58 protein-coding genes and 1 pseudogene (1 of these 59 only partly in view) are annotated in these 54,492 nt (G+C 73.8%); 30 read left to right on the top strand and 29 right to left on the bottom strand.

What is annotated here, in order from left to right; translation table 11 throughout:
- Positions 1-89, top strand: the final stretch of a protein-coding gene (locus AB0C76_RS22900) for a GNAT family N-acetyltransferase (RefSeq protein WP_359968387.1). Its footprint begins 517 nt before the window's first position; the window shows 89 of its 606 coding nt (coding positions 518-606); its start codon lies off the left edge, out of view; it ends in the stop codon at positions 87-89.
- Positions 90-101: 12 nt separating this feature from the next.
- Here AB0C76_RS22900 and AB0C76_RS22895 read toward each other — a convergent pair whose 3' ends face one another.
- Complete coding sequence (locus tag AB0C76_RS22895) at positions 102-1,055, bottom strand: aldo/keto reductase (RefSeq protein WP_359968384.1); 954 nt, start codon at positions 1,053-1,055, stop codon at positions 102-104.
- Positions 1,056-1,361: 306 nt separating this feature from the next.
- On the opposite strand from AB0C76_RS22895, the gene AB0C76_RS22890 reads away from it, so the two are divergent.
- The 3 genes from AB0C76_RS22890 (at position 1,362) to AB0C76_RS22880 (ending at position 5,220) form a co-directional block, all read left to right on the top strand.
- Positions 1,362-2,903 (top strand): carbohydrate binding domain-containing protein, encoded by a 1,542-nt coding sequence (locus AB0C76_RS22890; RefSeq protein ID WP_359968381.1) that lies wholly within the window; start codon positions 1,362-1,364, stop codon positions 2,901-2,903.
- Between the two features lie 156 nt (positions 2,904-3,059).
- Positions 3,060-4,538 carry an SDR family oxidoreductase gene (locus tag AB0C76_RS22885; RefSeq protein ID WP_359968378.1) on the top strand — a complete coding sequence of 493 codons (1,479 nt, stop codon included), beginning with the start codon at positions 3,060-3,062 and terminating at the stop codon, positions 4,536-4,538.
- A gap of 49 nt (positions 4,539-4,587) precedes the next feature.
- On the top strand, positions 4,588-5,220 hold the full coding sequence (locus AB0C76_RS22880) for a GNAT family N-acetyltransferase (RefSeq protein WP_359968375.1): 633 nt from the start codon (positions 4,588-4,590) through the stop codon (positions 5,218-5,220).
- A gap of 100 nt (positions 5,221-5,320) precedes the next feature.
- Here the strand turns inward: AB0C76_RS22880 and AB0C76_RS22875 are convergent, their stop codons facing one another.
- The gene (locus AB0C76_RS22875; RefSeq protein ID WP_359968368.1) at positions 5,321-6,064 is read right to left on the bottom strand and encodes an SDR family oxidoreductase; all 744 of its coding nucleotides are present in this window, start codon (positions 6,062-6,064) and stop codon (positions 5,321-5,323) included.
- A gap of 217 nt (positions 6,065-6,281) precedes the next feature.
- Here AB0C76_RS22875 and AB0C76_RS22870 point away from each other — a divergent pair, with 217 nt between their 5' ends.
- Positions 6,282-6,884 carry a TetR/AcrR family transcriptional regulator gene (locus AB0C76_RS22870; protein ID WP_359968365.1) on the top strand — a complete coding sequence of 201 codons (603 nt, stop codon included), beginning with the start codon at positions 6,282-6,284 and terminating at the stop codon, positions 6,882-6,884.
- 84 nt (positions 6,885-6,968) lie between these two features.
- On the opposite strand, the gene AB0C76_RS22865 is transcribed toward AB0C76_RS22870, so the two are convergent.
- From AB0C76_RS22865 to def, 3 genes are all read right to left on the bottom strand, one after another.
- The gene (locus AB0C76_RS22865; protein WP_359968362.1) at positions 6,969-7,496 is read right to left on the bottom strand and encodes a hypothetical protein; all 528 of its coding nucleotides are present in this window, start codon (positions 7,494-7,496) and stop codon (positions 6,969-6,971) included.
- Positions 7,497-7,565: 69 nt separating this feature from the next.
- Complete coding sequence (locus AB0C76_RS22860) at positions 7,566-8,210, bottom strand: class I SAM-dependent methyltransferase (protein WP_359968360.1); 645 nt, start codon at positions 8,208-8,210, stop codon at positions 7,566-7,568.
- Positions 8,207-8,851 (bottom strand): peptide deformylase, encoded by a 645-nt coding sequence (gene def / locus AB0C76_RS22855; protein ID WP_359968357.1) that lies wholly within the window; start codon positions 8,849-8,851, stop codon positions 8,207-8,209. The genes AB0C76_RS22860 and def overlap by 4 nt, the downstream gene beginning before the upstream one ends.
- Before the next feature lie 103 nt (positions 8,852-8,954).
- Here def and AB0C76_RS22850 point away from each other — a divergent pair, with 103 nt between their 5' ends.
- Positions 8,955-9,527, top strand: coding sequence for a winged helix-turn-helix domain-containing protein (locus AB0C76_RS22850; protein WP_359968355.1), 573 nt, complete (start codon positions 8,955-8,957; stop codon positions 9,525-9,527).
- 7 nt (positions 9,528-9,534) lie between these two features.
- Here AB0C76_RS22850 and AB0C76_RS22845 read toward each other — a convergent pair whose 3' ends face one another.
- The 4 genes from AB0C76_RS22845 to AB0C76_RS22830 all read right to left on the bottom strand — a co-directional run bounded on the left by AB0C76_RS22845 (position 9,535) and on the right by AB0C76_RS22830 (position 15,717).
- Positions 9,535-11,373: a protein kinase gene (locus AB0C76_RS22845; RefSeq protein ID WP_359968352.1), complete on the bottom strand. Its 1,839-nt coding sequence runs from the start codon at positions 11,371-11,373 to the stop codon at positions 9,535-9,537.
- A gap of 151 nt (positions 11,374-11,524) precedes the next feature.
- Positions 11,525-12,460 carry a hydroxymethylbilane synthase gene (hemC, locus tag AB0C76_RS22840; protein WP_359968349.1) on the bottom strand — a complete coding sequence of 312 codons (936 nt, stop codon included), beginning with the start codon at positions 12,458-12,460 and terminating at the stop codon, positions 11,525-11,527.
- Positions 12,461-12,551: 91 nt separating this feature from the next.
- Positions 12,552-14,861: an FtsX-like permease family protein gene (locus tag AB0C76_RS22835; RefSeq protein WP_359968346.1), complete on the bottom strand. Its 2,310-nt coding sequence runs from the start codon at positions 14,859-14,861 to the stop codon at positions 12,552-12,554.
- A gap of 130 nt (positions 14,862-14,991) precedes the next feature.
- Complete coding sequence (locus AB0C76_RS22830) at positions 14,992-15,717, bottom strand: ABC transporter ATP-binding protein (protein ID WP_359968343.1); 726 nt, start codon at positions 15,715-15,717, stop codon at positions 14,992-14,994.
- Between the two features lie 138 nt (positions 15,718-15,855).
- Between AB0C76_RS22830 and AB0C76_RS22825 the strand changes: the two genes are divergently transcribed.
- The 6 genes from AB0C76_RS22825 to AB0C76_RS22800 all read left to right on the top strand — a co-directional run bounded on the left by AB0C76_RS22825 (position 15,856) and on the right by AB0C76_RS22800 (position 21,222).
- Complete coding sequence (locus AB0C76_RS22825; protein ID WP_359968340.1) at positions 15,856-16,683, top strand: histidine kinase; 828 nt, start codon at positions 15,856-15,858, stop codon at positions 16,681-16,683.
- A complete protein-coding gene (locus tag AB0C76_RS22820; protein ID WP_359968337.1) occupies positions 16,680-17,405 on the top strand; it encodes a response regulator transcription factor in 726 nt (241 codons plus the stop codon). The genes AB0C76_RS22825 and AB0C76_RS22820 overlap by 4 nt, the downstream gene beginning before the upstream one ends.
- A gap of 186 nt (positions 17,406-17,591) precedes the next feature.
- Entirely contained in the window at positions 17,592-18,797 is a 1,206-nt protein-coding gene (locus tag AB0C76_RS22815) for a cytochrome P450 (RefSeq protein ID WP_359968334.1), read from the top strand.
- Between the two features lie 126 nt (positions 18,798-18,923).
- Positions 18,924-20,084, top strand: coding sequence for a type III polyketide synthase (locus AB0C76_RS22810; protein ID WP_359968331.1), 1,161 nt, complete (start codon positions 18,924-18,926; stop codon positions 20,082-20,084).
- Complete coding sequence (locus AB0C76_RS22805; protein WP_359968329.1) at positions 20,081-20,671, top strand: NUDIX domain-containing protein; 591 nt, start codon at positions 20,081-20,083, stop codon at positions 20,669-20,671. Before AB0C76_RS22810 ends, AB0C76_RS22805 begins: the two co-directional genes overlap by 4 nt.
- A gap of 98 nt (positions 20,672-20,769) precedes the next feature.
- Positions 20,770-21,222 (top strand): SHOCT domain-containing protein, encoded by a 453-nt coding sequence (locus AB0C76_RS22800; protein ID WP_359968326.1) that lies wholly within the window; start codon positions 20,770-20,772, stop codon positions 21,220-21,222.
- A gap of 111 nt (positions 21,223-21,333) precedes the next feature.
- Here the strand turns inward: AB0C76_RS22800 and AB0C76_RS22795 are convergent, their stop codons facing one another.
- Positions 21,334-23,775, bottom strand: coding sequence for a Tex family protein (locus AB0C76_RS22795; RefSeq protein ID WP_359968323.1), 2,442 nt, complete (start codon positions 23,773-23,775; stop codon positions 21,334-21,336).
- Positions 23,776-23,943: 168 nt separating this feature from the next.
- On the opposite strand from AB0C76_RS22795, the gene AB0C76_RS22790 reads away from it, so the two are divergent.
- Positions 23,944-24,351: a PPOX class F420-dependent oxidoreductase gene (locus AB0C76_RS22790; protein ID WP_359968320.1), complete on the top strand. Its 408-nt coding sequence runs from the start codon at positions 23,944-23,946 to the stop codon at positions 24,349-24,351.
- An 11-nt stretch (positions 24,352-24,362) separates the two neighbouring features.
- On the opposite strand, the gene AB0C76_RS22785 is transcribed toward AB0C76_RS22790, so the two are convergent.
- Positions 24,363-25,010 (bottom strand): hypothetical protein, encoded by a 648-nt coding sequence (locus AB0C76_RS22785; protein WP_359968317.1) that lies wholly within the window; start codon positions 25,008-25,010, stop codon positions 24,363-24,365.
- A 93-nt stretch (positions 25,011-25,103) separates the two neighbouring features.
- On the opposite strand from AB0C76_RS22785, the gene AB0C76_RS22780 reads away from it, so the two are divergent.
- Both AB0C76_RS22780 and AB0C76_RS22775 read left to right on the top strand, forming a co-directional pair.
- Positions 25,104-26,003: an aminoglycoside phosphotransferase family protein gene (locus tag AB0C76_RS22780; protein WP_359968314.1), complete on the top strand. Its 900-nt coding sequence runs from the start codon at positions 25,104-25,106 to the stop codon at positions 26,001-26,003.
- A 181-nt stretch (positions 26,004-26,184) separates the two neighbouring features.
- Positions 26,185-26,841, top strand: a complete 657-nt coding sequence (locus AB0C76_RS22775) for a TetR family transcriptional regulator (RefSeq protein WP_359968311.1) — start codon at positions 26,185-26,187, stop codon at positions 26,839-26,841.
- Here the strand turns inward: AB0C76_RS22775 and AB0C76_RS22770 are convergent.
- Entirely contained in the window at positions 26,838-28,916 is a 2,079-nt protein-coding gene (locus tag AB0C76_RS22770; RefSeq protein WP_359968308.1) for an AAA family ATPase, read from the bottom strand. The two genes, AB0C76_RS22775 and AB0C76_RS22770, sit on opposite strands and share 4 nt — an antisense overlap.
- A 141-nt stretch (positions 28,917-29,057) precedes the next feature.
- Between AB0C76_RS22770 and AB0C76_RS22765 the strand changes: the two genes are divergently transcribed.
- The gene (locus AB0C76_RS22765; protein WP_359968305.1) at positions 29,058-29,333 is read left to right on the top strand and encodes a hypothetical protein; all 276 of its coding nucleotides are present in this window, start codon (positions 29,058-29,060) and stop codon (positions 29,331-29,333) included.
- Positions 29,334-29,399: 66 nt separating this feature from the next.
- On the opposite strand, the gene AB0C76_RS22760 is transcribed toward AB0C76_RS22765, so the two are convergent.
- The gene (locus AB0C76_RS22760) at positions 29,400-30,344 is read right to left on the bottom strand and encodes a pentapeptide repeat-containing protein (RefSeq protein ID WP_359968302.1); all 945 of its coding nucleotides are present in this window, start codon (positions 30,342-30,344) and stop codon (positions 29,400-29,402) included.
- A gap of 144 nt (positions 30,345-30,488) precedes the next feature.
- On the opposite strand from AB0C76_RS22760, the gene AB0C76_RS22755 reads away from it, so the two are divergent.
- Positions 30,489-31,166: a GNAT family N-acetyltransferase gene (locus AB0C76_RS22755; RefSeq protein WP_359968300.1), complete on the top strand. Its 678-nt coding sequence runs from the start codon at positions 30,489-30,491 to the stop codon at positions 31,164-31,166.
- Here AB0C76_RS22755 and AB0C76_RS22750 read toward each other — a convergent pair.
- Together AB0C76_RS22750 and AB0C76_RS22745 are read right to left on the bottom strand one after the other, a co-directional pair.
- On the bottom strand, positions 31,157-31,945 hold the full coding sequence (locus AB0C76_RS22750; RefSeq protein ID WP_359968297.1) for an SGNH/GDSL hydrolase family protein: 789 nt from the start codon (positions 31,943-31,945) through the stop codon (positions 31,157-31,159). The genes AB0C76_RS22755 and AB0C76_RS22750 overlap by 10 nt on opposite strands.
- Positions 31,946-32,206: 261 nt before the next feature.
- Positions 32,207-32,557: pseudogene (locus AB0C76_RS22745) on the bottom strand (helix-turn-helix domain-containing protein); the annotation flags it as partial.
- Between the two features lie 104 nt (positions 32,558-32,661).
- Between AB0C76_RS22745 and AB0C76_RS22740 the strand changes: the two are divergent.
- Complete coding sequence (locus AB0C76_RS22740; RefSeq protein WP_359968294.1) at positions 32,662-33,876, top strand: pyridoxal phosphate-dependent aminotransferase; 1,215 nt, start codon at positions 32,662-32,664, stop codon at positions 33,874-33,876.
- 17 nt (positions 33,877-33,893) lie between these two features.
- Positions 33,894-34,226 (top strand): YnfA family protein, encoded by a 333-nt coding sequence (locus AB0C76_RS22735; RefSeq protein WP_359968291.1) that lies wholly within the window; start codon positions 33,894-33,896, stop codon positions 34,224-34,226.
- Between the two features lie 60 nt (positions 34,227-34,286).
- Here AB0C76_RS22735 and AB0C76_RS22730 read toward each other — a convergent pair whose 3' ends face one another.
- From AB0C76_RS22730 to AB0C76_RS22720, 3 genes are all read right to left on the bottom strand, one after another.
- Entirely contained in the window at positions 34,287-35,954 is a 1,668-nt protein-coding gene (locus AB0C76_RS22730) for a metallophosphoesterase family protein (RefSeq protein WP_359968288.1), read from the bottom strand.
- Positions 35,955-36,122: 168 nt separating this feature from the next.
- Complete coding sequence (locus tag AB0C76_RS22725) at positions 36,123-36,377, bottom strand: hypothetical protein (RefSeq protein WP_359968286.1); 255 nt, start codon at positions 36,375-36,377, stop codon at positions 36,123-36,125.
- Positions 36,378-36,492: 115 nt separating this feature from the next.
- Positions 36,493-36,897 carry a (2Fe-2S) ferredoxin domain-containing protein gene (locus tag AB0C76_RS22720; protein ID WP_359968283.1) on the bottom strand — a complete coding sequence of 135 codons (405 nt, stop codon included), beginning with the start codon at positions 36,895-36,897 and terminating at the stop codon, positions 36,493-36,495.
- Between the two features lie 113 nt (positions 36,898-37,010).
- Between AB0C76_RS22720 and AB0C76_RS22715 the strand changes: the two genes are divergently transcribed.
- Both AB0C76_RS22715 and AB0C76_RS22710 read left to right on the top strand, forming a co-directional pair.
- Entirely contained in the window at positions 37,011-37,358 is a 348-nt protein-coding gene (locus AB0C76_RS22715; protein ID WP_359968280.1) for a metalloregulator ArsR/SmtB family transcription factor, read from the top strand.
- Positions 37,355-37,900: a S26 family signal peptidase gene (locus tag AB0C76_RS22710; protein ID WP_359968277.1), complete on the top strand. Its 546-nt coding sequence runs from the start codon at positions 37,355-37,357 to the stop codon at positions 37,898-37,900. Before AB0C76_RS22715 ends, AB0C76_RS22710 begins: the two co-directional genes overlap by 4 nt.
- A 67-nt stretch (positions 37,901-37,967) precedes the next feature.
- Here AB0C76_RS22710 and AB0C76_RS22705 read toward each other — a convergent pair whose 3' ends face one another.
- A complete protein-coding gene (locus tag AB0C76_RS22705) occupies positions 37,968-39,623 on the bottom strand; it encodes an FAD-binding dehydrogenase (protein ID WP_359968275.1) in 1,656 nt (551 codons plus the stop codon).
- 336 nt (positions 39,624-39,959) lie between these two features.
- On the opposite strand from AB0C76_RS22705, the gene AB0C76_RS22700 reads away from it, so the two are divergent.
- Positions 39,960-40,910 carry an SGNH/GDSL hydrolase family protein gene (locus AB0C76_RS22700; RefSeq protein ID WP_359968272.1) on the top strand — a complete coding sequence of 317 codons (951 nt, stop codon included), beginning with the start codon at positions 39,960-39,962 and terminating at the stop codon, positions 40,908-40,910.
- A gap of 66 nt (positions 40,911-40,976) precedes the next feature.
- Here AB0C76_RS22700 and AB0C76_RS22695 read toward each other — a convergent pair whose 3' ends face one another.
- Complete coding sequence (locus AB0C76_RS22695; protein ID WP_359968269.1) at positions 40,977-42,095, bottom strand: HoxN/HupN/NixA family nickel/cobalt transporter; 1,119 nt, start codon at positions 42,093-42,095, stop codon at positions 40,977-40,979.
- 268 nt (positions 42,096-42,363) lie between these two features.
- Here AB0C76_RS22695 and AB0C76_RS22690 point away from each other — a divergent pair, with 268 nt between their 5' ends.
- The 4 genes from AB0C76_RS22690 (at position 42,364) to AB0C76_RS22675 (ending at position 46,001) form a co-directional block, all read left to right on the top strand.
- Entirely contained in the window at positions 42,364-44,226 is a 1,863-nt protein-coding gene (locus AB0C76_RS22690) for a CocE/NonD family hydrolase (protein WP_359968266.1), read from the top strand.
- A gap of 47 nt (positions 44,227-44,273) precedes the next feature.
- Positions 44,274-44,966, top strand: coding sequence for an aspartate/glutamate racemase family protein (locus AB0C76_RS22685; RefSeq protein WP_359968263.1), 693 nt, complete (start codon positions 44,274-44,276; stop codon positions 44,964-44,966).
- 58 nt (positions 44,967-45,024) lie between these two features.
- On the top strand, positions 45,025-45,261 hold the full coding sequence (locus AB0C76_RS22680) for a restriction endonuclease (protein ID WP_359968260.1): 237 nt from the start codon (positions 45,025-45,027) through the stop codon (positions 45,259-45,261).
- A gap of 98 nt (positions 45,262-45,359) precedes the next feature.
- Positions 45,360-46,001, top strand: a complete 642-nt coding sequence (locus AB0C76_RS22675) for a class I SAM-dependent methyltransferase (RefSeq protein ID WP_359968257.1) — start codon at positions 45,360-45,362, stop codon at positions 45,999-46,001.
- Here the strand turns inward: AB0C76_RS22675 and AB0C76_RS22670 are convergent.
- Genes AB0C76_RS22670 through AB0C76_RS22655 form a run of 4 tightly spaced genes read right to left on the bottom strand, consistent with a single transcriptional unit; the run spans position 45,937 to position 47,094 of the window.
- On the bottom strand, positions 45,937-46,257 hold the full coding sequence (locus tag AB0C76_RS22670) for a hypothetical protein (protein ID WP_359968254.1): 321 nt from the start codon (positions 46,255-46,257) through the stop codon (positions 45,937-45,939). The two genes, AB0C76_RS22675 and AB0C76_RS22670, sit on opposite strands and share 65 nt — an antisense overlap.
- Positions 46,258-46,310: 53 nt before the next feature.
- On the bottom strand, positions 46,311-46,475 hold the full coding sequence (locus tag AB0C76_RS22665; RefSeq protein ID WP_359968251.1) for a hypothetical protein: 165 nt from the start codon (positions 46,473-46,475) through the stop codon (positions 46,311-46,313).
- Entirely contained in the window at positions 46,463-46,729 is a 267-nt protein-coding gene (locus tag AB0C76_RS22660; RefSeq protein WP_359968248.1) for a hypothetical protein, read from the bottom strand. Before AB0C76_RS22660 ends, AB0C76_RS22665 begins: the two co-directional genes overlap by 13 nt.
- Positions 46,726-47,094 (bottom strand): ATP-binding protein, encoded by a 369-nt coding sequence (locus AB0C76_RS22655; RefSeq protein ID WP_359968245.1) that lies wholly within the window; start codon positions 47,092-47,094, stop codon positions 46,726-46,728. The genes AB0C76_RS22660 and AB0C76_RS22655 overlap by 4 nt, the downstream gene beginning before the upstream one ends.
- 276 nt (positions 47,095-47,370) lie before the next feature.
- Here AB0C76_RS22655 and AB0C76_RS22650 point away from each other — a divergent pair, with 276 nt between their 5' ends.
- The gene (locus AB0C76_RS22650) at positions 47,371-48,219 is read left to right on the top strand and encodes a helix-turn-helix transcriptional regulator (RefSeq protein ID WP_359968243.1); all 849 of its coding nucleotides are present in this window, start codon (positions 47,371-47,373) and stop codon (positions 48,217-48,219) included.
- A 17-nt stretch (positions 48,220-48,236) separates the two neighbouring features.
- Complete coding sequence (locus tag AB0C76_RS22645; RefSeq protein WP_359968240.1) at positions 48,237-48,428, top strand: DUF397 domain-containing protein; 192 nt, start codon at positions 48,237-48,239, stop codon at positions 48,426-48,428.
- A 76-nt stretch (positions 48,429-48,504) separates the two neighbouring features.
- Here the strand turns inward: AB0C76_RS22645 and AB0C76_RS22640 are convergent, their stop codons facing one another.
- Positions 48,505-49,143: a tetratricopeptide repeat protein gene (locus tag AB0C76_RS22640; RefSeq protein WP_359968237.1), complete on the bottom strand. Its 639-nt coding sequence runs from the start codon at positions 49,141-49,143 to the stop codon at positions 48,505-48,507.
- Between the two features lie 14 nt (positions 49,144-49,157).
- Positions 49,158-49,478: a cupin domain-containing protein gene (locus AB0C76_RS22635; protein WP_359968234.1), complete on the bottom strand. Its 321-nt coding sequence runs from the start codon at positions 49,476-49,478 to the stop codon at positions 49,158-49,160.
- Between the two features lie 137 nt (positions 49,479-49,615).
- Between AB0C76_RS22635 and AB0C76_RS22630 the strand changes: the two genes are divergently transcribed.
- Positions 49,616-50,458 carry a hypothetical protein gene (locus tag AB0C76_RS22630; RefSeq protein ID WP_359968231.1) on the top strand — a complete coding sequence of 281 codons (843 nt, stop codon included), beginning with the start codon at positions 49,616-49,618 and terminating at the stop codon, positions 50,456-50,458.
- A 97-nt stretch (positions 50,459-50,555) separates the two neighbouring features.
- On the opposite strand, the gene AB0C76_RS22625 is transcribed toward AB0C76_RS22630, so the two are convergent.
- Complete coding sequence (locus AB0C76_RS22625) at positions 50,556-51,407, bottom strand: helix-turn-helix transcriptional regulator (RefSeq protein WP_359968228.1); 852 nt, start codon at positions 51,405-51,407, stop codon at positions 50,556-50,558.
- A gap of 103 nt (positions 51,408-51,510) precedes the next feature.
- On the opposite strand from AB0C76_RS22625, the gene AB0C76_RS22620 reads away from it, so the two are divergent.
- Positions 51,511-52,245 carry an SDR family NAD(P)-dependent oxidoreductase gene (locus AB0C76_RS22620; protein ID WP_359968226.1) on the top strand — a complete coding sequence of 245 codons (735 nt, stop codon included), beginning with the start codon at positions 51,511-51,513 and terminating at the stop codon, positions 52,243-52,245.
- A 4-nt stretch (positions 52,246-52,249) separates the two neighbouring features.
- Here the strand turns inward: AB0C76_RS22620 and AB0C76_RS22615 are convergent, their stop codons facing one another.
- Both AB0C76_RS22615 and AB0C76_RS22610 read right to left on the bottom strand, forming a co-directional pair.
- Positions 52,250-52,897: an HAD family hydrolase gene (locus tag AB0C76_RS22615; RefSeq protein WP_359968223.1), complete on the bottom strand. Its 648-nt coding sequence runs from the start codon at positions 52,895-52,897 to the stop codon at positions 52,250-52,252.
- Positions 52,894-54,315, bottom strand: a complete 1,422-nt coding sequence (locus tag AB0C76_RS22610) for a S1 RNA-binding domain-containing protein (RefSeq protein WP_359968220.1) — start codon at positions 54,313-54,315, stop codon at positions 52,894-52,896. Before AB0C76_RS22610 ends, AB0C76_RS22615 begins: the two co-directional genes overlap by 4 nt.
- Positions 54,316-54,492: the final 177 nt, after the last annotated feature.

Here is a 54,492-nt window from a genome sequence, read left to right as displayed (position 1 = left end):
TCGGATACCGGCTGGAGCGGACAGCCGACGCCGCCGTCCGGGCCCCGGCGGAGACCGGACGGCAGCAGGTGTGGGTCAAGGAGCGGTAGGACCGGCGGTGCTCAGTAGCGCCCGCCGGTCGCCGACGGGATCGCGTCCAGCTCGGCGAGGTCCGCCGCGGAGAGCACGACGCCGGCCGCGCCGGCGTTGTCCACCAGGTAGCGCGGGGTCCGGGTGCCCGGGATCGGGAAGACGTACCGGCCCTGCGCCAGCGTCCAGGCCAGCGCGACCTGCGCGGGCGTCGCGCCGATCCGCTCGGCGACCTCCCTGACCTTGGCGACCAGCGCCAGGTTGGCCTTGAGCGCGTCCTGCTGGAAGCGCGGCAGCCGGCGGCGGAAGTCGTCGGCGGGCAGTTGGTCGAAGGAGGAGATGCTGCCGGTCAGGAAGCCGCGGCCGAGCGGCGAGAACGGCAGGAACGCGATGCCCTGCTCCTCGGTGTACGGCAGGACGTCGGCCAGCGCGTCCCGGGTCCACAGCGAGAGCTCGGACTGCACGGAGGCCACCGGGTGCACCGACTGCGCCCGCTCGATCTCCTCGACGGTCGCCTCGGACAGGCCGATCCGCCGCGCCTTGCCGGCCTGGACGACCTCGGCGAAGGCGCCCCAGGTCTCCTCGATCGGGACGGCCGGGTCGACCCGGTGCAGCTGGTAGAGGTCGACGTGGTCGGTGCCGAGGCGGCGCAGGCTCTCGTCGATCGAGCGCCGCACGTGCTCGGGGCGCCCGTTGCGCTCCCCCTGGCCGCTGCCGCCCGGGACGATGCCGACCTTGGTGGCGAGGAACGCGCGCTCGCGGTACGGACCGGCGAGAGCTGCGCCGACCACCTCCTCGTTGGTGTAGGGCCCGTACATGTCGGCGGTGTCGATCAGCGTGACACCGAGGTCCAGCGCTTGGCGGATCACCTGGACGGACTTCTCGTCGTCCCGGTTCCGCACGTCGTAGGCGTGGGTCATCCCCATGCAGCCGAGGCCGAGGACGCCGATCTCCGGGCCGTTGAGTCCGAACGGGGCGGTGCGCATGACGACGGTTCTCCGATCTGATGGCTCAGTGGGTCAACGGGGAACAGCCTCCACCCTGGAGTGCACTCGAGGTCAAGCACCGCACGGTTCCCGGCCCGTCCGGAGCCGTCTCCTTAACCCCGTCCTAAGACCGGCTCCCGGCGGCCTCCGGGACCGTGGAAGTGCTTGACGTGCACAGCTGGTCTAGTCCAGTTTGATCCTCGGCACCCCCACGCAGCTCCCCGCACCGGACCACGCCCCCAGTCGGCCGCCCGCGCCTCCCACGTCCGCGGCGCGGACGACCCACCGTCCCCGAGAGGCACCCCCATGCCCACCGCGCCCCACGACGCCCCCGCGCACCGCCGATCCCCGGGCCGCACCAAGCTGTTGAGCCTCGCGGCGGCCACCGCGCTCGCGGCCGGCGGCCTCGCCGCCCTCGCCGGGAACGCCGGCGCCGCCGACACCGACCTGCTCGCCAACGCCGGCTTCGAGAGCGGCTCGCTGAACCCGTGGAGCTGTTCCGCCGGCACCGGCAGCGTCGTCAACTCCGGCGCCCACGGAGGCACCTACGCGCTCAAGGGCGCGGCGAGCGCGAGCGACACCGCGCAGTGCGGACAGACCGTCGGCGTGCAGCCCAACACGACGTACTCGCTGAGCGCCTGGGTGCAGGGCCGGTACGTGTACCTCGGCGCCACCGGCAACGGCGTCGCCGACCCGGCCACCTGGACCCCCGGCGGCACCGACTGGCAGCAGCTGTCGACCAGGTTCACCACCGGCCCGAGCACCACCAGCGTCACCGTGTACCTGCACGGCTGGTACGGGCAGGGCGCCTACCTCGCCGACGACGTCACCCTCACCGGGCCCGGCGGCGCGGGCCCCAGCCCGACCGCCACGCCGACCGCGACGCCCACCGGCACCCCGACGGGCACCCCGACCGGCACCCCGACCGGCGGGCCGACCGGCGGGCCGAGCACCCCGCCGCCGAACGTCGCCCTCCCGGTCGCCCCCTACATCGACATGGGCGCCTGGCCCACGCCGTCCATGCCCGACATGGCCAAGGCCGGCAACCTCAAGGGCTACACGATGGGCTTCGTGACCGGCGTCGGCTGCAAGGCCAGCTGGTTCAACGCCTACGACCCGCGCACCGGCTGGGCCAAGGACCAGGTGGACGCGCTGCGCGCGGCCGGCGGCGACGTCAAGCTCTCCTTCGGCGGCGCCGGCGGCACCGAACTCGCCGCCGCCTGCACCACCGTGGACTCGCTGTTCGCCGAGTACGACGCCGTGGTGAAGGCCTACAACCTGCGCTACGTCGACTTCGACATCGAGGGCGCGGCGATCGCCGACACCGCCTCCAACGACCGCCGCTCGGCCGCGCTCGCCAAGCTCCAGCAGGCCAACCCGGGCCTCAAGGTGTCCTTCACCCTGCCCGTCCTGCCGGAGGGCCTGACCTCCGACGGCGTCGCCATCGTCAAGTCGGCCCGGGACGCGGGCGTGAGCGTCGACCTGGTGAACATCATGGCGATGGACTACTACCGCTCCGGCACCGACTACGGCAACGCCGCCGTCCAGGCCGCGCAGGCCCTGTTCGGCCAGCTCAAGGCGCTGTACCCGGCGAAGACCGACGCGCAGCTGTGGGCCGCGGTCGGCGTGACCCCGATGATCGGCGAGAACGACGACCACCAGGTCTACGACCAGGCGGCGGCACGGCAGCTGGTGACCTTCGCCCAGCAGAACCACCTCGGCCTGCTGGCCTTCTGGGACGCCACCCGGGACGCCAACGCGTGCACCGGCGGCTCGCTCTCCAAGTGCACCAACATCCCGCAGCAGCCGTACGAGTTCGCCGAGATCTTCGCGAAGTACGCGGGCTGACCCGGGGATTCCCTGCGGCGGGGTGCCGGCGGGCCGAACGGCCACCGGCACCCCGCCGTTCGCACCCGGCCGGCTCGCACCCCGGTTTATTGAGGTCACATCACATGCGCCCCTCCGTTACAGTCCGACCCACGGCACGACCTCAAGGGGGCGGACATGACGGTCCGGACGATTCCAACGGAAGACCACCAGCACGACCTGGCCGCCGGCCGCGGCACCGCGGGCGCCGGTGCCGGCAGCGCCGCGGAGACCGTCACCGCCGAGGAACTCGCCGCGCTCGGCCGCACCCTGCGCCGCCTGCGCGACCTGCCGCCCCACGACCGCACCCGCCTGCACGCCGAGCGGCAGCTCAGCTCCTTCGTGATGGAGAGCCGCAAGCGCCGCCGCCAGGAGGCCAAGCAGGCCCTCCGGGACGCCGACGCCGCCCTGCTCGCCGCCACCGCGACCGGCGCCCTCGACCGGCGCGAGGACGCCCCGCTCGCCCCGCTCGCCCCGACCGGCGGGGAGCCGACCGGCCGGCCCGTCGGGCAGCTGCGAACACCGCGCCGGTGCTACGTCTGCAAGCAGCAGTACCGCGAGGTCGACGGCTTCTACCACATGCTCTGCCCGGACTGCGCCGCCGACAACACCGCCCGGCGCGGCCTCGGCACCGACCTGCGCGGGCGGCGCGCGCTGCTCACCGGCGGCCGGGTCAAGATCGGCTTCCAGCTCGCGCTCATGCTGCTGCGCGACGGCGCCGAGCTGACGGTCACCACCCGCTTCCCGCACGACACCGTCCGCCGCTTCCGTGCCGCCGAAGGCAGCGCCCAGTGGTGGGAGCGGCTCACCGTCGTCGGGATAGACCTGCGCGACCCGCGCCAGGTCCTCGGGCTCACCGAGCAACTGCGCTCCGACGGCAGGCCGTTGGACATCCTGATCAACAACGCCGCGCAGACCCTGCGCCGCCCGCCCGAGTCGTACGCGCTGCTCGCCGCCGGGGAGCACGACGCCCTGCCCGCCGCCGACCGCCGCGCCGTCGCGCACGCCCCGGGCTTCCGGCCGATGCCCGCGCTCACCGCCGCCTGGCCCGCCGCGGAGCTCGACCCCGCCCCGGCCGCCGCGCACGGGCTGCTGGCCCTGCCCGACGAGGCCGGCCTGCTGCCCGACCTCGCCCCCGGCAACTCGTGGTCCGCCCGGCTCGGCGAGCTCGACCCGGCGGAGGTGCTGGAGACGCAGCTGGTCAACGCGCTGGCCCCGGCCCTGCTCTGCGACCGCCTGCTCCCCCTCCTGCTCGCCTCCCCGCACCCGCGCCGCTACGTCGTCAACGTGACCGCCGTCGAGGGACGCTTCGCCGTCGCCAACAAGACCGGCGGCCACCCGCACACCAACATGGCCAAGGCCGCCCTCAACATGCTGACCCGCACGAGCGCCGCCGAACTCGCCCGCCAGGGCGTGCACATGTGCGCGGTCGACACCGGCTGGATCACCGACGAGAACCCGGCCCCGAAGAAGGCCCGGATCGCCGCCCGGGGCTTCCGCACACCCCTCGACATCGTCGACGGCGCCGCCCGCGTCTACGACCCGATCGTCCGGGGCGAGTCCGGCTCCCCGGTGTCGGGGGTGTTCCTCAAGGACTACCGGGAGGCCGCGTGGTGACCCCGGGATAGGCTGCGGCGGTCGGGATCGCCACATCGGGGGGGAACGCATGGCGCTGGACACCGAACTGACGCACGCCTGGGTGCACGGGCTGGCCGCGGCCCGCCGGTGCCCGACGCCGGTCGAGGTGCCCTGGGGGCTGCGGGTGGACGTCGGACGTGGCAGGGAGTCCGTGCGGCACGTCCTGCTGCGGACCGACGGACGGAACGTCCGCGCCGCCGCGGCCGCCGCCGACCGGCCGTACGCGCGGATCAAGGGGTTCGTCGAACCGGAGGCGGCCCTCGGCCTGCTCGGCCCGGCCTGGGAGCGCAACGCCGACGAGCTGATGATGACGACCGTGCTGCGCCGGGAGGAGGTCCGCCTGCCCGCCGGCTACAGCGCGGAGGTCGAGCGCGGCGACGGCGTGGCACACGCCCGGCTCCTCACCCCGGACGGCGAGTTCGCGGCCGGCGGCCACACCGGGGTGCACGGCGCGCTCGCCGTGTTCGACCGCATCGAGACCGACGGGGCCCACCGGCGCCGCGGGCTCGGCAGCGCGGTGATGCGGCTGCTGACCGACGCCGCCCTCGACGCGGGCGCGGAGACGGCGGCCCTCGGCGCGACGGAGGAGGGGCGGGCGCTGTACGCCTCGCTCGGCTGGGAACTGCGGGGCCTCATGGCCGGGTTCGTCCGCCGCACCTGACCGGCACACCCGACCGGCGCACCCGGTCGCCCCACCCGACCGGCACACCCTCGCGCCACACCTGAGCGACGCACCCGAGCGACACGGCGAGCCGACCGCCTCAGCGGCCGGTGGCCAGGTTGGCGCCGCCGGTGCAGTCGAGGACCACGCCCGTCACGAAGGTGTTGGCCGCGAACATGTGGATCGCGCGGGCCACGTCCTCCGGGCGGCCGACCCGGCCGACCGGGGTGGTGGCGGCGAGGCCGTCGAACAGGGCCTTGCGCTGCTCCTCGGGCACGCGCTCCCACCACGGGGTGTCGACCACGCCGGGCGACACCGCATTGACCCGCAACGGCGCGAGCTCGACCGCCAGCGGCGGCACCATCGCCTCCAGCGCGCCGTTGATGGCGGCCAGTCCGGCGGTCCCCGGGATAGCGGCGCGGGCGGAGGCGGCGGTGATCAGCGTGACGGAGCCGTCCGCCCGCAGGTGCGGCAGGGCCGCCTGGAGGACCCGGACCTGCGGCCAGAACTTGGCGTCGAACCCGTGCGCGAGGTCGGCCAGGTCCAGCCGGGCGAACGGTCCGGAGCCGGCCGCGCCGCTGACGGCGAGGACCAGGTGGTCGACGGTGCCGCCCCCGGCGAAGAAGGCCGCGACGGCTTCGGTGTCCGTCGCGTCGACCGGCGCGCCGGTGGTCCTGCCGCCGATCCGCGCGACGGCCGCGTCGAGGCGCCCGCGGTCCCGTCCGGTGATCACGACCTCCGCGCCGTCGGCGGCGAACGCGGTGGCCGCGGCCTCGCCGATGCCCGAGCTGCCGCCCATCACGACGACGCGCTGTCCGGCGAAGAGGTCCGACGTGGTGCTCATGGTGGTGCTTCCTTCCGACTTGTCGAGACTGCTCGTTCCGGCAACGATGATTGCCGAGACTGTTAGTCTTGTCAACGGAGAACCCCGGACGGACAATCCCGGACGGACAATCCCGGACGGACAACCCCGGGACGGACAACCCCAGCCGGCCGGCGCCGGACGACCGCAGGGCGACAGGACGACAGGACGACAGGACGAGAGGACGAGAGGACGACCGATGAACGCGACGGACCCCCAGCCGGGCGCCGCCCGCCCGCACACCGGACGCCGCCGCAACGAGGCCGCCCACCGGGCCATCCTCGACGCGGCCCTGCGCCTCCTCGCCGAGTCCGACGGCACGCCCGTGACCATCGACGCCATCGCCCGCACCGCGGGCGTCGGCAAGCAGACCGTCTACCGCTGGTGGCCCTCCAAGGGCGCCGTCCTCCTCGACGCGCTCTCCGCCCGCGCCGACCAGGACGTCGCGGGCCCCGACTCCGGGGACCTCCGCGCCGACCTGCGCGCCTTCGTCGCCACCACCTTCGACGCCGCCCAGCAGGACACCAGCGCCTCCGCCCTGCGCGCCCTCGTCCGCGAGGCCGCCCGCGACCCCCACCTGGCCGACCTGATGCAGACCTTCACCGCGACCCGCCGGACGGCCCTGCGCGAGCTCCTCGTCCGCGGGCGCGAGCGCGGCCAGCTCCCCGGGGACGCCGACCTCGACCTGATCGTCGACCAGGTCTACGGCGTCTTCTGGTACCGCTTCCTCCTCGGCCACGCCCCCCTGGACGCCGATGCAGCCGACCGGCTCGCCGCGTCCCTGGTCGCCGGGGCGCAGTAGCGGCCCCGACGAACGACGCGTGCGCGGGAAGCCGGCCGATCCGACGTCCCGCGCACATCACCCCGGCGGCCGGCGCCACGACGGCTACCGGCCGGCGGCGGACCGGCGGCGGTAGTACGCGAAGGCCAGGGCTAGCACGATCGGACCCCACAGCACCGCCGGGCCGGTGCACACCCGGGCCAGCGCCAGCCACCAGCCGTTCCGGTAGCCGACCTCGTCGACCACGCCGACCCACGCGAGCGGCTGGAGACCGAACAGCCCCACCAGGACCAGCCCGCCCACCGCCGCGGGCCCGGCGGCCGCGAGCGGCGGCACCCGGCGGCCCGCGAGGAACGGCACCCAGCGCGGGAAGACCTCACCCCACCCCGCGACCAGACCGAGGGTCAGCAGGCAGAGCGCCTCGGTGAGCACGCTCAGCCCGACCACGTAGCCCGGCGCCCACCAGGGCATCGGCGGCCGGTTCGGGTCGATCGTGCCCATCTCGAAGCCGGCCGCGAACGGGAGCCGCCACAGGCAGTGCGGCAGCACGACGAACGGCAGGGCCTTCGCCAGCCGCAAGGCCCAACGCTGCACGGGACGTTCGGTGTCGCCCAGGGGAATCGTGATCGCCATGGCTCCACTCTCGGCGCGCGCCTGGGCCAGGACGTCGTCCACCCGGGCGAACCCCCTCCCCCGCGAGAGCTATCCGGCGTCCGCCAGGACACAGACGTACGAACGATCCGCGCGCGACGGATGCGGCTGCTCCACGCGCGTGGTGACGGTGAACCCGGCGAGCGCGAGCAGCTCGACGAGGCGCGAGGCGGGCACCAGATGGGACTCGTACGACACCGGGTGCCCGTACCCCTCGGCCGGCCGCAGGTGGACGTCCCCCACGTGGCCGCCGAGCAGCAGTCGCCCCCCGGGCCGGAGGACGCGCCGGAACTCGCCGAACAGCGCGGGCAGTTGCCCCGGCGGCGTGTGGTGGACGGAGTACCAGGCCAGGACGCCGCCGAGACTGCCGTCCGCGGCTTCCAGTGCTCCCATCGAGCCCCGCACGAACCGGAGTTCGGGGTACGCGAGCCGGGCGAGCCGGACCATCTCGTCCGACACGTCCACCCCGTACACGTCGAGTCCCAGTCCGGCCAGGTACGCCGCCAGCCGTCCGGGCCCGCACCCGAGATCCGCAACGGGCCCACCACCCGAGGACCGGACGAGTTCGGCGAAGGCGGCCAGCACCGCGCGCGAGACCGGGTCCAACTCCTCGGGCGGGATGACGAGTCGGACGTAGTCGGTGGCGACGGCGTTGTAGGACGCGCGGACGGCGGCGAGGTGGGAGGGTTCGGTCACGCGACCGATTCTGCGGCGCGGCAGCGGCAGGAGGAAGCACAAGCCACGGCCGGACCGGTCCAGTCCGAGCGGGCGGCAGCGGCCTCCCGCTCCGCGAGGACGCCCGCCCGGAGGTCCTCCGTCCGACGCAGGACGTCCTTGCGGTCGCGCCTGCCGAGCCGGTCGACGTAGAGACCGCCGCCCAGGTGGTCGCTCTCGTGCTGGAGGCAGCGGGCGAAGTACCCGGTGCCGACGACCGTGCGCGGGGCGCCCTGCCAGTCGTAGCCGCGGACCACCACGCGGGCGGGCCGGGCCAGCGTCGCACGGGCGCCGGGCACCGACAGGCAGCCCTCGGTGTCCTCCAGCAGGGGGCGACCGGGCGACTGCGCTTCGACGACGGGGTTGAGGAGGTGGCCGACGTGCCGGACGCCGTCGTCGTCGGCGCAGTCGTAGACGAACAGGCGGAGGTCGACGTCCACCTGGTTGGCCGCGAGCCCGGCGCCGTCCGCGACGTACATCGTGGCGAACATCGCGTCGATCAGGCGGGCGAGTGCGGGGCTGCCGAAGTCCTCCGGGCCGGCCGGGCGGCACGGGCGGTGCAGGACCGGCTCGCCGATCTCGGTGATCCGCAGGATCGCGGGGCGTTCACGCGGGTCGGGCATCGGCGCTCCTCGTGGGCGGGCGTGGCGGCTCGCGTCCGGGCTCGAACGCCGGGCAGGCGTGCCGGGTTTGCGATGGGCTTTGCAAAGTAGCAGACTTTGCAAAGTGACCGAGGAAGACCTGACCGTCCCCGCCGCCGCCGCGCTCCCCGAACACGCCGTGCGCACGGCGCTGCTGGAGCTCCTGGCCGAGCGCGGCACCGTCACCTCCACCCAGGCGGCCGGGCTGCTCGGGTACAGCTCCGGGCTGTGCTCGTTCCACCTGCGGCAGCTGGCCCGCCACGGGCTCGTCGAGGAGGCCCCGGCCGCCGACGGGCGGGCACGGCCCTGGCGCCTGCCCCGGGAGACGCCCCGACACGCCGGCCCGGAGGAGGAGTTCGGCGAGCTCGCACGCGGGCTGGAGGACGAGAGCTACCGGCGCTGGCTCGCCCGTCGCACCGAGGCACCGGCCGAGTGGCAGCACGACGACGCGTTCAGCGCCGTCGTCCACCTCACGCCCGCCGAGCTGACGGCCGTCGGGGAGGCCGTCCGGCAGGTGCTGGCCCGGTTCCGCGGCCGCGAGCACGGCCCGGCCGCCCGGCCCGCCGGTGCGCGACCGGTCGCCGCCGTGGTCCGGCTGTTCCCTCTGCTGCCCGAGACCGGGGTCGACAGCGGGCCGGACGGCCGGACGGCCGGCTGACGGGTGCTCACTGCACGATCAGGTACCGCTGCTCGCTCGATCCGCTGACGCACACCACCGCGCCGCAGTTGGAGCCGTTCGAGGTGAAGGCGATCCACAGGTAGGTGCCCGGGGTCGTCGGGGTCCAGGTGTACGACGTCGCGGCCTGCCACGGGAGCTTCTGCCACGTCCCGTTCGGGAGGAGCAGGTCCACCTGGGAGCTGGTACCGGACGCCGCCCAGGTCAGCTGGACGGGCTGTCCGACGCGGACCACCGCCCGGGAGGCGGGGAGCACCAGGATCGGGGCCGGGGGGACGTGTGCCAGCTGGTTCACGGAGCCGCCGCCCGCGGGCTTGACGTAGAGGTAGCGGACGCCGCTCATGCCGCTGGCGACCTTCTGGGAGGAGCTGGTCGCGCTGTCCAAGGCCCACTGATAGAGGCCCGACGTGGTCGGCGTGAAGGTGCAGTTGGCGGAGGTCAGCGAGCCGGAGGCGCGCCACTCGCCGTCGCCGACCTTGGTGAAGACCCTGGTCACCGCGCCGGTCTTGGTCCAGCTGAGGGTGACCGGGGTGCCCTGTTCGACGGTGGCGTTGTCGGCCGGGCCGACGAGGGTCGGGATGCTCGGCAGGTCGGCCGGCGGGCTCGGGGGGCCCGTCGTCTCGGCCGGGCCCGGGCCTCCCGCGTTGCCGTTGACCCCGCCGTTGACGCAGTCGGGCGGGCCGGCGTCGTCGGTCGCGACGACGAAGCCGTTGCCGAGGTCGTGCGTGTCGGGGGCGTCGCGCTGGAGGTACAGCGGCACGGCGACGGCCGCGGCCACGAGCGCGAGCACCGCGGGGAGCAGCAGCCACGGCCCGGCCCGGCGCCGGCCCCCGCCGGGCGGCGGCACGTTGGAGAACACGGTGGGCGTCCGGGCGCCCGCGGGCGGCGGCACCGGCGGGGCGGTGACGGGGGGAGCGGCGAGCGGTGGGGCGGCGGGCACCGGCGGGGCGGCCGCCGCCTCCACCCACGGCGTGTCCGGGACGGCGGGCCGCGCCCGCAGCGGTTCCGGCAGCCACGAGCCGCTCGCACCGCCGTACTCGGGCGGCCCGAGCCGGGCGACGAGCTGGGCGGGGGTCGGCCGGCCGACCGGGTGGCGGGCCAGGCAGGACGCGACGACGGGCCGCAGCTGCTGGGGCACGCCGGAGAGGTCGGGCTCGCTGTGCATGATCCGGTAGAGCAGGACCTGCGGGTCCCCGCTGCCCCAGGGCGAGCAGCCGGCCGCGTGGCAGAGCACCCGGCCGAGCGCGAACACGTCGGCGGCGGGGCCGACCACACCGCCCGCGATCTGCTCGGGGGCCATGTAGCCGGGCGTGCCGAGCACGACCCGGGTGCGGGTGATGGAGGCGCCGTCCAGGGCCCGGGCGATGCCGAAGTCGATGACCCGCGGACCGTCCTCGCTCAGCAGGACGTTGGAGGGCTTGAGGTCCCGGTGCACCAGTCCGGCCCGGTGGATCGCCTCCAGCGCCTCGGCCAGGCCGGCGCCGAGCACCCGCAGGGCCGGTTCCGGCAGCGGTCCGTGCGCGGCGACGGCCGCCTCCAGGGAGGGCCCGGAGATGTGCGCGGTGACCAGCCACGGCGGGTCGCCGTCCGGGTCGGCGTCGACGACCTGCGCGGTGTGGAAGCCGCCGACCCGCCGGACGGCCTCCAGTTCGCGGGTGAAGCGGCGGCGGAACTCCGGGTCCGTCGCCAGGTCCCGGTGGACGCACTTCACCGCGACCAGCCGCCCGCCCGGGGACCGCCCCAGGTAGACGACCCCCATCCCGCCACTGCCGAGCCGGGCCAGCAGCCGGTACCGGCCGCCGACCGTCGTCGGATCGGTGGGCCTCAAGGCCTCCACGTCAACCCCCCGGCGCGTCCGCACGCTCGTCCGATCGATCGTCAACTCCCCCACCGTGCACCCGCATCATGGCAGGTGTCACTCGCATGGAAAAGCTGTCACCGTTCCGTGAAGAAGATCGGCCGGGCGGCGGCGCGGGGCCTCAGTGCGGGATCGCCGCGATCAGCTCGTGGGCGCCCTGCCGCTTGAGGGCCAGGGCGGTCGAGGTGCCGAGGTCCTCGGGGGTGAGCGCGCCGGCCCACTCGTGGGCGTCCAGCACCTGCTTGCCGTCCGGGCTGAAGACCCGTCCGCGCATCGACAGGCGGCCGTCCGGCTCGGCGCGCGCGTAGCCGGCGATCGGGCTGTTGCAGTGGCCCTGGAGGACGTGCAGGAACATCCGCTCGGCGGTGGCCTCGCGCCGGGTGTCGTGGTGACCGAGCGCGGCGACCGCGGCGATCGTGGCCTCGTCGTCCTCGCGGCACTGGAGGACGAGGATGCCCGCGCCGATCGGCGGGCACATCGCGTCGACGCCGAGGACCTCGGTGACGCGCGCCGACTCGCCGATCCGCTCCAGCCCGGAGACGGCCAGCAGCAGCGCGTCCGCCTCGCCCGCGGCGAGCTTGGCGAGCCGGCTGTTGGCGTTGCCGCGGATCGGCACGCACACCAGGTGCGGGTGGGAGGCGGCGAGCTGGGCGACCCGGCGGACGGAGGAGGTGCCGATCCGGGTGCCGGGCGGGAGCTCGTCGAGGGTCAGGCCGCCGGGGTGGACGAGGGCGTCGCGGATGTCGTCGCGGCGCAGGTAGGCGGCGAAGACGGTGCCGGCGGGCAGCGGGCGGTCGGCGGGCACGTCCTTGAGGCAGTGCACGGCGACGTCGGCCTCGCCGGCGAGCAGCGCGGCGTCCACCTCCTTGGTGAACGCGCCCTTGCCGCCGAGCCGGGCGAGGTCGCCCGTCCACCGGTCGCCGGAGGTGGTGACCGGCACCACCTCGGTGCGCAACCCCGCCTGCAGGGCGGCGAGTTCGGCGCGGACGCGCTCGACCTGGGCGAGTGCCATGGGCGAGGAGCGGGAGACGATGCGGATCAGCTCAGCGGTGGCCATGGCGCGATGATAGGCGCCCGCGCGCGACCTCCGTGACGGCGTCTCAAGTGCCGCAATCCGGAGGAAGCCCGCGGGCGCCCGGTCCCCGTCCCTACTCGCTGTGGAGCACCTCGGCGATCGGCAGCCGGGCCGCCGAACGGGCCGGGACGAGCGCGCCGAGGACGGCGATCGCGACGCCCGCCAGGGCGAGGCCGGCCAGCAGCGGGGCGCCCCAGACGTCGATCGTCCGCTCGGGGAAGTCGATGATCCGGACGTTCTCGACGATCAGCCGGTGCACCAGGATCCCGAACGGGATGCCGATGATCCCGCTGACCACGCCCTGCCAGGCCACCGAGGTGACCGTCATCGCGACGACCTGGCGGGGCGTCATGCCGATCGACTTCAGCATCCCGAGGTCGCGGCGGCGCTCGCGGACGGTGAGCAGCAGGGTGTTGAAGACGCCGAGCGCGGCGACCACCGACAGCAGGACGCTGAAGGTCGTGCTGAAGGTCCGGATCGCGACGACGCCCCCGTCCGAGGCGGCCGTGAAGACCGAGGGCGAGAGGCTCGGGTCGGCGGCCGTGACGGCCTTCCGGTACGCCTCGGCGTCGGTGCCGTCGGCGAGCCTCACGTCGTACTCGACCACGTGCGGGTCGGGGGTGAGCAGGGCCCTGGTGGCGTCGTTGGAGGAGATCGAGTTGGCGTTGCCCTCGTCCTCCTCGCCGACGATCGTGACGGTGGTCCGCCGGCCGTCCAGGACCAGGGTGATCCGGTCGCCGAGCTTGACCCCGTGCTGGTCGAGGAAGCCCGGACCGGCCTCGATCTCGTTCGGCCCGGTCGCCGGACGGCCCTCGACCGCCTGGAGCCGCCGGTGGTCGACCGCGTCGTCGCCGCCGTAGAAGTTGGCGAAGACGAGCTGGGGCTGGCCGACGATGCCGACCCGGACCAGCCCGCGGACGGAGACCCGCTCGGCGCCGGGAGCGGCGCGGAGCATCGCCTCGGTCTGCTCCGGGGTCAGGCGGGACTCGGTCCCGCTGCCGGAGAAGCCGGCGGTCGCCACGACGATGTGGGTCCTGCGGTCGGGCGTGGGCAGGGTCCTGGCCAGGGTGCTGCTCACTCCGGTGGTCACGGTCACGGTGACCACGCCGAGCACGATCGCCGCCATGGTCAGCGCGGTGCGGGCCGGGCGGGCGAAGGGCTGGCCGAGGCCGAGGCTGACGGCACGCGGCAACCGGGTGCCGCTCAGCCACCGCTGGATCCCGAGCCCGCGGCCGTTGCGCGGCGCGCTGCCGGCCGAGATCGCCTGGGCGGCGGAGAGCCGGTGGGCGCGCGAGGCGGGGACGAGGGCGGCGAGGGCGACCAGCAGCGGGACGCCGATCAGCGTGGCGGCGGGCAGCCAGCCGGCCGGCTCGATCACGGCGGTGCCGGTCGAGATCCCGGAGAAGGCGGCTTGGAGGATCGGGTACGACGCCGCCCAGCCGGCCGCCGTGCCGAGGACGGTGCCGACGACCGCGGGCACCGAGACCATGGTCAGGTAGACCACCACCACCTGGCGCGGGGTGAAGCCGATCGACTTCAGCACGCCGATGTGCCGGTAACCGGAGACCACCGCGCCGCTCACCACGTTGCCGACGATCAGCGCGGCGACGACGAGTCCGAGCACACCGAAGACAGTCATCAGCGGCAGGTAGGCATCGGCGCCCGCCGAGAAGGCCTGCTTGAGCACCAGGTAGGACTGCGCGCTGGCGACCGCGTTCGTCGGCAGGCCCTCGGTGGCGTCGGCGAGCGAAGCGGCGAGCCGCCGCTCGGTGGCCGCGTCGGTGAAGCGGTAGAGCATCTGCCGCCCGGTGGGGTGCAGGGCGGCCGCCTGTTCCGGGGTGACCCAGCCGCCGGCGGACTGGCTCATGTCGGTCGCGAAGCCGACGATGGTGAGCCTCAGCCCGGTGCTGGTGGTGAGCGGCGTGCCGACGTACTTCGCCGCGGCGCCCCCGGCCGGGTTGTTCACGACCACCTCGCCGGGTGCGGCGGCCCAGCGACCGGCCAGCAGTCGCACCCGGTCCACCGGGCCGGCCGGGTCGGCCCGGCCGACCAGGGTCAGCGGGCCCCCCGCGTGGCCGACCCACTCGGCGGGGATGGTCACCACGGCCTGGTCGAAGGGCCCGGCGGCGGCCTCGACGCCCGGTCGGTGGGCGGTGTCGGCCAGTTGCTCCGGTGAGGCCTCGGCCGGGTCGAAGAGGGCGGTGACGTGCGCGCCGCGCTCGGCCTCGAAGGCGGTGTCGAACGGCGCCCGGGCGGCGCTGATCACCGCGAGGGCGAGCAGCACGGTCGCGGTGGAGCAGAAGACGACGAGGCCGATCACGACGGTCTGCACCCGGCGGCGCTTCACCGCCGCCCGGGAAGCGCGCCACACGGCTCCGGTCATGCCCCCACCTCGATCCGCTCGGCGGGCGCTTCCCGCAGCGGGCGCCTTCCGGCGGTCGGCGCTTCTCCAGCCTCCGGCCCGGCGGCACCTCCCGGCCGCCGGGCTGGGGGCGGGTACCCCCATCGCTCGCTCACGACGACGCCTCCAGGGCACGCTCCCGCGCGACCCGGCCGTCCGCCATCTCCACCAGCCTGCCGGCGCAGCGGGTGGCCAGGTTGGGGTCGTGGGTGACGATCAGCAGGGTCTGCCCGATCTGGTTGAGGTCGATCAGCAGGTCCATCACCTGCTCGCCCGAGCGGCTGTCCAGGGCGCCGGTCGGCTCGTCCGCGAGCAGCAGGGCCGGGCGGTTCATCAGGGCCCGGGCGACGGCGACGCGCTGGCGCTCGCCGCCGCTGAGGGTGGCCGGGTAGGTGTCCTTGCGGTGGGCGACGCCGAGCTCGTCGAGCAGTTCCAGGGCCCGGCGGCGCGCCTGCTTGGCCGTGGTGCCGGTCAGCTGGGCGGCGAGGGCCACGTTGTCGAGGGCCGGCAGGTCGTCGATGAGGTTGAAGAACTGGAAGATCATGCCGACGTGGCGGCGCCGGAAGAGCGCGAGCCCGGTCTCGTCCAGCCGCCCGAGGTCCTGGCCGTGCACCCGGACGGTGCCCGAGGTCGGCCGGTCCAGGCCGGCGACCATGTTCAGCAGGGTGGACTTGCCGCAGCCCGAAGGGCCCATCACGGCCACCGCCTCGCCCGGCCGGATCGTCAGGTCGACCCCGTCCAGGGCCCGCGCGTCGCCGAACTCCTTGTGCACCCCGGACAGCTCGACGACGGCCTGCGCGCCGCCGGGTCCGGACGTCCCGTCGTGAACGTTTCTCATGGACGACGACGGTAGGCGGGCGGCCCGGGCACCGCGTCCCACCTGGGGTGTAACCGTCGGGGCCCGTAGTACCGGGGATGTACGGGACCGGCACCCCCGGATGACGTGGAGCACGGCCTGGGCTGGGAAACTGGCGGTGTGTGGGCAACGGGGTGGGAGTGGGCGGCACTCGCCGCGGCGGGCGGATCGGCCGGCGCGGCCGGTTGGCTGGGCGTGGCGCTCGCGCGGGCGCGGCGGCTGCACCGGGCGGCGGCCGGGGAGCGCGGCTGGCTGCTGGAGCGCGAGCGGGAGAGCGCCGCGCGGACCGCGGTCGACGCCGAACGGGCGCGCATCGCCGCCGAGTTGCACGACATCGTCAGCCACAACGTGAGCGTGATGGTGGTGCAGGCCGGCGCCGCGCGCGAGGTCCTCGCCACCATGCCGGAGGAGGCCGCCGCCGCGATGGCCGCCGTGGAGGCCGCCGGCCGCGACACCATGACCGAACTGCGGCACCTGCTCGGCCTGCTCGCCCCGGCGGCGGACGGCTCCGAGGAGGAGGAACCGGACGGCTTCGCACCGCAGCCGAGCCTCGCCCGGCTCAGCCCGCTCATCGACCGCTTCGCCTTCGCCGGCCTGCCGGTGGAGGTCCGTGTCTCCGGCGAGCCGCGCCCGCTGCCCGGGGGCATCGACGTGACGGCGTACCGGATCATCCAGGAGGCGCTCACCAACGCGCTCAAGCACGGGGACGGGGTGACGGCGGACGTGACCGTGCGCTACGCGGACCACTACCTGCGGGTCGAGGTGCTCAACTGCGGGCCCAGCGTGCTCTCCGGCGGCACGGCACCCGCCAGGGAGGCCGACGGCGCCGGGCGCGGGCTGCTCGGCCTGCGCGAACGCGTCGCCGTGTACGGCGGGGACTTCGACGCCCGGCGCCGGCTGGGCGGCGGCTTCCGGGTCCGCGCGCGCATCCCGCTGGACCGGCCGTGAGCGCCCCGGAGGAGACGTCCTCGGGGCCGACGGCCGGGGCGGCGGCGGAGCGCCGCCCGCGCGTCGTGATCGCCGACGACCAGGAGCTCGTCCGCACCGGCTTCCGGATGATCCTCACCGCGCGCGGCATCGACGTGGTCGCCGAGGCCGCGGACGGTGCCGGGGCGGTGGCCGCCGCCGTCGCGCACCGGCCGGACGTCGCGCTCCTCGACATCAGGATGCCCGGCACGGACGGTCTGGAGGCGGCCCGCCGGATCCTCGCGCTGGTACCCGGGTGCCGGGTCGTCATGCTGACCACCTTCGACCTCGACCACTACGTGTACGCCGCCCTGGCCGCCGGGGCGAGCGGCTTCCTCCTCAAGGACGTCACCTCCGCCCACCTCGCCGCCGCCGTCCGCCTCGTGGACACCGGCGACGCCCTCCTCGCGCCCTCCATCACCCGCCGCCTCGTCGAGCGCTTCGCCTCCGGCACGGCCCCCGCCGCCGCGGGCGCCGCCACCGTGCACCGGGACCTCGCGCCGCTCACGCCCCGCGAGGTGGAGGTGCTCACCCTGATGGGCCGCGGACTGTCCAACGGCGAGTTGGCGCGCGAACTGACGCTCAGCGAATCGACGGTGAAGACGCACGTGGCCCGGATCTTCGCCAAACTCGACCTGCGCGACCGGGCCCAGGCCGTGGTCCTCGCGTACGAGACCGGCCTGGTCGCCCCGAAGGGGCGCTGAGCGCGCCGGTCGCGCACCGCCCCGCTCAACTCCCCTGATTCACACGAAAATCATCCATCTAACTCGTTCGAGGTAACTGGCCTTCTCACCCACATTTTTGCCAGCCCATGGGGGAACATCTGCGTGTCCGCGCCCGGACGGGTCATCCCCTCCGGGCGGCATCACCTTCAGCCTTTGGATCGGCCCGTGACTACCTCCGCCCCCGTGTGGGACTGCCCCTTCAACCACACCGAAGGCCTGGAGTTCGACCCCCTCCTCAAGCGGCTGCTCACCGAGGCCCCGGTCGCCCGGATCCGGCTGCCGCACGGCGAGGGCGAGGCCTGGCTGGCCACCCGCTACGAGGACGTCCGGACCGTCACCACCGACCGCCGCTTCAGCCGCGCCGCCGGCATCGGGCGGGACCTCCCCCGCATGACGCCCGCCCCGATCGCCCAGGCCGAGGCGATCAACCTGATGGACCCGCCCGCCCACAACCGGCTGCGCCGCCTCGTCGCCCAGGGCTTCACCAACCGCCAGGTCGAGCGGATGCGGGCGCGCACCCAGCGGATCGTCGACGGGTACCTCGACGAGATGGCCGAACACGGCGCCCCCGCCGACCTCGTGCACTTCCTCTCCTCCCGGCTCCCGCTCACCACCATCTGCGAGATGCTCGACATCCCCGAGCAGGACCGCGCCGAACTGCGCGGCCACGCCGTCGCGATGATGGCCATGAGCCCGGACGGGCGCGAGGGCCAGGAGCGCGCCAAGGCCGCGCTGCGCGCCTACTTCGCCGAGCTGACCGCCGCCCGCCGCCGCACCCCCGGCGAGGACCTGGTCAGCGCCCTCGCCACCGCCCGCGACGGCGACGAGCTGCTGGACGACGACGAGCTGGCCGTCATGGCGATGGTGCTCCTGGTCACCGGCCACGACACCAGCACCTACCAGCTCAGCAACATCACCTACACCCTGCTCACCCACCCCGAGCAGCTCGCCAAGCTCCGCGCCCAGCCGGACCTGTTGCCCCGCGCCCTGGAGGAGCTCCTGCGCTTCATCCCGTTCCGCCAGGGCGTCGGCATCGCCCGGGTCGCCACCGAGGACGTCGAGCTGAGCGGGGTGCTCGTCCGGGCCGGAGAGCCGGTGCACGTCTCCTACCTGGCCGCCAACCGCGACCCGGCGGTCTACGAGCGGCCCGACGAGCTCGACCTCGACCGCGGCGCGCCCACCCACATGACCTTCGGGTACGGCCAGCACCACTGCCTCGGCGCCCACCTGGCCCGGATGGAGCTCCAGGTCGCCATCGGCACGCTGCTGCGGCGGTTCCCCGGGCTGCGCCTGGCCGTGCCGCCGGCCGAGCTCGACTGGCGGACGGGCTCCATCTGGCGCTACCCGCGGGTCCTGCCGCTCGCCTGGTGACCCGCCGCGCCGTCGCGCGTGCCCGCCCGTCCACCGCCACCACCACCAGGCACCGGCCCGCCCCGCGCGCCGGGCCCGGCCGCCCGTCGGCCCGCCCGCGGGCCACCCAGGGGAGATCGCGTACCCATGGCAACACTCTGCCGCCCCGCCATCGCCGTGCCCGAGCACGTCATCACCCTCGACGAGACCCTCGACCTGGCCCGCGCGATGCACGCCGGCCACCCCCAACTCGGTCTCGCGCTACGGCTGATCGAGAACACCGGCGTGCGGACCCGGCACCTGGTCCAGCCCATCGAGCAGACCCTGCGGCACCCCGGCTTCACCGCCCGCAACGCCGTCTACGAGCGGGAGGCCAAGCGCCGCGTCCCCGAGGTGGTCGAAGCGGCCCTGCGCAACGCCCAGTTGGGCGCCCAGGACGTCGACCTCCTGATCTACGTGTCGTGCACCGGCTTCATGATGCCGTCGATGACCGCCTGGCTCATCAACACCATGGGCCTGCGCCCGGACACCCGCCAGATGCCGATCGCCCAGCTCGGCTGCGCGGCCGGCGGCGCCGCCGTCAACCGCGCGCACGACTTCTGCCGCGCCTACCCGGGCGCCAACGTGCTGATCGTGGCCTGCGAGTTCTGCTCGCTGTGCTACCAGCCGACCGACCTCGGCGTCGGCTCGCTGCTCTCCAACGGCCTGTTCGGGGACGCCGTCGCCGCCGTGGTGATGCGCGGGCACGGCGGCACCGGGGTGTCGGTCGAGCGCAACGGCTCGCACCTCGTCCCGGACACCGAGAACTGGATCTCCTACGGGGTCAGGGACACCGGCTTCCACTTCCAGCTCGACCGGCGGGTGCCCGGCACGATGGAGATGCTCGCACCCGCCCTGCGCGGCCTGGCCGGCGAGCACGGCTGGGACGTGTCGGGGCTCGACTTCTACATCGTCCACGCCGGGGGCCCGCGCATCCTCGACGACCTGTGCCACTTCCTCAACCTCGATCCGGCGATGTTCCGTTACAGCCGCGCCACGCTGAGCGAGCGCGGCAACATCGCGAGTGCCGTCGTCTTCGACGCACTGGCCCGGCTGTTCGCCGACGGCGGCGCGGCCGACGGCACCCACGGGCTGATCGCCGGCTTCGGACCCGGCATCACCGCAGAGATCTCGCTGGGGAGTTGGGTGTCCGCGCCGCGCGGCGTGGCCCAACCCCGGCGGCCGCGCGCCATCGCCACCGCCGACCTCTCTCGCGTCCATCCCGGTGTCCCCCGCCGTTTCCCGGCCGGCACTACGATCACCGAATGACCGATACCACGGACCGGACCGCCACCGACCCCTCCGCCAGAGCCGCCGAACTCGCCGCGCTCTTCCCCGCGTTGCACGCGCCCCAGTACTGGGCCTGGGGCAGGTACGACGCGCGGTTCTCGACCGAGCTGCCGCCGGACGGGCTGGTGACCAACATCCACCTGGTGGGCTTCGCGGACGGCGGCGTGGTGCTCTGCCGGGACGACCGGGACCACTGGTTCCTGCCCGGCGGCACGCGCGAACGGGACGAGACCGTCGCCGACTGCCTGCGGCGCGAGCTCACGGAGGAGGCGGGCGCCCGGCTGCTCGGCGAGCCCGCCTGGCTCGGCGCGCACCGCTGCCGCACGGACGACCCGACGCCCTACCGGCCCTGGCAGCCGCACCCGGAGAAGGCGTGGCTGTGGGGCTGGGCGGAGGTCGCGCTGGACTCCGCGCCGACCAACCCCTCGGACGGCGAGCAGGTCGTCGAGGTCCGCGCACTGCCGGCGGCCGCGGCTCAGCGGCTCCTGGTGGACTCGCACGAGGCCTGGTGGGGCGAGCTGGTCGGGCTCGCGGTGGAGCTGCGGCGACGGGCGGGGCTCGGCTGAGACCGCGTCCCGCAGCGGCGTTCCCACGCCGGGCGAAGATCGGCGGAACGGCCAAGCAGCAGTGCGCACCGTCCGTCTTCCGATGAGATGACTCGGCCGTGGACACCTCTTCGTTGGCCGCCTCGCCGGCCGTGGACCAGCCGGCGCTCGACATCTTCCGGACGATGCTGGAGCCGTTCCTCCGGGTGCGCCGGTCCTTCCTGCTGTCCAAGATCATCACGGACGTCTTCCGCAGCCCTGACGTGAGCGACCGGCGCAAGGCCGGCTGGCCGGTCCTGGTGATCGTCCTGCCGCTGATCGGCGTACTCGCCTGCCCGATCGCACGCGGTGAGGGCATGGGGAAGCGGGACCTCCCCCGGGCACAGCAGGCCGAGGCAGTCGTCCAGGCGTACGTCCGGGACGCGGCCGGGACCTCCGGGGCCCGGCGGACGGCGGCGGACGGCGGCGGGCGCGGCCACGTCGACGACCTGGCGACACTGGCGGACCCGAAGGACGAGGGCCTCGTCTCCGCCGAGGAGTACCAGCGGGCCGAGGACGGGCTCCCGGGGTGAGCGGAAACGGCGGAACGGCCGGGGCCGGCGGGCGCTGTGCCTGCCGGCCCCGGCCGTTCCGGGTTCTGCGTTCTGCTTTCCGGGTTCCGGGTTCCGGGTTCCGGGTTCCGCTCAGCGCCGCCCGGAGCGGCGGCCGTCGCGCCCGCCCTGACCGCCCGAACCCCCGGTCAGGCCTGCCCGGCGCAGCGCGTCCGCCATGGCGCTGTTCGCCGGCGGGGTGCCACCGCCGGAGCCGCCCTGGCCGCCCTGGCCGCCCTGGCCGCGCCGGTCCTGGCGCGGCGGGCGGGCCTGCCGGTCGCCGCCACTGCGGCCCCGCTCGCCGCCGCGGTCCCCGCCGCGGCCGGGCTCGTCGTCCAGGCGCAGCGTCAGCCCGATCCGCTTGCGCGGCACGTCCACCGAGGTGACCCGGACCTTCACGATGTCGCCCGGCTTGACCACCTCGCGCGGGTCCTTGACGAAGTTCCTCGACAGCGCGGAGACGTGCACCAGGCCGTCCTGGTGGACGCCCACGTCGACGAAGGCGCCGAACGCGGCGACGTTGGTGACCACGCCCTCCAGCACCATGCCGACCTCCAGGTCGCCGATCTTGTCGACGCCCTCCTTGAAGACGGCGGTGCGGAACGCCGGGCGCGGGTCGCGGCCCGGTTTGTCCAGCTCGCCGAGGATGTCGGTGACGGTCGGGATGCCGAAGGTGTCGTCGGCGAAGTCCGCCGGGCGCAGCGCACGCAGCCGCTCGCCGTTGCCGATCAGCTCGCGCAGCTCGCCGCCGGTCGCGGCGAGGATGCGGCGCACCACCGGGTAGGCCTCGGGGTGCACGCTGGAGGCGTCCAGCGGGTCGTCGCCGCCGGGGATGCGCAGGAAGCCCGCACACTGCTCGAACGCCTTCGGACCGAGCCGGGCGACGTCCTTGAGCTGCTTGCGGGTGCGGAACGGGCCGTTGGCGTCTCGGTGGGCCACGATGTTGTCGGCGAGCGTGCCGGTGATGCCGGAGACGCGGGTCAGCAGCGGCGCCGAGGCGGTGTTGACGTCCACGCCGACGGCGTTCACGCAGTCCTCGACGACGGCGTCCAGCGAGCGCGAGAGCGACACCTCGCTCAGGTCGTGCTGGTACTGGCCGACGCCGATCGACTTGGGGTCGATCTTGACGAGTTCGGCGAGCGGGTCCTGAAGGCGGCGGGCGATGGAGACCGCACCGCGGATGGACACGTCCAGCTCGGGCAGCTCCTGCGAGGCGAACGCGGAGGCCGAGTACACGGAGGCGCCGGCCTCGCTCACCATCGCCTTGGTGAGCCCCAGTTCGGGGTGGCGCTTGAGCAGGTCCTCGGCGAGCTTGTCGGTCTCGCGGGAAGCGGTGCCGTTGCCGATCGCGATCAGGTCGACGCCGTGCTTCTTCGCCAGCGCCGCCAGGGTGGCCAGCGAGGCGTCCCACTTGTTGGCGGGCTGGTGCGGGTAGATCGTGTCGTGCGCCACGACCTTGCCGGTGGCGTCCACGACGGCGACCTTCACGCCGGTGCGGAAGCCCGGGTCCAGGCCCATGGTGGCGCGGGTGCCGGCCGGGGCGGCGAGCAGGAGGTCGCGGAGGTTCGCCGCGAACACGCGCACCGCCTCGGTCTCGGCCTCGGCGCGCAGCCGGGCCCGCAGGTCGATGCCGAGCCGCACCAGGATGCGGGTGCGCCAGGCCCAGCGGACGGTGTCGACGAGCCACTTGTCCGCCGGGCGGCCGCGGTCGGCGATGCCGAAGCGGGCGGCGATGCGCTGCTCGTAGTCGGTCGCGCCGGGCAGGTCGGTGTCCTCGTCGCCGTCCAGCGGGGACAGTTCGAGGTCGAGCACCTCCTCCTTCTCGCCGCGCAGCATCGCGAGGATGCGGTGCGAGGGGAGCTTGGTGTAGGGCTCGGCGAAGTCGAAGTAGTCGGCGAACTTGGCGCCGTCCTGCTCCTTGCCGTCCCGCACCCGGGCGACCAGCCGGCCGCGGGTCCACATCCGCTCGCGCAGCGAGCCGACCAGGTCGGCGTCCTCGCCGAAGCGCTCGACCAGGATCGCGCGGGCGCCCTCCAGGGCCGCGTTCCCGTCCGTCACGGCCTCGTTGAGGTACCCGGCGGCCAGCGCGGCCGGGTCCTGGGAGGGATCGGCGAGCAGGGTGTCGGCGAGCGGCTCCAGGCCGGCCTCGCGGGCGATCTGCGCCTTGGTGCGCCGCTTCGGCTTGAACGGCAGGTAGATGTCCTCCAGGCGGGCCTTGGAGTCGGCCGCGAGGACCCGCGCGCGCAGCGCGTCGTCCAACTTGCCCTGGGCCTCGATCGACTCCAGGACGGCGGTGCGGCGCTCCTCCAGTTCGCGCAGGTAGCGCAGCCGCTCCTCCAGCGTGCGCAGTTGCGCGTCGTCGAGGGAGCCGGTGGCCTCCTTGCGGTATCGGGCGACGAACGGGACGGTCGCGCCGCCGTCGAGCAGGTCGACGGCGGCCGTCACCTGCCCGTCGCGGACGCCCAGTTCCTCGGCGATCTTCCGCTCGATCGCCCGCTGGGCCCGCCGGGACTGCTCATCGACTGGCGTGGTCACGAAGCCGGTCACCTTCTCCTTCAGTGCGTTCGCCGTACGCCCTGCATTCTGGCAGGTGCCGCGGACGGCTCCCGGCCGCACCCGGGGCGGCCGGGCGTGGCGGGTTCGCCGCCGCGGCTCCAACCGGGCTTGAGCGGTGCTCCGTTGCGCCTCCCTACGGTGGCGGGCATGGACACCTCCCCTTCCCTGGAGGCGGGGCGTGCCGCGCGGCTCGACCGTCTCGCCTCCGCCAAGTACCTGCTGTTCACGACCTTCCGGCGGGACGGCACCGGCGTGCCGACGCCGGTGTGGGTCGCCCGGGACGGCGACGCACTCGTCTTCACCACCGTCACCCGCACCGGCAAGGTCAAGCGGCTGCGCCGGCGCACCGACGTCCTGGTCGGGCCGTGCGACATCCGCGGCACCCTGCTCGGCGAGCAGGTCCCGGCCACCGCCGTGCTCGACGCCAGCCGGGCGCCCGCGTACCGCCGACTGCTGCGCCGCAAGTACGGCCCGCTGTGCGCGGTCGCGCTGGCGGCCAACGTGGTGCGGTTCGGCCGGGGCGGCACGGTCGGGGTGCGGGTGACCCTCGGCTGAGCCGTTCGACGTCAGCCGCCGAGGTGGAGCTCCCGGTTCGGCCGGCCGTCGGCGGCGAGGCCGATCGTGACGGTCCCGCCGTCGGTGGTGAGCTCGATCCGGTCCGGGCCGGACCAGCGGACGATGGTGCCGGTCGGATCGTCGTACGGGCCCTCGTCGGCGATCAGCCAGCGGCGGGTGGTCAGCCCGGTGCCCTCGTCGACGTAGTACGCCGTGGTGGAGTCGAGCGCCCAGCCCGTCTCCTCCTGCACGATCTTCCGGTCGGTGCGGCCCGGCGCCTCCTGGGTGCCCTTCACGACCGTGGAGGTCGCGAGGAAGAGCCAGAGCATCATCGTCCCGGCCGCCAGCAGCGTGACAACGGTGGCGAAGAGGATCCGGAGCCACATCCACCAGGGGACGTTGAGCACCGCGACGAACAGCGCCGGGATCGCCAGGGTCCAGAGCAGCAGCGGGTGGTCGAACCACTGCCGCAGGACGAGGTATCCGCCCGAGCGGCTGTTGTAGTGGCCGATCACGACCAGGAGCAGCAGGACGGCCAGGACGGCGAACGCGGCCCGGAACGCCCAGCGCTCGGGGCGCGTCCACTCGATCGTGCGCCTGCCCGCCGATGCGTCCGTCCGTCTGCCAGGCTGTCCGTCCGCCGGCCGTGTGGTGATCATCGCGCCAGCGTAGTGATCTGATGATCCGAATTTGTCACGGGAGTTCGATGATCCGGCTGCTGGCCGTGCGAACCGCGCTGTACGCTGCCGGGCATGTGCGCTGCCGCCAGGATGCACCTCGACGAACCGGACATCGACGCGGCCCTGGTGCGGCGGCTGCTCTCCGCCCAGTTCCCGCAGTGGGTCGGCCTGCCGATCCGCCCGGTCGCCTCCGCCGGGACGGACAACGCCATGTTCCGGCTCGGCCCGGACCTCGCCGTCCGCCTCCCGCGAGTCGGCTGGGCCGCGGACGGCGTCGGCCGCGAACAGTACTGGCTGCCGCGGCTCGCCCCGCACCTGCCACAGCCGATCCCCTCGCCGGTAGCCCTCGGCCGGCCCGCCGTCGGCTACCCGTGGGAGTGGTCGGTGGTCCGCTGGCTCGACGGCGTGAACCCGGCCGTCGGTGCGCTCGCCGCGCCACTCCGACTCGCCCGCGACCTGGCCGCGTTCATCACCGGCCTGAGATCCGCCGACCCGGCCGGCGGCCCGCCCGCGGCCCGCGGCGTCCCGCTCGCCGCCCGTGACGGCGCGACCCGCGCGGCGCTCGCCCGGCTCACGGGAACGATCGACACCGCGACCGCGACGGCCCTGTGGGACGAGGCCCTGCGCCTGCCCGACTACACCGGGCCGGCCACCTGGATGCACGGCGACCTCTCCCCCGGCAACCTCCTCCTCGCCCCCACCGGACGGCTCGGTGCGGTCATCGACTTCGGCCTGATGGGCGTCGGCGACCCGACCGTCGACGTCATCGCCGCGTGGACCGTCCTGCCCGCCCAGGCCCGCACCGCCTTCCGCACCGCCCTCGGCGCCGACGACGCCATGTGGGCCCGCGCCCGCGCCTGGGCCCTGTCCATCGCCCTCATCGCGATCCCGTACTACCGGCACACCAACCCCACCCTGACCGCGGCCGCCCGCCACGTCGTCCGCGAGGTCCTCGCCGACCGCACCGCCTGATCCGGCACCCTTTCCCGGCAGCCGTTCAGACCGGGTCAGAAACCTTCCTCGGTCAAGTCCGCTGCTAGCCTGGGTGGCATGAGCGAGAGCAACGAGGTGGGCGCGTGAGCGAGAGCAGCGAGCGAACAGTCAAGAGGTGCGCGTTTCGCGAAGCGACCGCCGAGCGCAGCGAGGTGGGCGCGTGAGCGGTCTGCGGGAGCTGAAGAAGGAACGGACGCGGCGGGCGATCTCGGAGGCGGCGATCGCGCTGTTCCTTGAGCACGGGTTCGACCGGGTGTCGGTGGCCGACGTGGCCGCGGCGGCCGAGGTGTCGAAGCCGACGCTGTTCAGCTACTTCCCGTCCAAGGAGGACCTGGTCGTCCACCGCTTCGCCGACCACCAGGACCAGGCCGCCGACGTGGTCCGCGGCCGGGCTCCGGGCGAGACGGCGATCGGCGCGCTGCACCGGGACTTCGTGGCCGGGCTGGACCGGCGCGACCCGGTCACCGGGCTCAACGACCACCCCGCCGTACTGGCGTTCAACCGGCTCGTCCGCTCCACCCCGGGCCTGGTGGCCCGCGGCGCGCAGTACCTCACGCGGGCCGAGGAGTCCCTGGCCGAGGCCCTGCGCGAGGACCCGGACGTCACCCCGCCCCGCGTGCTCTCGGCGCGGCTCCTGGCCGCCCAGCTCACCGCGACCCAGCGTGTCCTCGCCGAGCACAACCACCACCGCATCGCCGAGGACGGCCAGAGCGCCGACGAGCTCCACTTCGAGGCCGTCGGCGACGCCGACCGCGCCTTCGAACTCCTGGAGCACGGCTGGGCCCGGGCCGCCGGCCCCGGGCGCCCGACCCGCTAGCCCGCCGCCCCCGCGCCTGCTGCCGCCCCCGCCCGCATGGCCTCCGGCAGCGGGCGGGCGTGCAGCACGTCGAGGCGGGAGACGGCCCGGGTGAGCGCCACGTAGAGACGGTGCAGGCCGCGCGGTTCGGCCTCGACGATCGCGGCGGGCTCCAGGACGATCACGTGGTCGTACTCAAGTCCCTTGGCCAGCGAGGCCGGCAGCACGGTGAGCCGGGCCGCCCCGCCGACCCCGTCCGCGGTCGCCGCCGGCAGCCCGGCCGCCGCCAGCACCTCCGCCGTCCGTGCCGCCGCGGAGTCCGCCGCGATCACGGCCACCGAGCCCTCGCGGCCGAGCGCCTCGCGGACGATGCCGGCCACCTCCTCCTCCACGGACGCCACTTGACTGACCGCCACCTCTCCACCCGCCCGCAGCGAAACCGCCGGCGGCACGTCCACGCCGAGCGCACCCAGCACCCGGTTGGCGAGCTCCATCACCGCCGCCGGGACGCGGAAGCCCGTCGTCAGCGGCACCACCGCCGCCCGCGGCGTGCCGAGGTGGGCCAACTGCTCGGGCCAACTCCGCGCCGCCCCGGGCGTGGTGGACTGCGCGAGGTCGCCGAGGACGGTGAGCGAGCCGAAGCCGCTGCGGCGCGCGATCGCGCGGCACTGCATCGGCGAGAGGTCCTGCGCCTCGTCGACGACGACGTGCCCGAACCCGTCCGGCCGCTCGATCAGGCCCGCGACCTCGTCCAGCAGGAACAGGTCGTGCGCCGACCAGGCCGCGCTCCGCTCCGAACGCGGCGGGCGCGACCACCGGATCGCCGCCTGCTCGTCCGCATCCAGCAGGCCGGCCGCGGCCGCCGCCAACACCTCTGGATCGCCGAGAAGTTCGGCCACCACGAGCTCCGGGCGGACGGCCGGCCACGCGGCGTCCAGGAACTCCTTCACCGGTCGGCAGCGCCCGGTCCGCGCCTCCCACGTCCCGCTGCGGACGCCCGTGCGCCGCTCGGCCCGGTCCCGCAACGCCGCCACCACCCGGGTGCGCAGATGCTCGCGCCCGATCGCGTACGGCACGCCCTGCCCGCGCACCTCCGCGACCATCGATTCCAGTGCCTCCCTCGGGACCCGCCAGCGGTACGAGCCCTCCGTGACGACCACCGGCTCGGCGCCCACCGCCCGGACCCTGGCGTACAGGGCGCGCTCCAGGACGGCGGCCATCCGGGCGTCCTGCTTGACGGCCGCGGCGCGCGCGTCGTCCTCGCCGCGCACCGGGTGGATGGCGACCAGGTCCTCCGCGGTGCACTGGGCGACGTCGATCTCGCCGAGCGCGGGGAGGACTTCGGCGATGTAGCGCAGGAACGCCCGGTTCGGGCCGATCACCAGCAGGCCCGAGCGCCGGATCCGCTGCGGGTGGGTGTAGAGCAGGTACGCGGCGCGGTGCAGGCCGACGGCGGTCTTGCCGCTGCCGGGCGCACCCTGTACGCACACGGACTCGGCCAGCCCGCCGCGCACCAGCGCGTCCTGCTCGGGCTGGATGGTCGCGACGATGTCGCGCATCGGCCCGGTCCGGGGGCGCTCGATCTCCGCGGCCAGGATGCCGCCGGGGGCAGCGGCGGGCGGCCCGCCGAGCCGCTCGTCCTCCAGGCCGGTCAGGTCCTCCGGCGCCCCGGGGCTCGCCGGCGCCCAGCCGAACCGGCGGCGCCCGGCCAGGCCGAGCGGGTCGTGCGGGCCGGCCTGGTAGAAGACCCGGGAGACCGGGGCCCGCCAGTCGACCACCAGCGGCGGCACGGTCGGATCCTCGGAGATCCGGCGGCGGCCCACGTAGTAGCGCTGCCGCCGGTGGTCGCCGGCCTCGGGGGCGTCGCCGAAGTCGAGCCGGCCGAAGAAGGCCGGGCTGTCCGGCAGGTCGGCCATCCGCCGGGCCCGGGTGCGCAGGTAGCGGCCGAGCGCCTCGGCGCTGGCGCCGTCGCCGGACACGTCCTCGCCCGCGAGCACCTGGTACCCGGCGTCGTCCACCTGCCGTGCGAGCGCCTCCCGGCACCGGGCGACGTAGGCCCGCTCCCGCGCCAGCTCGCCGTCGATCCCCGCCGCCACGCCGCGACCTCCCGACCGTCGTTCCCGCACACTGGACCACCAGCATAGCTGAACTCGGTAAAGAATCTACTTGGGTAAGAATCGTTCCCTGGTTGCATCCCGAGGGTTGAGTGTCACGGGCGCACGGCAAGGTGGGATCGCATGCGGGACGAGAGAGCGGCCGGCCGAGGCGCCGTACCGGCTGGACCGCGCGGAGTTCGGCAGGCTGCCGGTCGCGGGCGCCGACGCGCCGCACGACCGGCACCCGACGACCACTTCCTCTACGCCCGCGCCGCCGCGGCGGCGCAGGGCGGGACGGGGCGGGCGGCGCACGAGGCCGTCACCGGCGAGGAGTGGGACCTCCCGACCCGGTACGACTACGAGTCGCACTCCAACGCCGAGGGCCGGCCGGACCTGGAGCGCCCGGTCGAGGCGTGAACCGCCGGGCCCGCCGGCCGCACCGCGCCCGGCGGTCGAGCGGCGCCAGCGGCCCCCGCGTCGCCGCTAGCGGCGACGCGGCCGTCCGCCGCCGGCACGGCTTCCACCGCGGGGCTTGCGCGGGGCGGCCTGCCGGGAAGCCGGGGCGACCGGGGCCGTGTCGGGCCAGTGGACCGGGCGGGTCAGGCCGGCGGGGAGGCGGGTGGTCGCGTCGCCGCGGGCGGCGTTGAGCTGGGCCTGGGTGAGGAAGAGGGCCTCGGTGAGGTCGGCGCCCGCCAGGTTGGCATCGCGCAGGTCGGCGCCGATCAGGTCGGCGAGCCGCAGGTCGGCCCCGCCCAGGTCGGCGGCGACCAGCAACGCCCCGCGCAGGTTCGCGCCGCGCAGGTCGGCGCCGCGCAGCCGGGCACCGAAGAGGTCGGCGCCGCGGTGCTCGCGGCGGCGCGGGACGGCGGCGCGGACGTGCTCGCTCGCCCGCAGCAACAGTTCGCTGACGCGCTGCCGGTGCGCGTTCACGTCGACGGCGAGGACCTCCCGCGGAGTGCCGCCGGCGAGCCGGTCGGTGGCCTCCAGGGCCTCCCGCAACTCGGCGTGGACGGCACGGGCGGCGTCGAAGCCGAGCGCCTCGCCGAGGTACGCCATGAGCTCGTGCAACTGCCGCACGACCGGAAAGACCTCGAACATCTCCCGCGCGCTTCCCGGCTCCTCCCGCCAGCTACGCCCGCCGTACGTGACCTGCGAGACGCGCTGGCCGGCGCCGAAGCAGTCGTAGACGGTGCAGCCCTGGAAGCCGGTGTCGCGCAGGCGCGCGTGGATCCCGCAGGTGAAGTCGGTCCGAAGATTGCGACACGGCGTGCCGGCGGCCTTGTCGACCGCGAAGTCGGCGCCCGCGGCGAACGGGAGGGCGACGCAGCAGAGCCCGAAGCAGCTGGTGCAGTCGGACCGGAGTTCGACCGGGAGGGATCCGCCGCCCGCCTCGTCGCGCTCAACGGTTCGCTCGCCGCGCTCACTCACGTCTTGTCGCCCTTCCGGCCTGGGGACACCGAATCGTTCCGGTGTGTCGAACCCGCCAAGCCTACTTCGCCCCTGGCCTCACCCCTCCCCCGCATGTAAGGTATGCAGCACCATTTCATCTATTACCAAAGAGGAGGTGGGTCGATGCAGGACCGGGACCCGGACACCACCGAACTCGTCCGCCGCTGGATCTCCGGCTGGGTCGTCTCCCGGGGCGCCGCCGAACCCGCCGCCGAGCCGTGGGGCTGGAGCATCGACGTCGGGGCCCCGACCGGCGAGGTCGCGCGACACGTGCTGCCGCGCCCCGCCGAGGACGACGTCCGCAAGATCGCCGGAGCCACGACGGCCCCGGGCACCTGGCTCAAGCTGTTCGCGGAGGACGACACCGTCCGCCCCTGGCTGGGGCCCGAGTGGCGGCTGGACGTGCCCGGCTTCCTGATGAGCCTGCCGCTCGGCGACGCCGGGCGCCCCGCGCCGCCGACGGGCTACACCGTCACCACGTGGATCCGCGGCGGCGTCGTCCGCGCGCTGGTCCGCACCTCGGCCGGCCACCTCGCCGCCCGGGGGCAGGCGGGGCTGGCGGGCCCGGTCGCCGTGCCGGACCAGATCGTCACGTCCCCCGACCACCGCCGCCGGGGCCTCGGCAGCGTCGTGATGGGCACGCTCCAGCACGCCGCCCGCGAGGCCGGCGCCGAACAGGCCGTCCTGGTCGGCACCACCGACGGCCGCGCGCTGTACTCGGCGCTCGGCTGGACGGTCCACTCCCCGATGGCGAGCCTCGTCCTGGAGCCGGAGGCGCGAGCGGGCGGCGGTCAGCGGTAGGGCAGCAGCTCCGGCCGCTTGGGCGGGCGGCCGTCACCGGAGGAGCGGCCGGTGAGGCGGCGGCCGATCCACGGGCCGAGGTGGGAGCCGATCCAGCGGGCGTCGGCGCCGAGCTTCTGGGCGCGGCCGCGCGGGGCGGCGGGCGGCAGCGGGGCGCGCCAGTCGAAGCCGGCGGGGCGGCCGAGCGCCTCCAGGACGGCAGCGGCGACCCTGCGGTGCCCCTCGGGCGAGAGGTGCAGGCGGTCCTCGGCCCAGAGCCGACGGTCGTCGAAGCAGGGCGCGGAGAAGAGGTCGACCACGGCGATGCCGTCGTCCTGGCCGAGCTCGTGCACGAAGGCCTTCATCCGCAGGATCGCGGGCAGCAGCCGGGCACCGCCGGCCATCCTGCGGCTCGGGTCGGTACTGGTGAACATGACCACGGTGGCGCCCGTGGCCCGCAGTCCGGTGGCGCAGCGGCCGAGCAGCCGCTCGACCCCGGCGATGTCGCAGCCGGGACGCAGCACGTCGTTGAAGCCGCCGGCGAGGGTGACGAGGTCGGCGCCCATCCCGGCGGCGACCGCGAGCTGTTCGTCGTGGATCTGGCCGATGAGCTTGCCACGGACGGCGAGGTTGGCGTAGCGGAAGGCGTCGGCGCCGGGCGCTTCGCCCAGTTCGTCCGCGAGCGCGGCGGCGACCCGGTCGGCCCAGCCGCGGTAGTGGCCGTCGGGCAGGAGGTCGTCGCACATGCCTTCGGTGAAGGAGTCCCCGATGGCGACGTAACTGCGGTACGTGGTGGGCACGGGCGCTCTCCGCTCTCCTCCGACTGCTCCGTGGTCCGACGATCGTACGCGCGGACCGGAGCGGCGTGATCCGCCGCCCCCGCCCCGCTCATCGCGCACCGATCGGGCGTTTGTCGCCGCCCCTCATCCTGGGCGCACGGGCGGCGGCCGGCCACGGGTGTGTCGACCGCCGTTCCCCCGTCAGCCCGCGACGACCGCACCGTCCGCGACGACCGCGCCGTCCACGACAGCCTCCACCAGGGCCTTCGGCGCCCCCGTGACCCAGTGCTCCCGCACCGCGTCCGTCGGCCGCTGCTCGCCGAGGGCCGGCAGGCCCCACTCGCCCAACGCCTCGATGACGCGCCGCAGTTCACGGCCGCGCCCGGTGAGCTCGTAGACCGTGGCACTGGCGGGCGGTTCGAGCCGGCGGCGCAGCACGAGGCCCTCGCCCTCCAGCTGCTTGAGCCGCGCGGCGAGGATGTCGGTGGAGACGCCGGGCAGGTCGGCGTGCAGGTCGGTGTAGCGGCGCGGGCCGCGGAGGAGTTCACGGACGATCAGGAGACTCCAGCGCTCCCCCACCGCGTCCAGGGCGCGGGCGACGGCGCAGTACTGGTCGTAGCTTCGGCGTGACATGTGGATCAGCATAGCCAAAAGGTTGGACTTTCCAAGTGCTTACTTGGTAGAACAAAGCTGCAGAGCGCGAACGGGGTGTGACCGTAACGGTCGGGAGGCCGCAGATGGAGTTTCGGCAGTCCAGCAAGCTGAATGACGTGTGCTACGAGATCCGCGGCCCGGTGGTCGACCAGGCCAACGCGCTGGAGGAGGCCGGGCACAGCGTCCTGCGGCTGAACACCGGCAACCCGGCGCCGTTCGGCTTCGAGGCGCCCGAGGAGATCGTCCAGGACATCATCCGCAACCTCCCGAAGGCGCACGGGTACAGCGACTCGCGCGGCATCCTGCCGGCCCGCCGCGCGGTCGTGCAGTACTACCAGCAGCGCGGGGTGGAGGGGGTCGACGTCAACGACGTCTACCTCGGCAACGGCGTCTCCGAGCTGATCCAGATGGCCGTCACGGCGCTCGTCGACGACGGCGACGAGGTGCTCGTCCCGATGCCGGACTACCCGCTGTGGACGGCCGTCGTGCGGCTGGCCGGCGGCAAGGCCGTCCACTACCTGTGCGACGAGGGCGCCGACTGGTACCCGAGCCTGGAGGACATCGCCGCCAAGATCACCGCCCGCACCAAGGCGATCGTGGTCATCAACCCCAACAACCCGACCGGCGCGGTGTACCCGAAGGAGCTCCTGGAGGGCATCCTCGACCTCGCCCGGCGCCACCAGCTGATGGTCCTGGCCGACGAGATCTACGACAAGATCCTCTACGACGACACCGAGCACCACTGCCTGGCCGCGCTCGCGGACGACGTCCTCACCCTCACGTTCAACGGCCTGTCCAAGTCCTACCGGGTGGCCGGCTTCCGCAGCGGCTGGCTGGTCGTCTCCGGGCCCAAGCAGCACGCCACGGACTACCTGGAGGGCCTGACGATGCTCTCCGGCATGCGGCTGTGCCCCAACGTGCCCGCGCAGTTCGCCGTCCAGGCCGCGCTCGGCGGCCACCAGTCCATCAACGACCTCGTGCTGCCCGGCGGCCGGCTCACCGAACAGCGGGACGTCGCGTACAAGGCGCTCAACGAGATCCCGGGCGTGAGCTGCGTCAAGCCCAAGGGCGCGCTGTACGCGTTCGCCCGGCTGGACCCGGCGGTGCACAAGATCGTCGACGACGAGCAGTTCGTGCTGGACCTGCTGCTCCGCGAGAAGATCCACGTCGTCCAGGGCACCGGCTTCAACTGGCCCCGCCCGGACCACTTCCGCTTCGTCACCCTCCCCCGGGCCGACGACCTGGAGACGGCGATCAACCGCATCGGGCGCTTCCTCGCGACGTACCGGCAGGTCTGAGCCCCTAGGCTCGACGCATGACCGTCCTGCGCTCCGTCGCCCTGTTCGCCCTCGCCGCGCTCGCCGAGATCGGCGGCTGCTGGCTCGTGTGGCAGAGCGTGCGCGAGCAACGGCCGTGGTGGCTGGCGGGCGTGGGCGTCGTGGCGCTCGGCGCGTACGGGTTCGTCGCCGCGCTCCAGCCGGACGGCACCTTCGGCCGCGTCCTGGCCGCGTACGGCGGGGTGTTCGTGGCCGGCTCCCTGCTGTGGGGCGTGGCCGTGGACGGCTTCCGGCCGACCCGCCACGACGTGATCGGCGCACTGGTCTGCCTGGCCGGGGTCGGCGTGATCATGTACGGGCCCCGGCGCTGAGGAACCGCTCCCGGAGGGGAGCGTCTCCTCGGCGCCGGGGCCCTGTGCCGCCGCCGGGGCCTACCAGCCCCAGCCGCCGCCCTCGCCGTCGTCGTCCGCGCCGGAGTCCCAGCCCTCGCCGACGGCCCGCAGGATCGTGAAGTCGTCGATCTGCGCGCCCGTCTCGGACAGCGCGGTGACCCTCATCGACGACTTGTGGCCCAGCCGGGCCGGGGTCACGTCGACCTTGATGAAGGAGTAGTTGGTGAACCGGACCCGGGACCACTCGACGGTCTCGGTCACCTTCGCGCCGCCCTTGGCGAAGTAGTACGACTGGACGGCGTCGACGCGGTTCTCGTGCCCCTCGTAGGTGTCCGGGACGCCGAACTTGTACAGGCTGCGGCCCGCCGCGCCCGCCGTCACGTACACCACGCCGTCCTTGGCCGGCTCGACGGTGGCGCCGCTCGGCACCTGCTTCGAGACCTTGTTGCCGAGGATCGCGTCGGTGCGCTCGTACACGTGGTTGTGACCGTTGATGACCAGGTCCACCCGGTACTTCTCGAACAGCGGCACCCAGGCCTCGCGGACGCCGCCCTCGGAGGCGTGCGCGGTGGTGGTGGAGAAGGCGCAGTGGTGGAAGAAGACCACGATGAAGTCGACGGTCTCGTCGCTGCGCAGGTCCTTGAGGGTGCGGGCCAGCCACGTGGTCTGCCTGCCGGCCGAGATGCCCAGGTTGACCGGGATCTCGTAGGAGACGTCGTTGGCGTCCAGCGAGATGACGCCGACGTTCTTGTAGCGGAAGCTGTAGACGCCCGGGACGACGCGCGGGTCCGGCCCGTTGTCCGGCAGGTAGAAGCGGGCGTTGTCGCCGCCGTAGCCGTTGGGCGAGTACCAGGCCTCCATGTCGTGGTTGCCGTACGACACCATCCACGGCACCTTGGCGGCAACGGTCTCGGTCTGGGCCAGGAAGGCGTCCCAGGTCTTCGCGTCGTACGCGTCCTTGTCCGCGTCCCGGCCGGAGCCCTTCGGGTCCGCGTAGCAGATGTCGCCGGCGTGCAGGTGGAAGGCCGGGTTCTGGGCCAGGATGACGTGGTCGTTGCCCTCGGCGTGCTTGCTGACGCCCTGGTCGCCGAACGCGGTGAAGGTGAACGGCTCGTACACCTTGCCCCAGCGATGGTCGCGGGAGGGCGCGGTGCGGAAGGTGTTCAGCGTGGAGATCTGCTGCTGCGAGGCCGGGTCGAAGCCCTGGTGGCCCACGCCGTAGTAGTACGTGGTGTCCGGCTCCAGGTCCTCCAGCGCCACGTGGAGGTAGTACTGGTCCACCGCCTGACTGCCGGGGATCAGGGCGGGGGTGTGCAGCGCCCGCACCTCGGCCTGGACCTTGTGGCCGAGGTCCCACGGGTGCTTGCCGAAGCGCAGGAACGGCTTCTTGACCGGCACCGGCACCTGCCACGAGATGCGGAACTGGGTGTCCGGCTCGGCGCCGAACTGGAGGTGACGCCCGGTCGGCGCGACCACCGCACCGTCGATCCCGTCCGTCGTGCCGCCCGTCAGCAGCTGCGGGGTGGCCGGCGCCGCGAACGCGGTACCGCCGCCCAGGGCACCGCCCACCGCGACCGCGCCGACCGTGACGGCACCGGCGCGCAGCATCCGGCGACGGGAGAATCGGGCCCGCAGGTACTCGTGCTGCTCGGCCATGCTCATGCGTTCGGCGAGCTCGGCCGGCACGCCCATGTGAGGGATATCCATGCGCCGGACTCTTCCAGCGGCGGGTTGCCCGCGCGCGGACGCGCGGTGAACGGGCCACCGACCGGATACCACACGGACGCCAACAGCAGGTCAAGGCCAGGCAAAGGCGACGTGCTCGCGCCGGATCACGACCCGCCGTCCGCACGGGGCGTGACCCCGCGTCCGGCCTCAGCCGGACGGCTCGTCCCAGCTCGTGGCGGCGCGGTTGCCCGTGCCGTCGCAGGTGCGGCAGACCTCGTCGCGGTAGGCGTGCTTGGCACCGGTCGCGTCCACCCGGTAGCGGACGTACACCCCGGTGCCGTCGCACAGGAAGCAGTTGCCGCCCCCGCCGCCGACCTCCGTCGTCCCGGTGCCCTGGCAGGTGCGGCAGCTGAGACCGGCGGTGCGGCCGGTGCCCGCGCAGATGCGGCAGACCGTGGTCATCGTCTTCCTCCCTGGGCGGATCCGCTCGGAGCCACCGGTCATGCTAGTCGGGCCAGTTGACCCCATGTGAGACTTGAGTGCGCACGACCGGGGCGGCTGCGTCACGACGCGGGAGTCACTCCGGCAGTCCCTCGCGGATCCGGCGCGAGACCGCGACCTCCTGCAGGTCGAGCAGGCCGGGCGGATCGGCCAGGCCGGGGCCGCCCGCGTGCACCCACGCGGCGATCTCGTCGATCATGTCGTCGGCCAGCACCCAGCCGAGCCAGACCGGCCGGCCCCCGGCCGCGCGCCCCTCGCCGGACGGGCCGACCACGACCACGTTCGAATGCGTGCAGGCGTCCAGGCACTTGACCGCCCGCACCCGGCCCGCCGACCCGACCGCCGCCCGCAGCCGCTCGTACTGCCCCGCGTGGTCCACGCCCGGGTGCTTCTGCTCGGTGCCGCAGCAGCACCCGCGGCAGACCGTGACGGTCACCGGGGAGGCGGCGGCCCGCGGGCGGTCGCGGTCTCGGCGGCTCATGGGTTCGGCTTCTCCTCTGGTCGGCGGCCCGTTCGGCCTCCGCAGCGTACCCGCACGGTTCCGGCCCACCGGCGGGTGCCGTCCGCCGTCGGGCGGTCCGTAGGATGCCCCCCATGGGACATGCGACCGCCGACAGCGCCGTACCGCGGATGCGCCTGGACGCGTCCAACGCGGCCAAGGTGGCCACCACCCTCCAGGCCCTGGCCACCCCGTCCCGCCTGCTGATCCTCGGCCGGCTGCGCGAGGGCCCGATGGCCGCCACCGAACTCGCCGAGGCCGTCGGCCTGGAACAGTCCGCGTGCTCGCACCAGCTGCGGCTGCTGCGCAACCTCGGCCTGGTCGTCGGCGAGCGCCGCGGCCGCTCCGTCGTCTACTCGCTGCACGACGACCACGTGGCCGCGCTGCTGGACCAGGCCGTCTACCACGTCGACCACCTGCGCCTGGGGCTCGCCGACCGGTGACGGCGAAACGGCGCCTCCGGGTGTGGACCGCGGCCGGGGCGGCGGGGCTGCTGGCGGCGGCCCTCGGCCTGGCGGTGCTCCTCACCGGTTACTCGCTGAACACCCTCGACGACGACACCCTCCTCACCGACCGGGTCCGGGCCTCGGAGGTGCAGCGCGGCGAGCTCCACCTCCTGGGCACCCCGCCGGCGACGGACCACGTCCTGCTCGAACGGGTCATGGCCCTCGGCGGGGACCGGATCACCTGCCGGGCCGGGCACGTCACGCTCAACGGGCGCCCGGTGTCGGGCACGTGCTCGCGCGAGGTCGACGTCGACGTCCCCTCCGGGAAGGCCCTCGTCGAGGACCGGCAGGGCACCGCGACCGTGGACCTGGCCCAGCTCGGCGACCGGGTGGTCTGGCACACCGGAAAGGCCCCCGAAACCCCGCCGCTGCCGGGCAAGTTGACGGGAGCATTGATCTGGATCGGCATCGGAGCGGCCGCCGCGGTCCTCGCCGCCGTCGAGCTCGCCCGACGGAAGCCCGCGCCGGCCAGGGTCTGACGCGACTGCGCCGCCACTGCCGGAGCACTTCCACCCCGTCGCCTCCGCCGCCACCGCCGGAGCACTCCTACGCCGTCGCCTCGGCCGCCGCGCGGCCTGCCGCGCGACCCGAGAACAGGCAGCCGCCGAGGAACGTCCCCTCCAGCGAGCGGTAGCCGTGCACGCCCCCGCCGCCGAAGCCCGCCGCCTCGCCCGCCGCGTACAGGCCCGGGAGCACCTCGCCGTCCGGCCGCAGGACGCGTGCGGCGAGGTCGGTCTCCAGGCCGCCGAGGGACTTGCGCGTCAGGACGGTGAGGCGCACGGCGATCAGCGGGGCCGCGGACGGGTCGAGGATGCGGTGCGGGGCGGCGGTGCGCACCAGGCGGTCGCCGAGGTAGCGGCGGGCGCCGTGGATCGCCGTGACCTGGAGGTCCTTGGCGAAGGGGTTGGCCAGCTGCCGGTCGCGGTCCTCGACGGTGCGGCGCAGCTCGTCCGGGTCGATCAGCGGCCGCCGGGTCCTGGCGTTCATGCCGCGGGCGAGGTCGGGGAGGTTGCCGGCGACGACGAAGTCGGGCCCGTGCCGCAGGTGGCCCTTGACCGGGCCGGGGGCGCCGGGCAGGGCGCGGCCGAGCACGCCGCGCACCGACCGCCCGGTCAGGTCCGGGTTCTGTTCGGAGCCGGAGAGGGTGAACTCCTTCTCGATGATGCGCTGGTTGAGGACGAACCAGGTGTGCTCGTGCCCGGTCGTCATGATGTGTTCGAGCGTCCCGAGGGTGTCGAAGCCGGGGAACAGCGGCACGGGCAGCCGGCGGCCGGTCGCGTCGAGCCAGAGCGAGGACGGGCCGGGCAGGATGCGGATGCCGTGCCGGGCCCAGATGGGGTCCCAGTTCTCGATGCCCTCGGTGTAGTGCCACATCCGGTCGCCGTTGATCAGGCTGGCCCCGGCGGCGCCGGCGATGCCGAGCATCAGGCCGTCGACGTGCGCGGGCACGCCGGAGAGCAGCCGCGCGGGCGGGGTTCCGAGCCGGGCGGGCCAGGCCTTGCGGACGAGTTCGTGGTTGCCGCCGATGCCGCCGGAGGTCACGATCACGGCCTGGGCGCGCAGTTCGAACCGTCCGGCGACGTCCCGCGAGCTGGCCTCGCCGCGGGCGGCCGCGCTGGGCTCCAGCACCTCCCCGGTGACGGTGTCGGTGACGCCGGCGGTGGCCGCGAGCCCGGTGACGCGGTGGCGGAACCTCAGGTCGACGAGCCCGCGGGCGGCCGCGGCGCGCACCCTGCGGACGAAGGGTTCGAGCAGCCCCGGCCCGGTGCCCCAGGTGATGTGGAAGCGGGGCACCGAGTTGCCCGGCCCGTCGGCGAGGTAGCCGCCGCGCTCGGCCCAGCCCACCACGGGGAAGAACCGCACGCCCATCCCGTGCAGCCAGGCCCGCTTCTCGCCGGCCGCGAAGTCGACGTAGGCCTCGGCCCAGCGGCGCGGCCAGGCGTCCTCGGGCCGGTCGAAGCCCGCCGTGCCGAACCAGTCCTGCACCGCGAGGGCGTGCGAGTCGCGGATCCGCATCCGGCGCTGCTCGGGGGAGTCGACCAGGAAGAGGCCGCCGAAGGACCAGTGCGCCTGGCCGCCGAAGGAGGCCGCGGGCTCCTGGTCGAGCAGGATCACCTTCCGTCCGGCGTCGGTGAGTTCGGCGGTGGCGGTGAGACCGGCGAGTCCCGCTCCGATGACGATGACGTCGGCGTCCAGGGCCATTGCGCAGTCCTCCGTCGCGGGGGTGCGGACGACGCGGGGGGACGGGCGCCGTCGCTGTGCGCCCGATACTGCGGCCTGCGGTGACGTCCGGTCAACCGGCGGCGGCCGCAGGTGACAAACAGTCGCACCAATTCCGCTCCGGAGCGTTTCGGAAATACCTTCGATACACAGCGGAGCGTAATTCGAAATGACCTGCCGCCCCATCTGACGCATTTTCGAGAAATTCCCCGCCGAGGATGGACGGGCACGAAACCTGGCAGTAACTTACCTGTGAGTAGCTGTGGCGCCCGGCTGGCACGACCCCCACCTCGTCGTTTCTCTCCCCCAGGAGGAACCGTGCTCCGCCTTGCCCGGAAACAGCCCCGCCGCCCGCGCGTGCGCCGCGTCCGCAATTCCGCGCTCGCCGCCGTCGCCCTCGGCGCCGCGCTCGCGCTCACCTCGACGACCGCCCAGGCGGCCACCCCCGCCCCGAAGCACTACGTGGCGCTCGGCGACTCCTACGCCGCCGGCGCGGGCGTCCCCGGCCAGTCCGCCGGCCTGTGCCTGCGCTCCGACCACAACTACGGACACCTGGTCGCCGCCGCCCTCCACGCGGGCGCCTACACCGACGTCACCTGCGCCGCCGCCAAGGTCAAGAACGTCACCGAGTCCCAGTACGACCTGTTCCTGAAGGTCAACGACCCGCAGCTGGACGCCGTGACCCCCGACGCCGACCTCGTCACCCTCGGCATCGGCGGCAACGACCTCGGCACCAGCGACATCGGCATCGGCGACGTCATCGCCACCTGCATCGCCGGCGCCGTCGTCAACCCGCTCGGCACGCCCTGCCAGGACGTCTACAACCACGGGCACTGGGACTGGAGCAGCTGGAGCTGGCAGTACGGCGAGGACGACCTCGCCGACCGCATCGACGCGGCCCGGCCCCGGCTCGCCGACGCGATCGCCGCGATCCACGCCAAGGCCCCCAAGGCCAAGGTCCTGCTGGTCGGCTACCCGTCCGTGCTGCCGGCCGACGGCTCGTCCTGCGTGCTGCGCCAGCCCATCGCGCCGCGCGACATCCCGTACCTGTACCGGACGCTGAGCAGCCTCAACGCCATGCTCAAGGCCACCGCCGCGACCAGCGGCGCGGTCTACGTCGACACCCGGACGCCGACCGCCGGGCACGACGCCTGCTCGGACGACCGCTGGGTCGAGGGCGCGCTGCCCGGCTCGCCCGCCGTGCCGTTCCACCCGAACGCGACGGGCGAGAAGGCGATGGCCGACGCGGTGCTGGCCGCGCTGCGCTGACCCCGGAACGCCGAAGGGGCGGCGGACCGCACTCCGGTCCGCCGTCCCTTCGTCGCGCTCCGGGGACTACTCCGCCTCGGTGCCGGCCGAGACCAGGCCCGCCGACCACTTCTCCTCGACCTTGCCGAATTTCCAGAACAGGATCGCCCCCGCCCAGGTGACCACGAACAGGCCGACGATCGCGTAGCCGACGAAGTTCAGGTCCAGGGAGCCGATCCAGCCGATCGGGCCGCCGGTGATGTCCAGCTTCTCGCCGAGCAGGCCGATCAGCTCGACCAGGCCGATCACCAGCGCGACCAGGACCGACAGGCCGGTGACGGTCAGGTTGTAGTAGATCTTGCGGACCGGGCGGGAGAACGCCCACTCGTAGGCGAAGTTCATGAACGAACCGTCGATCGTGTCCAGCAGGCTCATCCCGGCCGCGAACAGGATCGGCAGCGTCAGCAGCGCGTACCAGGGCAGCGAGAAGGCCGCCGCGCCGCCCGCCAGCACCAGCAGCGAGACCTCGGTCGCGGTGTCGAAGCCGAGCCCGAACAGCAGACCCACCGGGTACATGTGCCAGGGCTTGGTGACCGCCCGGGTGACCCGGCCGAGGATGCGGTTCATCAGCCCGCGCTTCTCCAGCTGGCGCTCCAGCTCCTCCTCGTCGTACTCGCCGACGCGCATCTTGCGGAACACCTTGAGGATGCCGTTGAAGGCACCCAGGTTGATCAGGCCGAGCAGCAGCAGGAAGGTCCCCGAGACGGTGGTGCCGATCAGGCCCGTCATCCTGTGCAGCGTCGAGTCGTCCGCCTCGACCTGGTCCGCGAGCGAGCGGATGCCGAAGGCCAGCAGGGCGCAGAGGCCGAAGACGATCGAGGAGTGGCCGAGCGAGAACCAGAAGCCGACCGACAGCGGCCGCTTGCCCTGGCCCATGAGCTTGCGGGTGGTGTTGTCGATCGCCGCGATGTGGTCCGCGTCGAAGGCGTGCCGCATGCCGAGGGTGTAGGCGGTGAGGCCCATGCCGGCCCCGAAGACCTGGCCGCCGACGTCGTAGTGCTCGGGCGCGACCAGCGCCAGCAGCGTGAACCAGCCGATCACGTGCAGCGCGAGGATGAAGCCGCCCATGCCGGCCAGGCGGATCCACTCCTCACGGGTGAGCCGGTGCCACCATCTGACGGACGGGGCTGCGACGGGGCTGGCCATTGCTGTGATCCTTTCGGGGGAATGGAGTGCGGGGACATCCTTCCCTCGACGGGGAGGCAGTTGCAACCCATTCGCAAGTACTGAAGCACTGCGGACACAAACACGGGCCGGTGGGCCCCGAACACGCCGGGTGAAGGTGGTGCAAGTCCGGGCCTTCACCACTGCGCCCGATTCATCAGGAAATCGGCCCACTCCTCCCCTAGGGTCGGAATGCCGGCACGCACACCCCCGTCGGCGTTCACCGGCCCGGGACCCGATGGGAGCGGCAATGCCGTCGTACCCCTTCCACACCACCCGCGAGGACGTCCGCATCCCCCTGCCCGACGGCACCGAGCTGTCCGCCCGCGTGTGGCGGCCGGTCAGCGACGAACCCGTCCCCGCCCTCCTGGAGTACTCCACCGGACGGCTCACCGACTGGTCCGCCGCCGACGACGCCCGCCGCCACCCCTGGTACGCCGGCCACGGCTACGCCGCCGTGCGGGTCGACGCCCGCGGCCACGGCAACTCCGGCGGCCTGCCCGTCACCCCCGGCGACGACCGGGACCTCGCCGACGGCACCGCCGTGATCGCCTGGCTCGCCGCCCGCCACTGGTGCAGCGGCCGGGTCGGGCTGCTCGGCGTCGGCGCGGCGGGCACCACGGCCCTGCAGCTCGCCGCGCGCTCCCCCGGGACCGTCCGCGCCGTCGTCACCGCCTGCCCCGAGGGCGGCCACCGACTCGGCGGCGCCGTCCTCGCCGCCGACCTCCACGCCCGGCTCACCGCCCTCGTCGCCTCCGCCGCCCGGCCGCCGGACCCCCGCCACGTCGGCGACGCCTGGCGCCCGCAGTGGCTGGCCCGGCTCGAATCCCTGGAACCGCCCGCCGAACGCTGGCTCGCCGCCGGGGAGACGTCCGTCCCGGTCTCCGCCCCCGCGCTCGCGATCGCCGGCTGGGGCGACCCGTCCTGCTCGTTCGTCCTGCGCCTGCTCGCCACCTCCCCCGAGGCCCGCGCCCTGGTCGGCCCCTGGCCGCACGGCCTGCCCGAGGACACCCTCCCCGAGACCCTCCGCTGGTGGGACCACTGGCTGCGCGACATCGACACCGGCGTCCGCAGGGAACCCGCCCTGCGCAGCCTGCTCGGCACCCGGTGGGTCGGCGACGAGGTCTGGCCCTCCCCCGACGTCCGCGAGATCCACTACGGCCTCGACAGTCAGCTCCAGACCGCCGGCACCACCTCCGACGACCGCTACGTCCACGTCCACTCGCCCCAGCACACCGGCCTCAACGCGGGCGCCTACGTCCCGCTCGGCCGGCCCGCCGACCGGGCACCGGACCAGCGCGAGGAGGACGGGCGCTCGGTCTGCTTCGACTCCCGGCCACAGCCCGAGCCCGTCGAGATCCTCGGCATCCCGTCCGTCCGGCTGCGACTGCGCGAGGACGGGCGGCCGGCGCTGGTCGTCGCGCGGCTGTGCGCGGTCGGGCCGGACGGCACGTCGGAGCTGATCACCCGGGGCGTACTGGTGACCTCGGGCACGGCCGACGTCACCGTCGAACTGGCCGCCTGCGCGTTCGCCCTCCCGGCCGGGCACCGACTGCGGCTCGCGCTCTCGTCCGCGTACTGGCCGTGGGTGTGGCCCGCCCCCGATGGCGCCGGGTACGCCGTCGACCCGTCGCACAGCACCCTCACCCTGCCCGTCCGCCACCTCGCCGCCGACGTGGGCGCGACACCCGTCGTCCTGGAGTCCCCGGTGCTGCCCGACCCGCTCCCCGTCCACCTCACCGAGCCGCTCACCGCCCGCCCCGAACGCGTCACCGTCCACGACCTCGGCCGCCACGAGTGGCGCACCGAACTCTCCCCCGCCGCCGACGGCACCCGCACCCAGCCCGACGGCCTCGTCCGCGACGAGCACACGGTGACCGCCTACCGCGTCCTCACCGACGCCCCCCTCAGCGCCCAGGCCCGCACCGACCACACCACCCGCCTGGAACGCCCCGACCTCGGCTGGGACGTCACCCTCCAGACCCGCGCCCAACTCCGCTGCGATGCAACCCACTTCATCAGCATCGTCCAGCTCCGCGCCCTGGAGGCCGGCTCGGTCGTCTTCACGAGGGAGTGGCAGCACCGCGTGCCGCGAGAGACCCCTCAAAGCTAGCCTTATACATTTGCGCCAACTTAGCCCTTGTCTTTATATTTGGCGCCATGAAGACCCTCGGCCTGATCGGCGGCATGAGCTGGGAATCCACCGCCGAGTACTACCGCCTCCTCAACGAACTCACCCGGCAGCGGCTCGGCGGCCTCCACTCGGCGCGACTCGTGCTCTACTCCGTCGACTTCGCCACCGTCGAACGCCTCCAGGCCGAGGGCCGCTGGACCGAGGCCGGCGAACTCCTCGCCGACGCCGCACGCTCCCTGGAGGCGGCCGGTGCCGACCTCCTGCTGATCTGCACCAACACCATGCACAAGGTCGCCGACCAGGTCGCGGCCGCCGTCGACATCCCCCTCCTCCACCTCGCCGACGCCACCGCGAACGCCGTCCGCACCGCCGGCCTGCGCCGGGTCGGGCTGCTGGGCACGGCGTTCACGATGGAACAGGACTTCTACCGCGGCCGGCTCGCATCGAGCGGCGACCTGGACGTCCTCGTCCCGGCCCCGGAGGGCCGCGCCCTCGTGCACCGGGTCATCTACGAGGAGTTGTGCGTCGGCGTCGTCCGCGAGGAGTCGCGCGCCGCGTACCGCCGGGTGATCTCCGACCTGGTCGCGGCGGGCGCCGAGGGCATCATCCTCGGCTGCACCGAGATCGAACTCCTCGTCCACGCCGAGGACAGCCCCGTCCCCGTCTTCCCCACCGCCCGCCTCCACGCCGAAGCGGCGATCGCGGCGGCCCTGACGTAATTCGGCACCCCACCCGATGGAATGATGGTCTGTCAGATGTCGAAGACAGCCTTCGCCCGTGCAGGTGAAGCACACCAAGGCCAATCGCAACACCGGCCCCAGCCCCCTGCGCGAACTGGTCGCGACACTCCGCGAATTCCACAACGCCGATATCGCCCTCGCCATCACCGATGGTGGATTCACCAAAGCCGCGGCGGACGAGGCCCCGGCCATGCGCGTACGCCTGGTCGACAAGAACCGGCTCGAACGGTGGGCCGAGCGCGGCGAGTCGCCGATCGACGTCCTCAGCCGTTGAGCCGGCGGCCTGGAGTCGGGCGGCAAGGGGCGTCACGAAGATCCGGACCTGGCCGAGCGGGTCGCGGAGCACCGAGCGGGAACGCCAGAATGGGGACGGTGGAAGCCCCCTCTCCCAAGTCGTACTGGAACACCAACGTGGCCCGCCACCCGGGCATCCTCCGCGCCGTTCCCATCCCGTGCCGGACGGCGCTGGACGTCGGCTGCGGGGACGGGCTGCTGGCCGTGAAGCTCGCCGAGCGGGCGCACAGGGTCGTCGGTGTCGACAAGTCGCCCGAGATGATCGCCGCCGCCCGCGCGCGGGCGGGCCTCGAATTCCTCACCGGGGACTTCCTGGACATCGAACTCCCCTGCTCCGAGTACGACTTCATCTGCTCGGTGACGACGATCCACCACATGGACTTCGAGGCAGCGCTCATGCGCATGCGCGAACTACTGCGCCCTGGCGGCGTCCTGGTGGTCGTCGGCCTGGCGAGGGAGGAGAGCGTGGCGGACTGGGCGCTGCTCATCGCGGCCGCGCCACTGGTCCGGGCAGTGAAACGCCTGCGCCGCGCGAGCGCCCCGGAGGGCATGCCGGTGGCGGATCCGCCCTTGAGCTACGCCCAGGTACGGTCCGCGGCACGGCGACTGCTCCCCGGAGTGCACTACCGGCGGCACGTATTGCGCCGGTACTCGCTCACGTGGACCAAGCCCGCCGCCCCGCAGCCGGCCATGACGGGCGGCGGCGGTAGGCCCAGGTGACGGCGGCGAGCAGTGGGCCCCACGCGATGAGCGGCGCGTAGCAGGCGACGAGCGCTCCCAGGGCGATGCCGTGCGGCAGCTGCACGGTGTCCGGCCCGCCGAGGGTCGGACCGGAGCGGAGGTGGGGAACGACGGCGTTGAGGGGGTAGTAGACGCAAGCCGCCATCACCAGGGCCGCGCCCGTCGCGGCCGTCACCACCGCGAACCGCGCCGGGACGTTCCTGCCGCCGAGCAACGGCACCCAGCGCGGCAGCACCGGAAGTCGGCTGGGCCGACCTCCTGTGCGGGCGGTGCCGCCCGGCGGGACGGTCAGGGCGTTGGTGCGTGGCGGTGGGCGGGATCGGGGGGCTCGTCGGCGGGGTGGTGGGGCATCCGCAGGACGGCGAGTGCCCCGATTGCGACGACGAAGATGGCGAGCAGCAGGGCGAACCCCAGGAGAATTCGGGCGGTGCCGGGGTGGTTCAGGGCTCCCACGGGCCGTCGGCCCTCTCGTGGTCGAGGAGGAGGCTGAGCAGGTTGAGGACCGTGCTCGTGGGGGCGTTGCCGAAGCGGACGAGGACGCGGCCGTCCACCACGCCGTCGGTCGTGGCGGAGGGCCAGATGAGGCCGAACTTGCGGCCCCGCTCGCAGACTTCGGCCAGGAGCGCCGCGACCTGGGGTTCGGAGTAGCCGCGGGTGCGGGGGTCGGCCGGCGCGATGGGGTGCCGGCGGCCGGGGGTGTCGTTCATGCGGCGGAGTCCAGTTCGAACCAGACGGACTTGCCGGACGAGCGGGCGTCCGTGCCGAAGCGGGTGGTGAGGTGGCGGACGAGCTGGAGGCCCCGGCCGCTCATCTCGTAGGGGTCGGCACTGTTGCGCGGGATGGGCGGCAGCGGGCTGCCGTCGCTCACGGAGACGCGGAGGAGGCGGTCGAGGACGACGACCACGACGACGGGCGCCGGGCTGCCGCCGTGGCGCCAGGCGTTGATGAAGAGTTCGTAGAGCGCCAGTTCGGCGTCCGCGACGCTGTCGGGCTTCCACCCGGCGCGCACCATCGCCTCGCGCAACTCCTCACGCGCGGCGGTCCAGTCTGGGGGGAGTCCAAGGGGGAACACGAAGCGACCTCCGTGGGGCGAAATGGATCACTCGAACCGCATGCCCGCACATGCCTTTTGGGCAACGGCAAGATCACGGAATCGACTGCTTACTCAGAGCATTCGACCCGCTACGCTCAGCATGGCTCCCATGTGGCGCCTGGCGCAAGTCATTCTCTGCATCTTGCATTTATGCATTTCGAACCCGGATTCGGCTGCCTAGACTGCCAGTTGCTGGTAGCGCGCCCACCCGTCTCGCGGGCAGACTGGTCAATCGACAGTTCAGGAGGGGTCCACATGGCGGTCTCGACCGTTCGCCGACGGCGACTCGGCGGCGTGCTGCGGAAACTGCGCGAAGAGCGGAAGCTCACCGCCGAGACGGTCGCCGAAGCCACGGGCATGAGCCAACCCAAGCTCACTCGCATCGAGACGGCCCACACCGCCGCCAAGATCGAGGACGTCATCAAGCTCCTCGACTACTACGAGTGCGAGGACGAGGACTTCCGCGCCGGCCTGATCGCCATCACCAAGGACGGGAGCAAGCGTGGCTGGTGGCTGAGCTACCGCGATGTCATCAATGCGACCGCCAACGACCTGATCCTCCTGGAAGCCGACGCGTCCACCTACAAGACCTACGAGCCGGCCTTCATCCCCGGGTTGCTCCAGACGCCCGAATACGCCCGGATCGTCATCGACCGGCTCCGGATCCGATCAGGTGGGACCGTCGAGGACCTCGTCCAGGTCCGGATGGCGCGTCAATCCATCCTCACGCGCCCGGACCCGGTGCAGCTCTGGGCCGTCATCCACGAGGCCGCGCTCTGCTCGAACGCGAATCGCCCGGACATCATGGTGCCGCAGCTGGAGCGGCTGTTGACTTTCAGTCGCCTGTCCAACGTCAACATCCAGGTCATGCCGATCGGCGCAGCAGTCCACCCCGGAATGAGCGGGGCGTTCGCGCTCATGGGGTTCCCGCAGCGGCACGACCTGGACGTCGTCCTGGCCGAAGGTCTTCTCAGCAGCCTATGGGTCGAAGACCCCGCCGATGTGGAGCTCTATCGGGCCAAGTTCCAGGAGATCACGGCGGAGGCGTTGTCCGTCGACTCCTCGCTCGATTTCATCACCGCACAGAGAGACAAAATCAAGTGACTCGTGTCCGTCCCGAGGTGACCTTCAGGAAATCCAGCTACAGCGGAGGAGACGACAACTGCGTCGAGGTGGGTGTTGCGGGCGGGCCGGTCGTCCTCATCCGAGACTCGAAGGATCCCTCGGGACTGGCGCTGGTCTTCGGCCGGGAGGCGCACTCCGCTTTCATCGACGCTGTCGCCGCTGGGGAGTTCGACTTCGGGCTGCTCTGACCCGCCGGGAGCGCCCGGCAGGCTGGGCCTGCCGGGGCTCTCCCCCCGACTCCGAGATTATCCAAACTCCCTTGTCCTACACGGAAGTTGAGCGAAGCTTGAGCTTCGCTTCCGCAATCCAGCGCAGGACGCCGCGCGACTCGGTCTCGGTCGCCAGGTGCTCCGCCTCGGCCAGCGTCGCGGCGGCGTCGCCCTCCCGGCCCTCCTGGGCGGCGAGGTAGGCCAGGCCCACCAGGTTCGCCGCCACGCCCTGGCGGAAGTCCAGCTTGCGGCGCAGGGCGGTGGACTCCTCCAGGTGTGCGCGGGCTTCCGCCAGTCGGCCGGCCATGTGGGCCAGGATTCCCAGGTGGCGCAGGGCGTAGGACCGGATGAGGTCGTCGTCGGCTTCCTCCGCCAGTTCCAGCGCCCGCTCGAAGAACGGGCGCGCAGCCTCGGCGTCCCCGCGCACCACCTGCTGGTACGTGCCGATCCAGAACTGGGCGTCGGCGCGGCCGCGCACGTTCCCCAACGCCTCGTAGAGCTCGCCCGCGCGCGAGAAGAGCGCCAACTCCTCTTCCTCCACCGCCCCTTCCGCGAGGAAGCGCGCATGGAGGTTCCGGCCGCGGGCCATCGCGAGGTCCGCCTCCACCGCGTCGAGACAGCCGTCGGCGGAGGCGATGGCGTCGGTGTCGCCGCCGAAGACAGCACGATCGTAGAGCCGCGCGGCTTGGTTCAAACGTCCGTCCGAGATCATGAGTCGATCGTCCCAGACGAGGGCCGCTCCGGTACCTCGATGATGAGAAGCGTCCCGCGACTGCCCCGGCGCACCGCGTGAACCGCTCCGGCCGGCACCCGGCACAGCTCGCCCTCCGCAACGGTGAACTCCGTTTCTTCCAGCAGCAGTTCCAGCCGCCCTTCCACGACGACCAGCGCCTCCGCCGTGGCGTGGACCTCGGGCGGCAGTGACCGGCCGTCCATCCGCAGCACCTTCACCGCCGCCGTCCCGATCTCGGCGAGGACCGCCGACTCCCAGGCCTTCGGCAAGGACGAAGCGGTGTGGACCAGGTTCATGGCATGCCTCCCGGCGGCACGCCCGGCCGTGGAGGCAGGCGTCCGCGCTGTCGCGTTCGGTGGATGTCCAGGACGCTACGCGAGCTGCGCCGGGAATTGGTCGACCGTTCGGTAAAACCTGCGAGTAGGCTCCCGGCATGACGGACGAGGTCGGCGCGCGGGCGCTCTACGAGGCACTGCTGGACTACGAGGGCGCGAACCAGTACAAGGAGGTCGTCACCCCTTGGCTCGACCGGGCCCTGCCGGCCGGTTACCGCGAGGAGCTCGCCACCGCAGCCCGCCACCAGCCCTGGTGGGAGGATCCGGACGGGAGCGAACTCAACTGGGAGCTCTACGCGTTGAGCCGCGTGAGCGACTACCTCCTGCTGGACGACGCCCAGACGTGGCAGGAGTACCTCGGCTTCTTCGCCGCGCTCGGCATGACCCCCATCGAGGACGACGGCGCCTTCGACCCCTTCCACCACGAGATCGTCGAGGTCGACCAGGCCGAGGACCGCGACGCGCCCATCGAGGTGCTCGGCCTGCGCTGGCCCGGGCTGATGCTCGGCGAGCTGCTGTTCAGCCGCGCCGGCGTACGGGTCCGGGCCGGGGCGGCGCACGCGGAGCGCGGGGTCGCCGACGCCTGGCCGATCTACTGGACCTTCCGCCGGCGCCACCGCCCGACCGTCGACCTCTCGCAGGGCTGGGGCAGCAACTCCCAGTGGCGCACCGAGCTGCGCCTCGACTACCGGACGGCCGACGGCGACCACCTCAACGTCGCGGAGTGCGTGCCGATCGACGGCCACCCGGACCTCCCCGCGGACCACCCGAAGAACCTCGGCGAGGACGAGCGCCTGCTCACCCCCGCCGAGCGCCGCGAACTGCTGCGCCACCGCACCTTCCTGCGCACCCCGGCGGCCGCCGACGCCCTGGCGCGGCCCGAGCAGTGGAAGCGGGACTTCCTCCCCTTCGAGTGGCGCATGCCGGCCGGCGACAACTGAGGCCCGGACCATGTCCGGTCATCCGCTTCCGTGAGCGCCCCCGTGGGCCGGTTCACCGGTGCGCCACCCGCCGGCGTCCCCCAGGCCCCGCAAGCGACTACCGCACCGCCAGGTCCTGGTTCCCGACCACCTTGAGCAGCCGCAGCGCCTCGTGCGAGGGTGTGCCGGGCGCGGCGGTGTACAGGATGATCCACTGGTCGCGCTTCGGGTCGTGCAGCGCCTCGCAGTCGAGGTCGAGCGGGCCCACGACCGGGTGCAGGATGCGTTTGTGGTTCGAGCGGCTGACCGAGACGTCCTTCTGCGCCCAGAGCTCACGGAACTCGGCGCTGGCCGCCAGCAGGCGGTCGACCAGGTCGCGGACCCCGGTGTCGCCGGGGTAGCGGGCCTTCGCCGCCCGCAGGTCGGCGACCGCGCCGCGGCTGAACTGCTCGAGCCCGGCCGGGTCGTGGCGGGCTCGGGTCGCCGGGTCGGTGTAGAAGCGCCAGATGAGGTTGCGCTCGCCGGGCGGCAGCGCGGAGTAGTCGCCGAGCAGCGCGGCGGCCATGGCGTTCCAGGCGAGCAGGTCGCGGACCGCGCTGCACACCACCGCCGGGGTGTCGTCGAGCCGGTCGAGCAGGTGCAGGACGCCCGCCCTGACCTCCCGGTCGAGGCCCGGCGGAGGGCCGGGCTGCTCGCCGACGAGGTGGAAGAGGTGGGCGCGCTCGTCGTCGGACAGGCGCAGCGCCCGGCCGATCGCCCCGAGCATCTGGCGCGACGGCCGCGGACCGCGGCCCTGTTCGAGGCGGATGTAGTACTCCACCGACATGCCCGCGAGCTGGGCGACCTCCTGGCGGCGCAGGCCCGGGGTGCGGCGGCGCCCGCCGGCCGGCAGGCCGACGTCCGACGGCTGCACGCGCGCCCGCCAGCGCCTCAGGAAGGCGGCGAGCTCCGCCCGGTCGACGTGTTCCACGCCTCCAGTGTGGCCCGCCCGCTCCCCGGCGACCATGGCACTGCCGATACCACCCTCGGCAGTGCTCTCCCGGCGCCGTCCGCGGCGGGCCAGGCTCGATGCCATGACCAAGCGCATCATCCTCATCACCGGCGCCAACAAGGGCGTCGGATTCGCCGCCGCCCGCGAACTGGGCCGGGCCGGCCACACCGTGCTGATCGGCGCCCGTGACCACGAGCGCGGCACCGCGGCCACCGCCGGACTCGCCGCCGAGGGGCTCGACGCCCACTTCGTGCGGCTCGACGTGACCGACGGGGCGTCGATCGGCGCCGCCGCCGAGCAGGTCGAGGCCGAGTACGGCCGGCTCGACACCCTCGTCAACAACGCCGGCATCACCCGCGACTGGCAGCACACGCCCGACCGACTGCCCGTAGCGGCGCTGCGCGAGGTGTACGAGACGAACGTGTTCGGCGTCGTCGCCGTCACCAACGCGCTGCTGCCGCTGCTGCGGAAGTCGTCCGCAGGCTGCGTGTGCAACGTCTCCAGCGGCCTCGCCAGCACGTCGTTCCTCGCCGATCCGGACTCCCCGGTGTGGGAGCACGCGACCCTGCTCGCGTACAACACCTCCAAGGCCGCCCTGAACGCCGTCACGCTCGTCTACGCCCGCGCCCTGCGGGACGCCGGGGTGAAGTTCAGCTCCGTCGAACCCGGTCACTGCGCGACGGACCTGAACCACCACACCGGTTCGCTCACCGCCGAGGAGGGCGGCCGGCGGATCGCCGCGCAGGTGACGGCGGCGGCCGACGGCCCGACCGGCCGCTTCCTGAGCGAGTACGGCACCACCACCCTCCCCTGGTAGCCGCCTAGTGCCGGATCAGCTCGGGCAGCTTCCGCATGTCGTCGAAGACGACCGTGTCCGGCCCGGCCAGGCGCTCCGCCGGGGTGAGCCCGCCTGCGTAGCCGAGGGCGCGCATCCCGGCCGCTCGGGCGGCCCGGACGCCGGGCAGGCTGTCCTCGACGACGACGCACGCGGCCGGGTCGACGCCCATCGAGCGGGCGGCGTGCAGGAAGAGGTCGGGCGCGGGCTTGCCGCGCCCGACCTCGGTGGCGCTGAGGATCCGCCCGGCGAAGTGCTCGTACAGGCCGGTGCGGCCGAGGGTGTGGCGCATCTTGTCGTGCGAGCCGCTGGACGCGACGCAGGTCGGCAGGGTGATGGCGGCGAGCGCCTCGCGGATCCCGGCCACCGGTTCCAACTCGGCGTCCACGGCCTCGGCGTGGAGCTCGGCGAAGCGCTCGCGCCAGCGGTCGGCGGTCGCCGTGCCGAGCCGCTCGGCGACCACCGCGTGGTTGGCGGCCTCGGAGCGACCGATGAAGTGCTCGACCACGTCGGGCAGGGTCAGCGGCCAGCCCAGCTCCGCGCCGAGCCTCATCTGGACGCGGGCGGCGATGACCTCGCTGTCCACGAGGACGCCGTCGCAGTCGAATATCACCAGCTCAATCGGCTTGATCATCCGCTCAGCTTAGGCCGGAGCAGGATGCGGCGCCGGTCGAGGTCCAATTCCTCCAGGACGACGGCGATTTCGTCGCCCTCATCGACCCAGGACGGAACGTCCTCGGCGGGCACCAGGCCGCCCAGTTCCAGGCCGGCGTCGTTGTGCAGGTCGACGAGCGCACCCGGCACGAGGAGCTTGCGGACCACTCCGGTGAACGTCCGCCCGACCGGATCGGTGTCGGCGAACCGCTGCCACGGGTGGGGCAGGAGCGCCTTCATCGACAGGGCGACCTCTTCCCGTTCGAACTCGACGTTCAGCACGAGCGCCTCGAACTCCCGGCCCACCGGCGCGACGTCGTCCACCGAGTCGAAGTGGTTCCAGGACATCTGGGGGACGCGCAGGAAGCCGACGTGGCGTCCGATGTCGCCCTCCAGGTGGACGCGCACGCCGACGTCGAGCAGGCCCGTCGACACCACCCCGCGCACCCGGTCACCGGCCCACAGCGTCCCGAGGTAGGTCCGCAGCCGCTCGGCACGGGTCGGCTGGAGGCGCCACCGGGTGCGCAACACGCCGTCCGGGTCCGGGAGTTCGGCGGACAGCAGCGGATGGCGATCGGCCGGGTCGACGGGGATCAGCGCGGCCCGGCCGTTGCGCACGGACGTGTGCAGCTCGGCGACACGCGCCGGGAAGGAGTCGCCGAGCTGTGGTTCCTCGACGAGCAGCGCGACCGGCCCGCGCCGCTCGATCGCGGCACGGACGGCGTCGGTGTCGGGCGAGAGCGCCGGCCAGACGGCGAGCCGCGCGCGGGGCGTCAGCTTCGCGCGCACGCCGTCAAGGTCCGCGACGGAGGAAATCTCGTACCAGCGGCGGCCGTTGCGGACGTACTGCTCCTCCAGCAACGCCGCCCCCCGGGCCTCGGCCAGCGTGCCGACCTCCGCCCAGAACGCGTCGTCGGCCGGGCGCGCATCGGCCGTCTCGTCCAACTCACTTGCATACGGCGACCGTTCGACCTCGTCGACGTCAAGCCCCAGCGCCCGTACCCGTCCCACGGCGGCACCCGAGAAGGCCCCACCGACGTAGATCTCGCCGTCGTCGCCGACATGGACGAAGAACCCGTCGTCGCCGTCGAGGCGGCACCACGCCCCGTGCCGCAGCACCATCGCGCGCACCAGCGCCAGCCCGGTGGCCAGCGGCACCTCGGCGCCGTCGTGGTAGCCCCGGCGGCGGTAGTCGAAGAGGCCGTGCAGCCCGTTCCCGTTGACTCCCCCGCGGTCCCGGGAGAACGAGAAGAACCCGGTCAGCGTGGGGTTGTCGAGCGTCAGCCGGGTCACCCCGGCGTCGAGCGCGAGGCCGGCGACGGCGGCCGTGCAGGCCTGCGCGTGGCTCTCGCGGGAGTGGTGGTCGAAGGGGCCTTTCAGGCGGAGGACGGGAGGCATGCCGCGCAGTCTAGCCAGCAGGGCCGGCCGGACCGCGCGGCAGGAGCCACCGCCGATCAGCGGTCCGTCAGCTCGTCTGGACGGAGGTGTCGTCGATCACGAAGCTCGTCTGCAGCGAGGCGTCCTCGGTGCCGGTGAACTTCAGCGTGACGCTCTTGCCCGCGTACGCCGACAGGT

It is taken from the genome of Kitasatospora sp. NPDC048722, assembly GCF_040650235.1.
Taxonomy (GTDB): domain Bacteria; phylum Actinomycetota; class Actinomycetes; order Streptomycetales; family Streptomycetaceae; genus Kitasatospora.
This window is presented reverse-complemented; position numbering and strand designations above follow the sequence as displayed.

Bases quoted from the DNA above. Each gene is read 5' to 3' on its own strand.
- AB0C76_RS22870 (WP_359968365.1), top strand. From the start codon at position 6,282: ATGAACGCGACGGACCCCCAGCCGGGCGCCGCCCGCCCGCACACCGGA.
- AB0C76_RS22635 (WP_359968234.1), bottom strand. From the start codon at position 49,478: ATGAACCTGGTCCACACCGCTTCGTCCTTGCCGAAGGCCTGGGAGTCG.
- AB0C76_RS22865 (WP_359968362.1), bottom strand. From the start codon at position 7,496: ATGGCGATCACGATTCCCCTGGGCGACACCGAACGTCCCGTGCAGCGT.
- hemC (WP_359968349.1), bottom strand. From the start codon at position 12,460: ATGGCCACCGCTGAGCTGATCCGCATCGTCTCCCGCTCCTCGCCCATG.
- AB0C76_RS22890 (WP_359968381.1), top strand. From the start codon at position 1,362: ATGCCCACCGCGCCCCACGACGCCCCCGCGCACCGCCGATCCCCGGGC.
- AB0C76_RS22765 (WP_359968305.1), top strand. From the start codon at position 29,058: ATGCGGGACGAGAGAGCGGCCGGCCGAGGCGCCGTACCGGCTGGACCG.
- AB0C76_RS22730 (WP_359968288.1), bottom strand. From the start codon at position 35,954: ATGGATATCCCTCACATGGGCGTGCCGGCCGAGCTCGCCGAACGCATG.
- AB0C76_RS22755 (WP_359968300.1), top strand. From the start codon at position 30,489: ATGCAGGACCGGGACCCGGACACCACCGAACTCGTCCGCCGCTGGATC.
- AB0C76_RS22615 (WP_359968223.1), bottom strand. From the start codon at position 52,897: ATGATCAAGCCGATTGAGCTGGTGATATTCGACTGCGACGGCGTCCTC.
- AB0C76_RS22720 (WP_359968283.1), bottom strand. From the start codon at position 36,897: ATGAGCCGCCGAGACCGCGACCGCCCGCGGGCCGCCGCCTCCCCGGTG.
- AB0C76_RS22610 (WP_359968220.1), bottom strand. From the start codon at position 54,315: ATGCCTCCCGTCCTCCGCCTGAAAGGCCCCTTCGACCACCACTCCCGC.
- AB0C76_RS22780 (WP_359968314.1), top strand. From the start codon at position 25,104: ATGTGCGCTGCCGCCAGGATGCACCTCGACGAACCGGACATCGACGCG.
- AB0C76_RS22685 (WP_359968263.1), top strand. From the start codon at position 44,274: ATGAAGACCCTCGGCCTGATCGGCGGCATGAGCTGGGAATCCACCGCC.
- AB0C76_RS22695 (WP_359968269.1), bottom strand. From the start codon at position 42,095: ATGGCCAGCCCCGTCGCAGCCCCGTCCGTCAGATGGTGGCACCGGCTC.
- AB0C76_RS22790 (WP_359968320.1), top strand. From the start codon at position 23,944: ATGGACACCTCCCCTTCCCTGGAGGCGGGGCGTGCCGCGCGGCTCGAC.
- AB0C76_RS22835 (WP_359968346.1), bottom strand. From the start codon at position 14,861: ATGACCGGAGCCGTGTGGCGCGCTTCCCGGGCGGCGGTGAAGCGCCGC.
- AB0C76_RS22725 (WP_359968286.1), bottom strand. From the start codon at position 36,377: ATGACCACGGTCTGCCGCATCTGCGCGGGCACCGGCCGCACCGCCGGT.
- AB0C76_RS22690 (WP_359968266.1), top strand. From the start codon at position 42,364: ATGCCGTCGTACCCCTTCCACACCACCCGCGAGGACGTCCGCATCCCC.
- AB0C76_RS22810 (WP_359968331.1), top strand. From the start codon at position 18,924: ATGGCAACACTCTGCCGCCCCGCCATCGCCGTGCCCGAGCACGTCATC.
- AB0C76_RS22880 (WP_359968375.1), top strand. From the start codon at position 4,588: ATGGCGCTGGACACCGAACTGACGCACGCCTGGGTGCACGGGCTGGCC.
- AB0C76_RS22875 (WP_359968368.1), bottom strand. From the start codon at position 6,064: ATGAGCACCACGTCGGACCTCTTCGCCGGACAGCGCGTCGTCGTGATG.
- AB0C76_RS22630 (WP_359968231.1), top strand. From the start codon at position 49,616: ATGACGGACGAGGTCGGCGCGCGGGCGCTCTACGAGGCACTGCTGGAC.
- AB0C76_RS22895 (WP_359968384.1), bottom strand. From the start codon at position 1,055: ATGCGCACCGCCCCGTTCGGACTCAACGGCCCGGAGATCGGCGTCCTC.
- AB0C76_RS22885 (WP_359968378.1), top strand. From the start codon at position 3,060: ATGACGGTCCGGACGATTCCAACGGAAGACCACCAGCACGACCTGGCC.
- AB0C76_RS22805 (WP_359968329.1), top strand. From the start codon at position 20,081: ATGACCGATACCACGGACCGGACCGCCACCGACCCCTCCGCCAGAGCC.
- AB0C76_RS22620 (WP_359968226.1), top strand. From the start codon at position 51,511: ATGACCAAGCGCATCATCCTCATCACCGGCGCCAACAAGGGCGTCGGA.
- AB0C76_RS22740 (WP_359968294.1), top strand. From the start codon at position 32,662: ATGGAGTTTCGGCAGTCCAGCAAGCTGAATGACGTGTGCTACGAGATC.
- def (WP_359968357.1), bottom strand. From the start codon at position 8,851: ATGCCCGACCCGCGTGAACGCCCCGCGATCCTGCGGATCACCGAGATC.
- AB0C76_RS22660 (WP_359968248.1), bottom strand. From the start codon at position 46,729: ATGAACGACACCCCCGGCCGCCGGCACCCCATCGCGCCGGCCGACCCC.
- AB0C76_RS22830 (WP_359968343.1), bottom strand. From the start codon at position 15,717: ATGAGAAACGTTCACGACGGGACGTCCGGACCCGGCGGCGCGCAGGCC.
- AB0C76_RS22715 (WP_359968280.1), top strand. From the start codon at position 37,011: ATGGGACATGCGACCGCCGACAGCGCCGTACCGCGGATGCGCCTGGAC.
- AB0C76_RS22735 (WP_359968291.1), top strand. From the start codon at position 33,894: ATGACCGTCCTGCGCTCCGTCGCCCTGTTCGCCCTCGCCGCGCTCGCC.
- AB0C76_RS22650 (WP_359968243.1), top strand. From the start codon at position 47,371: ATGGCGGTCTCGACCGTTCGCCGACGGCGACTCGGCGGCGTGCTGCGG.
- AB0C76_RS22785 (WP_359968317.1), bottom strand. From the start codon at position 25,010: ATGATCACCACACGGCCGGCGGACGGACAGCCTGGCAGACGGACGGAC.
- AB0C76_RS22705 (WP_359968275.1), bottom strand. From the start codon at position 39,623: ATGGCCCTGGACGCCGACGTCATCGTCATCGGAGCGGGACTCGCCGGT.